Source organism: Rugosimonospora acidiphila (assembly GCF_039543385.1).
In the GTDB taxonomy this organism is placed as follows: Bacteria; Actinomycetota; Actinomycetes; order Mycobacteriales; family Micromonosporaceae; genus Rugosimonospora; species Rugosimonospora acidiphila.
On the sequence record NZ_BAABJQ010000043.1, the window covers coordinates 1 to 57,671 of the forward strand.

A 57,671-nucleotide genomic window follows, 5' to 3' on the forward strand; every position below is an offset into this window, starting at 1 on the left:
TCCGCGCCGGCGTCGGTGAGCGCATCCGCGCCGGCGTCGGTGAGCGCATCCGCGCCGGCGTCGGTGAGCGCATCCGCGCCGGCGTCGGTGAGCGCATCCGCGCCGGCGTCGGTGAGCGCATCCGCGCTGGCGTCGGTGAGCAGAGCCTCCCCGGCGTCCGCGGCGCCGGTGGTCAACGCGTCGGTGGCGGCCGGTTTCAGGGCCGCCGGCAGCGCCTTGTCTCCGAGCAGCTTGGCGAAGTTACCCAACTCCGCGGTGAACTTCTTGCTGAGCAGCTTGCCCACCAGGTCTCTGGCCGCCGCCTTGATGCCGGCCTCGCAGGTCGCCTCCGCCGCGGGCGCGGCGATGGTGGACAGGCCGAAGGTGAGCCACGCGGTGGCCAGGATCGAGAAGATGGCGTCGGCGAGCATGTACAGGTTGACCGCCGCCATGAACTTCGTCATCTCGATCTCGAGGCCGGCGCTGCGCACCAGATCCCGCATCTCGCCCAGTGATTGCACGGTGTTGTTGACCTGGTTGACGTACTCGGCGTACGTCTGCCCGTAGTCGGCCGCCGAGCCGCCACTCCACGCCTCCGCAATGGGTTGCGACAGCGAGGAGAGGCGGCCACAGTGCTCGTCCAGCACTTGCATCGCATGGCCGTACGCGTCGGCCAGGTCGTACATCCCGAGCTCCTTGGCGTGCGGGATGTCGATCAGCCAGCCCAACACGCGTCCGAACACGCCGGGCACGTACGACTCGAACTCGCGGAACCATTCAAGGATCGGGTCGAGTACGTCGTCGACGACAGCGCCGGCGGGCACCTAGCCTCCTTTCGTCAGCCGGTGTTCGATGCGCCTCAGGCGGACATCGTCTGCTTGATGAGGTTTCCGCCGTCGACGTCGGTGATGCTGAACTTCAGCATGGCCTGGACGACGGTGCTGCCGATTCGGGACAGTGACGGGCCGCTGTCGACGAGGCACTGCTTGACCGCCTCGTTGGCGGGCGTCCCGCTGCCGGCCGTGGGCTTCAGGTAGTTGGACTCGAAGGCCCTGGCGCACTCGTCGCCGTCGCCCCACGGCCGCTGCTGCTCGATCCGCTCGATCGCGTCCCGCAGGGCGCGCACGACCTCGGCGAGGTCGTCGCCCTCGGACTTCACCCGCAGCGCGGCGTCGATGGCGGCGTCCGGCCCGCCGTTGCCGACAGACAGGTAGGAGCTCATTGCCGCACCATCCGGTCGGCGGCCGCGAGCCGGCGGCGCGATGGGTGGTGCGTTCTGACGCCGGGCCGGCCACCCCGACTGTCCATTGAGGACGGTGATGAGGTCCGCAGCGGCCGACGGGCCGGAATGACAACGCCAGGAACACCCGCGCTGGGAAACAGATAGCGACGCAAGCCAGCACCACCAAGCTGTTCGCCGGGCGGGACCGGCGCGAGCGGGACTCACGCGGGGTGCGTGGTCGACGGCGCCAGCGCGGTCCGCGCCCTATTCGGAATGTGCGATTTAGTCAGTACGTGCGCCGTCGGATCACGCGTCCGGCCAGGCGGGCACCGGCCGGCGGTCCGAGCGGGCGCCGGCACGGCTGGCGCCCGGGAGCGCTACCCGACGCCGGGCCGCGGGGTGCGTCCGCGGCTGGGCACGTGCCGCGGTGGTCGACGCGACGGCCGCCACCACACCCACGGCAACCGCGAGTATCGAGCTCGCCAACCCCAGGGACATCTCAAATCCTTTTCGTGCCCGCGGATCCTCGGTGTCGGATCCAATTTCGATCACAACAGCCGGAATGCCGCTGCGCCATAGCCGGCAACGTTTCTCTACGAAAAAACCACGATGGCTTCGCGCCGCGAGACCCGGGTCAGCTGGCCGGTCCGGTGAGCTTGGCGATATCGGCAGCGTAGGCGGTCATCCAGTGCGGGTGCAGCCGGTAGAAGACCGTGTCGTTGTCCCAGTCGAAGGCGTCGTCGCCGTAGAAGTCCTTGAGGTACGCGAGCACGTCCGGCCAGTCTGCGGCCGGCTCGCCGCGCTCCGGGTTGAGAATCTCCACGGTGCCGTGGGCGAACACGCCCAACTCGTCGCCGCGCAGGTGAGCGACGCTGGCGGAGGGGCGGGCGGCGAGGTGGCGGGCCTTGGCGGCGCCGCGCGCCGTGCCGAAGTGCCACTCGCCGTGCAGGAAGTGCCCGTCCACGCCGCTGATCCGCGGCTCCCCCTTCGCGGTCACGGTGGAGAGGGTGAGCGTGCACATGCCGGTCAGTACCTGGGTGAGCCGCTCCGCGCGCAGGGTGCGCCCGGTCATGATCGAGCGGAGGTGGGCGGTGGAGCGGGACAGGGAGGCGTCGAGCAGGATCTGGAGCCGATTCAGTTCCGCTGCCGTTTCACGCATCGACCCACCGTAGTCAGACCGGCACGAGCGAGCCAGCGGCTGCCTTATTCGAGTTCCGAGCCGCTCGCGGATCACGTCTCTCACCAGGGGAAACTCGTCGCTACCGGTCCGAAGAGGGGGTGCTAGCCTCGATCGACGCGCGCTCACCGAGGCACCCGGTGTCCGCGATGGGTTGATCGCCGGCGACGGCTGGGGGCGTCGGTCCAAAAAATTATCCGGCTCGTAGGTTCGCCGTGTCGATCCGCGGCCGTCCCGTTCGACCTGGGGGTGAAGGTCCCGAGGCGACCGGCGAGAGGGAGACAGAAGATGGCGAAGTACATGTTGATCATGCGTGGGACGGACGAATCCATGAAGGAGATGATGGAGACGCCGTTCGAGCAGATGCTTGAGACGGTGGGTCGTTTCAATGAGGAGTTGATCCGGGCCGGCGTGCTCGTGGCCGCCGAGGGCCTGGACGACCCGGCCCAGGGTGTGGTGGTCGACTTCAGCGGCGAGACGCCGGTGGTCACCGACGGCCCGTACGGCGAGACGAAGGAGCTGTTCGGCGGCTTCTACGTGATCGACGTGGCCTCGAAGGAGGAGGCGATCGAGTGGGCCCGGCGACTCCCGGCGGTTTCCGGCACGAAATGCGAGGTCCGCCGCGTTCCGAGCATCGACGAATTCCCTCAGGACAACGAGTGGATCATCAAGGAGCGGGCGTGGCGCGAGCGGACCGGCCAGCTCTGACCCACAAGGCCGAGGACGGCCCGCCGAGCACGGAGCCGGCGCGGCGGGCCGTCGAGGCGGTCTGGCGGATCGAGTCCGCCCGGATCATCGGCGCCCTGGCCCGCTACACCGGGGACTTCGCGCTCGCCGAGGACGTCGCGCAGGAGGCGGTTGCGGAGGCGCTCGTCGCCTGGTCGCGTGACGGCGCGCCGACGAACCCGGTGGGTTGGCTGCTCACGAGTGCGCGGCGACGCGCCATCGACAGCTTCCGCCGCCGGTCGGCGCTCAACGAGCGGTACTCGATGCTCGCCGGTCAGCTCGCCGAGGGCGAGGCGAGTTCGGGCGCGGCGGCCCCGCCGGACCGGACGGACGACCCGCCATGGGACCCCGACCGGGTCGACGATGACATCGTCGCGCTGATGTTCGTGGCCTGCCACCCGGTGCTCTCACCCGAGGCCCGCGTGGCGCTGACTCTGCGCGTGGTCGGCGGCCTGTCGAGCGAGGAGATCGCCCGGGCGTTCCTCGTGCCGGTGCCGACGGTTCAGGCACGGATCTCGCGGGCGAAGAAGACTATCGCCGCCGCGGGCGTGCCGTTCGAGCTGCCACCGATCGAGAGGCGGCGCGAGCGGCTCGGCGGGGTGTGCAGCGCGCTCTACGTGATCTTCACGGAGGGCTCGACCGCGACGACCGGTGACTTACTGCTGCGCCCCGACCTCGCGTACGAGGCGATCCGACTGGCCCGGATGCTGGCCGCGCTGCTGCCCGAGGAGCCCGAGGTGCATGGGCTGCTTGCCCTGTTCGAGCTCACCGCCGCACGGTTTCCGGCCCGCACCGGGCCCGATGGCGAGCCGGTGCTCCTGGAGGACCAGGACCGTCGCCTATGGGACCGGTCGGCGATCCGCCGCGGGCTGGGCGCGCTCGGCCGGGCAACGACGGTCGGGCACGGGCTCGGGCCGTACGGGCTGCAGGCCGCGATTGCCGCCTGCCACGCGACGGCGTCCTCGGTGCCGGAGACCGACTGGGAGCGCGTCGTGATCCTCTACGAGGCGCTCGGGCGCGTGGCCCCCTCGCCCGTCGTCGAACTCAACCGGGCCGTGGCCGTCGCGATGGCGAACGGACCGGACAAGGCACTGGCCATTGTGGACGAACTGGTCGCCTCCGATCGGCTGTCGGGCTCGCACCTGCTGCCAACGGTGCGCGGCGAACTGCTCAGCCGGCTGGGCCGGACCGCCGAGGCCCGGGGTGAACTGGAACTCGCCGCCCGACTGTGCCGCAACGCCCGGGAGCGGTCGGTGTTGCTGCGCAAGGCGGCCGCGCTGGTGTGAGGGCCCGCCCGCCTCCCCGGGCGGCGGTCGCACGACGCGGGGCCGCGGTTCGCGCCGTGGCCCCACGTGCGTCTGCTTGCCGCCCCGTTACGCGGGGCGCCCGGTGCCGCCCTCGAGCACTGCCTTGATCCCCCGGGCCAGACCCCGGTGCGCATACTGCGCCTGGCGGAATCCGTACGGGAACAGCAGGTACGGCGACTCGAAGGTGATCTCGACGTGGAGGTGCACCTCACCGTCGCCGTCCTCGCGCAGCCGAGTGTGGTTGCGCAGGGTGGTGGCGGGGCGCTGCCGCGCCACGGTGACCACCTCGTCCTCGGTCACCGACAGCACGTCGGCCTGGTACGTGATGTGGAAGCGCAGCGGACCCAGCGCGAGCCGGGAGGTGATCGCCGTGCGGCGCAGGGCGCCCGGTGGCGGCGGGAGCTCCCGCGCCTGGACGGCCAGCGGATGCACGGCCGCGATCCGGGGCACGTCGGCCATCAGCGCCACGGCCTCATCGAGCCGGCACCGCGCGCGGACGTCATAGCTGAAGCCACCCCGTCTCATGGACGCCACTCTATGATGCCGGCCGCTCCGGCGGAACGCCGTGAACCCATCGCCGTTCCGGCCGGCCACCCAAGGGCGGCCGGCCGGACCCCATCTGGCCGGAGTCGCGATCGGGCCGGACCCGGCCAGAGTCAGCCGAGCGTCTGGTACCCGAACTGGACCTCAAGGTCGCTCGCGCCCGTGGCGCCCGCGACCCGTACCTGCAGCCGTTTCGCGCCGGACGCACCGTCCACTGCGGACGGCGCGGACACCTTGGTGGTCTGCAGCGTCGAGGTCGCGGAAAGCGCGCCGGCGCCCGTGCCGCCCGCGACCAGCTCCACCGTGCAGGTGCCGGCGCCCAGCTTGCGGGTCACCCGGGTCACCTGGATCCGCTGGCCGTCCAGGTAGAGCATGCTCGGGAAGTCGTAGCCGCCGTCGGCGATCGCGCCGGCCACGCTCGCCGTGAGCCACCCGTCGACCTGGTCGACGCCCTTGTTGCCGGCGAAGCGGGTCTGCGCGGTCGCGGTGCCGAGAATCTCGTACGGGCCGACGGTGTTGCCGTCCAGGTCGTTGTCGGCCACCAACACGTCCGAGGCGGCGCTGACCACCCCGTAGTCCTGGCGGTTGACCCCGTCGGCGAGTGAGCCGATCGCATTGCCCACCACGACTACACGCGAGGCGCTCTCGCGGATGTTGATGCCCGCACCGTTGCGAAACGCCGTGCCGGCACCCGCGTAGACGTGCGCGAACGCCACTTCGGGCAGGTCGAACTGAGTGTCGTTGACGACCGTGATACCCCACTTGCCGTTGGCCTCCGTGGTGCCGGCGACCCCCTGGATCGAGATTCGGTCGTCGGTCTCCCATCCGTGGGCGGCGGCGGTGGTCAGGCGTACCTTCCCGTCCGGGTTCGCGGCCGCGTTCGTGATGGTCCGCGCGAACGCCGCGTTGGCGGTGCGGCCGTTGTTGCCGATCAGGCACCCGGTGACGGTCACCCGGGTGGAGCCGATGTCGATGCCGTTGCGGCCGGTGCCCCGGATGATGGAGTTGCTGATCGTGGCACTGCCGGTGAAGCCGGGGTTGATCCGGATGTCGTCCTGCTCGCCGTCGCAGGAGATGTAGGTGTTGGTGATCTGCATCTGCGCCCCGGCGTCGAGCAGCACCGGGGTGCCCTTGCCGTTTTCGAACCCGCCGCCCTCGAAGTACACGAACTTGGGCATGGTCTGGCCGGTGGTGTTGCGCATCCAGAGTCCGTTGCGCCCGAACAGGATCGCCGTCGCGATGAACTTGGTGGAGCCGCCGAGCCCGTCGATGACGACGTTGTCGGTGTTGTCGTGGCCGGAGCCGGCGGAAATGGCGCACTGCACGAACTCGATCGGGTCGGCGCGGGTGGTGTCGCCAACCCCGTTGAACAGGATGACCTGCTGGCCGGTGAACCCGTTCCAGACGCAGTCGCGGAACCGGAACGTGTTGCAGGCGCGCAGGGCGATCCCGTTGTACCCGTCGCGGAACCGGACGTTGCTGAAGTCCACCATGTAGTTGCCGGTGGTGCCGTTGGCCTCGGTGCGGATCAAGAAGCCACCGGTCAGATTCTCGCCGCGCATCGCCAGGTCGCGGAAGCCACCGCCGTGCACCCCGGCGAGCACGAACCCGTCACCGGTCCCGGTGGCCACCAGGTACTGGGTGGCGTAGTTGAGGTCGTCGGTGTGCCCGGCGCCCTGGAACACGATCGGCACGCTGGCCACCCGCACGGTGCTGGCGATCCGGACGATGCCCGGGCCGGCCTCGATGACCCCACCCTCGGGCAGGGCCGCGATCGCCGCCCGTACCTTCGGGCCGTCGTCGCCGTCGCCGAGTCCGGTCCAGCCGAACCAGGTGAGGTCGAGGTGTGCGGCGTAGGGGCGCTTCCACCGCCCGGTGGCCACGCCGGTGACGGCGAACACGGTACCGCCGTCGTCGGCCTCGGTGGCGTCCGCGTCCCAGTGCAGGGTCCCGCCGCCGCGCCCCGGGGTCTGCGCGGCGTACCCGAGCAGCTGGACCTGCTGGCCGTCGGCGGCTCCGGGAGTGGTGCGCAGGTCGGCCACGGTGGCGACGGTGGCCATGGCGGCGAGGTCTGCGGCCGACGCCGGCTTCGGCTTGGGCTTGGCCGGTGCGGCGGATGCCGGGCCGGTGGCCAGCAGGGCTCCGCCGGTGACCGCGCCGGCCAGGCCGGCCAGGGACGCGCGGCGGCTGATGGGTGTGTTCATTCGTGCTCCTTTGTCGGCAGGAGAGCGGGAGAACAACCGAGAGTTCGTTCAGCCCTTCACCGCGCCGACGACGACGCCCTTGGCGAAGTGGCGCTGCAGGAAGGGGTAGACCAGGCAGATCGGGACGAGGGACACGACGAGGATGGCCATCTGCAACGAGTGCTGTGGCGGCAGGACCTCGCCGGGCAGGTCGCCGCCCACCGCCGCGTTGTTCACCACGTAGGTGCGCAGCACGAGCTGCAGCGGCCACTTTTCGCTGGAGTTGATGTACAGGACCGCGTTGAAGAACGCGTTCCAGTAGGCGACCGCGTTGAACAGTGCGACGACCGCGATGACCGCCTTGGAGACGGGCAGCATGATGCGGGTGAGGATCTGCAGCTCGTTGGCGCCGTCGATGCGCGCGGCGTCGATGATTTCCGTGGGTACCTCGAGGAAGAAGGCGCGCATGATGATGACCTGGAACGCCGACACCAGGGTGGGCAAGATCAGCGACCAGTACGAGTCGACCAGCCCGAGCTGCTTGATGAGCAGGTAGTTGGGGATGATGCCGGCGTTGAACAGCATGGTGAACAGGATCAGCATGAGCACCGAGCGCTGTCCCCAGGTGCCGGGCCGGGACAGCGAGTAGGCCAGCAGCGCCACCACGGTCACCGACAGGGCCGCGCCGACCGCGGTGATGCCGACCGAGACGAGCAACGCCCGGGTCACCACGCCACCGCGGAAGATGGCCTGGTACGCGGCCAGCGTCGGGTGGTGCGGCCACAGCACGTACCCGCCGGCCTCGGTGATCTGTCGCTGGTCGGCCAGCGAGGTGGCGACGACCGCGATGAACGGCACCACCACCAGGGCGCAGCAGATCAGCAGCACGATGCCTTTGAGCCCGCGGATGCCGAGGCCGGGTGGGCGGGTGCCGTTGATGGTCTGCATCCGGCGCGCCTGGGAGCCGGGCAGGGCCTGGGTCACCATGACGCGTAGACTCCCCTCTCGCCGAACAGGTGAGCCACCTTGTTGGCGGTCAGCACCAGGGCGGCTCCGACGAGCCCCTTGACCAGACCGACCGCCGCCGCGGCGCCCCAGTCCCCATCGACGATGCCGTGGTTGTAGACGTAGGTGTCGAGCACCTCGGATGCCTGCTGACCGACTGGCGCCTGCTGCAGGAAGATCTGCTCGAAGCCGACGGTGAGCACGTCGCCGAGTTTGAGGATCAGCAGCAGCACGATGACCGACCGGATGGCCGGAAGGGTGACGTGCCACAGCTGGCGCAGCCGGCCGCCGCCGTCGACCGCGACCGCCTCCAGCAACTCCAGGTCGACCCGGGAGATGGCGGCCAGGAAGATGATGGTGCTCCAGCCGGCGTCCTTCCAGATGACCTGCGACGTGATGAGGACGTAGAACAGGTGGGTGTTGCCGATGATGTGCAGCGTCGGCAGGCCGTGCGAGCCCGCCCAGGTGTTGTAGACGCCGGCGTTGCCCAGCATCTGCTGGAACAGCGCCACCACGATGACCCAGGACATGAAGTGCGGCAGGTACAGGATGGACTGCACGAACCGCTTGATGCGCTCGCCGAGCAAACTGTTGAGCAGCAGCGCCAACCCGATCGGCACCGGGAAGACCAGCACGATCTGCAGCAACGAGATGATCAGCGTGTTCTTCAGGGCGTTGAGGAACGCCGGGTCCCCGTTGAAGATGACCCCGAAGTTCGAAAGGCCCGTCCAGGCCGATTCCCAGATGGTCAGGTAGGGCCGGTAGTCCTTGAAGGCGATGATGTCGCCGATCAGCGGTATGTAGTGGAACAGCAGCACGGCGAGCACCCCGGGCAGGCCGAGCAGCAGCAGGAAACGGTCCCGCTTGAACCGCTGCCAGGACGACTGGCGCCGGGCCGCCCTCGGTTCGGGGTGGGTGGCGGGCGGCGTGCCGGGCGATCGCCGCCCGGCCGCACGGGTGTCTAGGGCGCTCATCATCGTGGCCGGTTGGCCAGGGCCTTCTCGTACTCGGCGCGGACCTGGTCGCCGCCGGCCTGGCGCCACTGGGCCACCGCGTCGTCCCAGGAGTCGAGCGGCTTACGCCCGGAAACGATGTCCAGCTCGGCGCTGTCGATGATCTTCTGGATCTCGCCGGCCTTGTTCACGGCGGTCTCCGAGTAGAGACCGGTGGTGGGGTTGGCCAGCACCTTGGGGATCACCTTGGACTGGTACGCGCGCTGGGTATCCACCCGGTCGCGCGGACCGGGGCCGATGATGTCGGGGGCGTCGATGACGTACTCCAGGGGCAGCTGCACCTCGGTCTGACCGAGCTTGGTGAGCACCGGAGCCCCGTTCTGCCAGGTGTAGTGGACGCCCTCGATGCCGTACTTGCGGAACATGTACTCGTTGGTGCCCAGCGGGGTGGCCAGCCAGTCGCAGATGCGCAGCAGTTGCTGGACGCGCGCCTTGTCGGCCTTTTTGAAGGCGGTGATGGCGAACGCGGTGGTGCCGGCCCGGTGCACGCCCTGCCCGCCGTCGAAGCCGGGCTCCGGGACGCCGCCGACCTCCACCGAGTACGTGTTGGCCAGCAGGTCCCAGGCCGCGTACCCGTCCGCGTCGAACGCGATGGTCCCGTTGCCGAACAGGTCGCGCACGTTGAGCGTGTTGCTCATCGCGTCCGGGTGGAACAGGCCCTGCTTGGCCAGGTCGGCGGCCAGCCCGACGGCCCGCTTGCGTTCGGGCGTCTCGAACTCGGAGGTGAACTTGCCGCCCTGCTCGCGCCACGAGTTGGGCACGCCGAGCATGCTGCCGATGAACACGATGACGCCCTTGACGGCGCCGAACGCCCACCGCTTGGACTTCGCGTCGGTCAGGCCCTTGGCGAGGTCCACGAACTCCTGGTAACTGCCGGGGTTCGGGTTCAGGCCGCGTTGGCGGATGAGGTCGGCGCGGGAGAACATGATGGTGCCCTCGACGGCCCGCGGGATCGGGATGGCCCGGATGGTTCCGCCGTAGATGGTGCTGGCCCACGCGTCGGCCGGGATGTTGGCCAGCGAGGGATAGTCCTTGATGGCGCTGCCGGAAACGAACTCGGTCAGGTCGGCGCAGAGCCGGACCAGGATGTCCGAGCGGTTGGCCAGGCTGGCCGAGATGAGCATGCTGTCTGGCAGGTCGCCGCCGGCGATGACGGTGGACAGCTTGTTGAGGTAGTCGCCGGCGGGCGTCATGGTTACCTTCAGGTTGGCCCCGATCCGGCTGTTGAGCTCCTGCCAGTAGCGGTTGCTGCCGACGCCGGGCGGGACCGGGTTGAACATGTTGGTGAAGATATTGACGTCTCCGGCGCCCTCGCCGGGCTTGCCGGAGACCGCGCTGACCAGGCTGCGGGGGTAGTTGTAGTAGACGGCCATGGCGCCGTCGTCGGTGGCCGCCACGTCCGGCTTGACCGCCTCGGAGCGGATGTACTGCGGCAGCGTCACCTTGGACGCGCCGTTGTCGGAACCGGACGACGCGGCCGAGCCGCCACAGGCGGCGAGCAGGCTCGCCCCGCCGGCCGCGACGGCGGTGCCGCCGGCCAGGGCCAGTAGCCGGCGTCGGGTCATGGTTTCGCGCATCGGCCCTTCTCCAATCGCTTTGGGGTGTGTTGTCTCGCTCAGTGCAGGATCAGCGTGGCGACCTGCCAGGCGCCCAGGTCGATGGCGACCCGGCCGGTACCGTCGACGGGCAGCGCGCGCAGCTGTCGTTCGTCGGCGGTGCACAGCAGCGCCGCCCCGCCGCTACCGGCGGGGTGTCGCGGGTGGACGGTGGTGGACCGCCCGGCGAGGTCCTGCAGCCGGACCATCAGGCCCGGCCGGTTCCTCGGGGTGGCCAGGGTGGCGTGGATCTCATCGGGCAGGTCGAGGTCCACCAGGGACGCGCCGGAGGCCGGCAGCGGCCTTGGTGCGGTGTCGAACTTGTCCAGCCGGGTCACCTGCGACACGGCCGGTGCGGCGCGGACCTCCCGGCCGAACCGGGCGGCGGCCACCGGATCGAAGGCGGGCAGTGGGGTGAACGCGTACCGCAGGTGCAGCGTGCCGTCCTGTTCGGGCGGCGTGTTGGTGGGCCAGTAGTTGTTGAGCACCCAGGACAGCACGGCGGCGCGCGGCGGAGCGAAGCGCTCCGGCCAGGCGCCGCGCACGATGTCGCCGGCGGTGAACAGCGGCGCGTCCGCGGCCGTCCAGACGATCGCGGGCCCTCCCCCGGTGCCGTCGACGACCACCCCGTACTGGGTGGTAAACCACTCCTGGCAGGCGCCGGGCGCGTGGTCGACGGCCGGGTCGATCCAGCCCTGCTGCCGGTCGTACCGGAACCTGGGTTCGTCGCCCGCGAACGGGAACGCGACGTACACCGACTCCTTGGCCAGCACCCGCGTCTTGTCCAGCCGCACGGTCACGTCGACCCGGTCGCTGGTGTCGCGCAGCAGCACGTCCACCTCGACCCGCGGCAGGCTGGGCGCCTCGCCGACGGCGCGCAGCCGCCATCCGTCGTAGGTGCGCAGCAGTCCGACCGGCCGCATGACGGCCGGGTGCGTGGTCAGGTCCGGCCGCGGTGCCGGCGGGCGGCGACCCAGCAGGGTGGTGCGGGATGCCGGTTCGTGCACGTGCGGCTGCCCGCTGTGGGCGGGCGCGTCCCCGCGGGTCAGCTCCACCGGGCCGCCCAGCACGTACAGCACCTCGCCGAGCCGCCAGGGCGCGGCGGGGTCGAGCAGTTCGCGGCCGGTGGCCCGGTGGGTCAGGCCCAGTACGGCGCCGGTCCCCGGGTCCAGGGTGACCTCCCACCGGTCGGTCTCCAGGCGGTCCGGCACGGGCCGCCACCCGCCGGTGCCGGCGGAGTCCACCGTGGACGATCCGTCTTCCGACCCCGGCGCGATGGTCGCCGTCGACGCGATGGGCAGCGTGGTGTAGCCGAACCCCGGCACGTCCGGCACGGTCAGCCGGTACCGCCGGTACCCGCCGCAGTCGGCGAGTACCTCCGCCGGCACCGGTACCGTGGCCCCGGCAGGCAGCTCCGTCTCCACCTCGACGTCCCGGCGCCCCGGCAGCGGGTTGTGCACCAGCAGCGTCGGCCCGGCCGTGGTGACCAGCTCGCCGAGTTGACTCAGCGCCCGGCGGGTCTCGTCGGTGGCCACCCGCAGCGCGGTGTGTACCTGGTGCCGTTTCCAGTCCAGCTGGTCGCCGGCCTGCTCGCCGTGCGGGTACGCGTTGGCGTGCGCCCACGTCCAGGTGTGTTCGCAGCCGAACAGCGCGCCCTCCCAGGCGGCGTCGAGGGCGGCTCGGTGCGGCCGGTACCCGGGCTCGACGCCGGACACCAGGGCGGCGAGCGCCTCGGCCACGGGCAGCGCGGCCTGGACCCGCCGGTGCTCGGCGGTCACGGTGGCGCCGGTGCCGACGCCGTCCTCCCAGTAGCTGCCGCCGTCGCCCCGCCACACCGGCAGCCGGTCGGCCAACGGGCGCACCGCGGCCAGGTAGTCCGCGAGGGTGGACACCCGGATGCGCGGGTAGGCGTAGGCCGCGTTCCACCGGGCGGCGAAGCCGGCGTCGCCGTCGGCCAGGTCCTCATTGTCGGCATGGGTGCCGATGATCGGCAGGTCGTGCGGCAGGTAGTCGTCCCGCTCGTACCGGGCCAGCAGGCGGCACAGCGCGTGTGCCCCGCCCGCGACGGTCTGCGGGTCGCCGGCCATGAACCGCAGCTGCGAGTAGGTGTCGGAGAAAAAGGCCAGCACCTGGGCACCGTCCACGCCCTCCCACCGGACCGGGCTTTTCAGGTGCTGCTCGTCGCTGTCCGCGTTGCCGCCCCGGTGGTGGTTTTCGATGCCGACGAACGCCTCGATGCCCAGCGCGGCCAGCATGGAGGGCAGCGCCGCGCTGTAGGAGGGCACGTCGGTGAGGTTGGCGTAGCTGACCGGCACCCCGTGCCGCTCGCGCAGCCGGGCGGCGAGATACCCGGCCCGGTAGACCTCCTCCAGGCTCGCCACGCCGGACAGGAACAGGCTGTGGAACACGTTGGTAGACAGCCGCCCGGTGCGCAGCGCCGCCAGCAGCCGGGCGGCCCGCTGCGGCGAGCGGGTGGCCAGGTACTGGTCGAGGATCAGCGATCCGTCAACGGAGAACGCGAAGTCGGGGTCCTCGTCCAGGGTGGACAGTGCCCGGTCCAGGTTGCGACTGTGCAGCTCGAGGACCTTGCCCTGGGTGTCGGTGTAGCCCACGTCGAGGTGCACGTGCGGCACCAGGTGCAGGGTCCACCGGCGGCACGGCGTCAGCGGCACGCCGCGCGCCGGGCCGCCGTCCAGCGACACCTCGGCCGTGCCCGGCTCGAAGGCGGGCACCGCGAACCGCACCCGCACCTGGCCGAAGTCGCGGTCGTCGCGGGTGAGGTCCAGCTCGTGGGTGTGGCCGGCCAGCCGGACCGTGGCCCGCCGTGGCCGGGGCGCGCCGGCCGGGGTGTCCACGGTGAGCTGGAGCAGTTCGTGCGGGCCGCCGTCGCGCTCCACGAACAGCGGGGTGGCGACCAGCTCGACGACCGGCGCGTCGGAACCCGACGGTGCGGGGTCCGACGGTGCGGGGCGCAGCGTGGCGGCGCGCCAGGTGATGCCGCTGCCGAAGTGGTGGCCGTACTGCTCGCGGTGGCGCCTGGGCTCGTCCCGCGCTGCGGGCACCGGCCCGGTGGCGGCCGGCACGTCCATCGTGGACGTCACGGCGATGAGGTGGTCTCCCGGCGGCAGCCAGTCGGTGGGCAGCCAGACGTCCAGGGTCACCTCGCCCGCGATCGGCCCGTGCCGGTACACCTCCGTGCGGTCCTCCCGGCGCACCGCCGGGTGGAACAGCCCGCGGTGCCGGCCGTCCACCTCGATCTCCAGGTCGGGGCAGGGCCCGTGCCCGGCGGTGAACTCCAGACCCAGCAGCCACCCACCGGCAGGCGTGCCGTCGACCGTCAGCGGCAGCTCGGCGCGGTGCGGTTGCCAGCCGGCCGCTGCGTCCAGCGGTCCGGGTTGGAAGACCCCGGCGGCGATCAGCACGGCGTCCACCTACCCGGCCAGTCCGGGAAGGGACAGCACGCTGCCGTGCTCGGTCAGCGCCGCGGCCAGCTCCGGGTACCGGTAGCGCTGCACCGGCTCGCCGGTGGTCAGGCTCTGCGCCGCCAGTTCGCCGGCCGCCTCGCCGAGCATCCCGAAGTTGGGCTCCATCCGGGGCGAGCTGAACCCGACGTGGCTGGCCGAAAAGCACACCGGTACCGCGATGTTCGCCACCCCTCCGGCGGCGGGGAACAAGCATTCGGCAGGGATCTGGTACAGGTCGACGGGCGGGTTGCTCTCGGTGCCGGACAGCGAACCCTCACCCGCGACGGTGTCGTCGCCGTGCGGGTAGTACTGCACGAGGTGGCTGTCCATGCCGTACTTCCAGCAGCACACCGCGGTCGGCTTGGTGTTGCCGGGCGCGAGCAGGTCGTGCTGGGTCAGCACGTGGGCGCCGCGCATCCGGCGCCCCTCCCGGATGTAGAGCGCGTGCGGGAAGCCCTGGCCGTGGGGGCTGTCGACGAATTCGTCCGGCGGCAACCCGAACCGCCGGGCGTCGGCGCGGAACGTCTCGGCCAGCCCGGGATCGTTGGCCAGCCAGTAGAGCATGCCCTGGTGCCAGCGCACGTGTTCGGCGATGACCTCCTCGCGCCGGCGCCAGCTGCCGTCCGGGTAGTCCCAGGACGCGCCGGGCAGGTCGAATCCGATGAACAGTGCCTGGTTGGTCTGGAACTTGCCGCCGGGCAGCGTGGCGGTGTGCGTCACGATCGACGACAGGCCGGGGATGCCCCGCGCGTCCAGGAGCTGGCGCAGGAGTTCGTAGCGCTTCGGGTCGTAGTCCTCCGGCCGGGGAAAGGGAATCCGGTCCGGGTTCGTGGACAGCACGCCCCGGAAGTTGTATGCCTGCGTCTTGCCGTCGCCCTCGCCGGCGGCCATCCGGGGCACGTCCCCGATCGGATATCCGGTATTGGGCCGGAACGGGCCCCGCAGCAGTGCCCGATCGGGCAGGAATCCGGCATAGGGCTCGTCGTACCGCGCCGCCGGCTCCCGCCCGACGGTGTAGGGCACGCCGGCCGCGGCCATCAGGTCGCCCTCGTAGGAGGCGTCGATGAAGAACCTCGCGGTCCGCCACACCTCGCCGGTGCGCACCGCGCGGATTCGGTCGCCGGCCCGCTCGACATCGGCGGGACCGTGGATGCGCTGTCCAACGTGGACGGTCGCGCCCGCCTCGTCGAGCAGCGCCCGCGCGACCCGCGAGGCCAGCTTCGGTTCGAAGCGGTAGGCCGGTCCGTCCAGCCCGTACAGCTGACCGATGCCGCGGAAGAATCGCGACTGAGTCAGCCCGGCCAGGGCTTCGCTGACGTTCGGGGTGTCCGTCTTGACCAGGCCCCCGGCCACGATGCCGCCGACGTGGCCGGTCGGCTCCAGGACCACGCACCGGTACCCGCGCAGCCGCAACCGCAGCGCCGCCATGATGCCGGCCAGCGTGGCGCCGTAGATGAGAACGTCGAACTCTTCCGGCTGTTCCATCTCAGGCCCGCACCTCCGGCAGCGCGTACACCGGCGTCGCGCCCTTGGCCGCCTGCGACGGGCGGGTGCGGCGGATCTCGTCCGGCCAGGCGATCGGGGCGCCGAGGGTGTCGGCGAGCAGCCGCTGCAGGTCGGCGGTGCGCTCGGCCGAGTCGGCCACCGCGTGCGGTTCGGTGCCCTCGCTCAGGCACAGCGCGGCCAGCGCGCCCGCCGCCTCACCGATGCTCCACTCCTCCGGGTGCAGCCGGTAGCAGCCGTTGGTCAGGTGCGTGGTGCCGATGTTCTTGTTGGCCGGCACCAGGTTGCGTACCCGGATCGGGATCAGCGCACCGAGCGGGATCTGGAACGGGTAGCACTCCAGGTTGACGTAGTTGACGCCGGCCGCGCTCGGGTGCAGGTCGATGTTGTAGTGGCCGACCCCGACCGCGTCGGCGAACACCTCGCTGCCCGCGCCCTCGGGGCGGTCCACCACGGCGACGTGGTGCTCCAGGACGGTGAAGCGGGCCCGGATGCGCCGCGACTCCCTGACGTAGACGGACTTGGCCAGCCCGTCGTCGGTACCGGTGAGGTCGGGGCGCAGCCGCAGGCCCGGGTACCCATGCCCGCCCTCCGGTCGGGGCGCCTCGGTCTGCATCCAGTACAGGTAGGACAGCGACAGCTCCTTGCACCGGCGCAGCGCGCGCTCCCGGGCGGCCCGGTCCACCCCCGGCCCGACCAGCGGCGCCTCCCAGTAGTCCACGTTGGGCCAGTTCACCAGTGAGATGTCGGTGTCGATGAGCCGCGGGTCGAACTGGCTGCGCGCCCGGATGCGCCGGAAGTGCCACAGGTCGGGCAGCCGGGTGGCGTCCAGGTCGCCCTCGAAGATGTAGTTGGCCCGGCCGCGCATGGTGTGGATGTCGATCTTTTCCCAGGACAGCTGCGGCCCGGGCCAGAACGGGTCGACGTGGGTCTTCCAGTGCTCGTAGGAGGCGGGCTTGTCCACCACGTGCTCTTCGCCGGGCCGGTACTCCAGCGGGAAGCACCAGGTGATGGCCTGCTGGTCGGCGGGATCGGCCAGCGGCGCGGCGAACTGCTCGCCCGTGTCGTCCCTCGACTCGGCGCCGACCACGTGCTCGACGCCGGCCAACTCCAGCAGGTCGCCGAGTTCGGTGGCGTCCACGATGAACGGCGCGGTCAGCGTGCGCCGGTCGCCGGTGCGCAGGCACTGCACGGTCACCGCGGTGATCCGGTCGCCGTCGGTGGTCGCGGCCACCGGGACGTGCCGGTACAGCACGGTGATCCGGCCGGCCGAGACGTACCGGGCGAGCATCTCGTCCAGCACGGCCACGCCTACCCGGGGCTCGTGGCACAGCCGGCTCACGTTGCCCAGTCCGGGGTTCAGCGTCGGGTTGGCGGCCGCGTCGGGGCGCAGCGGGTAGTTGCGGCGGTAGTAGTCACGCACCCGGGTGCGCAGTTCGCGGTAGGTCGAGGAGATGTGCGCGGTCTCGATCCACGGGTGCTCGTCGGACGGGACCGCCTGCGCGGTGAGCTGACCGCCGAGCCAGTCGGTCTCCTCGGTCAGCACCACGCGGTGCCCGAGCCGGGCCGCGGTGAGTGCGGCGGCAACCCCGCCGAGTCCACCGCCGACGACCAGCAGATCACCCATCAGACTGTCTCCTTGAATTGCTAATATATTTGCAGGTCTGGGTTTGGTTGCGGCTACGTTACCGGCCAACTTCCTAGCCATGTCAATACTCAAGGTCAGCTAATATTTCTGCTGTACATCCAGACCTGCTGATGCTAAAACCGACGACATGATCGGAGGCACCGCCCTGCCCGGCGTCCGCTACTACCACCCACCCACCCCGGTCGGCGCGCGGGACGCGACGCTGACCACCGACCTCGTGGTCTACGGCGCCACGTCCGGCGGAGTGACCGCCGCGGTGGCCGCCGCACGCGAGGGGCGCTCGGTCGCCCTGCTCGCCTTCGGCGACCACCTGGGCGGGATGACCACCGGCGGGCTCGGCACCACCGACGTCGGCCACCCCGGCACCGTCGGCGGTCTGGCCCGCGCGTTCTACCGGCAGGTGGCCGCCGCGTACCACGCGCCCGACCCGCACTGGGACGCCGAGCCGCGGGTCGCCGAGGAAATCTTCGAACGCTGGCTGGCCGCAGCCCACGTCACCGTGCTGCGCCGAGCGCACCTGTCCGGGGTGCGGATGGCCGGCGACCGGATCGCCGAACTGCGCACCGACGACGGGCGCCGGTACCACGCCCGGGTCTTCATCGACGCCTCCTATGAGGGCGACCTGCTGGCCGCGGCCGGAGTGTCACACACCATCGGGCGTGAAGCGTCTACTGTGTACGGTGAGTCGCTCGCCGGCGTGCAGCCCAGCCACAACCACCAGTTCCAGCGGCCCGTCGACCCGTACCTGCGACCCGGGCATCCGGAAAGCGGCCTGCTGCCCGGCATCAGTGCCGACCCGCACGGCCCGGCCGGCGCCGGAGACCACCGGCTGCAGGCGTACAACTTCCGGCTCGCGGTCACCACCGGCGCCCGTCGCGTGCCGTACCCCCGACCCGACGGGTACGACCCGGACCGCTACGAACTGCTGCGCCGCCACATCGACGCGGGCATCTTCGAGCTCTACGGCCGGACCACCCGGGTACACGGCGACGTGTTCGACATGAACAACCATGGCGCCGTCTCCTCCGACCACATCGGCGCCAACTACGAATGGCCCGAGGCGGACTACGCCCGGCGGGAGGAGATCTTCAACGACCACGTCCGCTACCAGGCCGGCCTGCTGCACTTCCTGGCCAACGATCCCCGGCTGCCGGCCGAGGTGCGGGACGCGACCCGCGGCTACGGCCTGGCGCCCGAGGAGTTCGGCGACTCCTCGCACTGGCCGCACCAGCTCTACATCCGCGAGGCACGCCGGATGGTCTCCGACCACGTGATCACCCAGCACGACGCGGCCGGCCGGGCCGGCGTCCCCGACCCGGTCGCGCTCGCCTCCTACGTCATGGACTCCCACAACGCCAAACGCGTGCTCGTCGACGGGTACCCGCGCAACGAGGGCAACGTGCAGCAGCCGCTCGCCCGCCCGTTCGGCGTGCCGTACCGGTCCCTGGTCCCCCGGTCCGGCGAGTGCGCCAACCTGATCGTCGCGTCGGCCGTGTCCGCCTCGCACCTCGCGTTCGCGTCGGTCCGCATGGAGCCGGTGTTCATGATGCTCGGCGAGGCGGCCGGGGTGGCCGCCGCCCACGCGGTGGCGGCCGGGGTCGCGGTACAGGATGTCGATTACGGGACGTTGGCCAAGGCATTGACCGGCGGCGGTGGCATCCTTACCTGGCCGCCGGTCCAGTCGTCGGGCCCACCGCCCGCGCCGGTCAGCTCGCCGGCCACCGGGTCGCCCGTCGAAGGAGGATGAAAAGCGTGCCGAAGTCCAGCAACCGCGGCTCCCGCCAGGCCGACATCGCGCGTGAGGCAGGGGTCTCCCAGTCAACCGTGTCGATGGTCCTCAACGGCGCGGCCGACCTGGGCCGGATCTCGCCGGAGACGCAGCGCCGGGTGCTGTCCGCCGCGCGCCGGCTACGGTACGCACCGACCTCGCCGCCGCGCGCCACCGGCCCCGCGCGCACCCCGCTGCTGCTGGGCGTGCACACCTTCGAACCCATCTTCCCGACCAGCGCCCGCGACTACTACTTCGAATTCCTCCAGGGCATCGAGGAGCAGGCCGCGCTGGAGGCGTGCAACCTGGTGCTGTTCACCGCCGCCCAGGATGAGGACGGGTTACGCCACATCTATCAGGGCCCGGTCAACCGGCTGCGGCAGGCGTCCGGCAGCCTCCTGCTCGGCCACCACGCGCTGCGCGACGACCTGGCCCGGCTGACGGCGGACGGCTACCCGTTCGTCTACATAGGACATCGCGAAGTACCCGAAGAGGAGATCTGCTACGTCGGCGGGGACTACCGTGCGGCCACCGGCCGGATCGTGGACGACCTCGTGGCCATGGGGCACCGGCGGCTCGGGTACCTGGGCGAGGCCATCCGGTACGAGCCGCAGGCCGACCGCTGGGACGGGTTCTCCGCCGCCCTGGAGCGCTTCGGGCTCCAGGTGCCCACCCCGGCGTTCACCCGGCCCGACGAGCTGACCGCGCAGTGGCTGGACGCCGCGCTCGCGGCCGGCACCACCGCCATCCTCGTCGAATCGGTGAGCCTCTTGCGGGTACTGGCCGCGATGACCAGCCTGCGCGGCCTGGCCGTGCCGCGCGACCTGTCGGTGGTGCTGCTGGTCGACGACCCGGGCGGGGAGATCGGCGGTGGGCGGTGGGCCTCGCTCAACATCCCGCGCAACGCCATGGGCCGCCGCGCGGTGCGCATGCTGACCGCGCTGCTGGCCGACCCGGCCGGCGAGCACGAGCGGCAGGTCCTGCTGTCCTGCACCCACACGCTCGAGGGCACCACGGCCCCGCCCGGGCCCTCTGCGCCGACCGGCGCCCCCTGACCGGTGCGTCGCGGGCCGCCCGGTGCGTCGCGGTGCCGCCGGGGACTGTCCGGGGCCCACCGCCGGCGCCGCGGTCCACCGCGTCACGGGATGAACCTCACCTTGGTGCCGATCGAGGACCCGAGGTCGATGGGTTCGTCCGGTTGCCCGCTGCCGCTAGCCTCGCCGGGGTGACCGGCCGACGAGCGCCCTTGGGAGTGCGTTTCTACGTGGCGTGCGTGTTCCTGCTCGCCTTACTGGTGCTGTTCGGGTGGGTCGGCTGGCTGGCGACCGGCCACGCCTGGGCACAGTACGAGGCCAATCGGGGCATCCACGGCACGTACCGGCCCGCGTCGTGCCGCGACGAGGCGTTCAACACCCCGGTCAACGCGACCCGCCGGCACCCGGGTGGCCAGGCGGTGAGCCACCAGTACACCTGTCGGGGAACCTTCACCGCGGACGGCGGAGGGTTCCAGACACAGGTCTCCTACACGGCCTCCGTGGAGCCCAAAGTGGGAGAGCCACTTCGCGCGGTCGTCGCCAACCGCCGGTCCGCCAACACGTACGTCGAAGGCGGATCACCGGCCGGGTACGTGATGCTCGCACTGATCTTCCTGGGCACCCCCGTGGCCGGGTTCGCCTATAGCCTGCTCGCCTATCGCGGTAAGGCCAGGCGCCCCGCGAAGGATTCGGCGACCCGGCGACGCCGCTCGGGGCGCGCACCAGGTCGTGAACCACAGCCGCCGGGCCGCCGTCGGCGTCCCCGTGACGCCGACGGCGCGACGGAACATTCGTCCAAGACATCCCGTCGCTGAGCTTGTCATGCTCGGCCTCGGGCCCGGCACGGCTTCGCGTGCGGGAGGCCACGCGGCTGCGAGCGACGGGAGAGGCGATGACGAACACCGTGGACAGCGCGCCGGCGGTTCGGGTGGCGAGCGGTCGGTTGCGGGGCCGGATGGACCGGGGCGTGGCGGCGTTTCTCGGCATCCCGTACGCCGCCCCGCCCTTCGGGACACGCCGCCTGCGGGCTCCCGAGCCGCCCGCGCGGTGGGAGGGCGAGCGCGACGCCACCGATTACGGACCGACCTGCCCGAAGGACAACCCCGGTCCGGGGGGCGCGGAACTGCTCCCGGAGGTCGTGATCCCCGGCGAGGAGTGCCTCAACCTCAACGTGTGGACCCCCGATCCCCGCCAGTCCGGCTTGCCGGTACTGGTCTGGATCCACGGCGGCATGTTCACGAAGGGGTCCGGATCAATGGCCGCTTACCGCGGCACGTCCTTCGCCCGCGACGGGATCGTGTGCGTCACGATCAATTACCGGCTCGGCGCGGAGGGCTTCCTGTACCTCGATGACGGCACCGCCAACCCGGGGTTGCTGGATCAGATCGCCGCGCTGGAGTGGGTCCGGGACAACATCGCCGCCTTCGGCGGTGATCCGGGGAGGGTGACCGTCGCCGGCCAGTCCGCCGGGGCCATCAGCATCACCAACCTTCTGGCCATGCCCCGCGCTCGGGGCCTCTTCCGCCAGGCGGTCACGCAGAGCGGGGCGTCCGCCCAGACCCTCACGGCGCGAACCGCCGCGGGCATCGCCGCGAGGCTGGCGTCCTCGCTCGGGGTCGCCCCAACCCGCGCGGCCTTCGGCGAGGTGCCGGCCGAGCCGCTCGCGCGGGCGGCGTCCGCGCTCGTGCGGGAGTTCCAGAGCGCCTCGGATCCGACCACCTGGGGAAGCCTGCCCTTCGCCCCGGTCGTCGACGGCGAACTCCTCCCCCGCCATCCACTCGACGCGTTGGCACTGGGCGCCGGCCGTGGAGTGCGGCTGCTGGCCGGGTGGAACCGGGATGACACCCGGATCGGCCTGGTCCCCACCGGCATGATTGACCTGATCGACGAGCGCGTGCTCGCCGCGGTCGTGGGCGCCGCGGGCGCACCCGACGGGACGATCGAGCGTTACCGGGCGGTCCGGCCGGCGGTGAGCGACGGGGACCTGCTCGCCGCCGTGATGACCGACTGCTCCATCCGGGTTCCGACGATCCGGGTCGCCGAGGCTCGCGTCGAGGCGGGCGAGGCCGACACCTGGGTGTACCGCTTCGACCACGAGTCGCCGAGCTTCGGCGGCCGCCTCGGCGCCGCGCACGCGGTGGAGCTGCCGTACGTGTTCGACCTGCTCGACGAGGAGTCCAACCGGGCCCTCATCGGCGACCAACCACCACAGGCCGTCGCCGACACCGCGCACGGCGCCTGGGTCCGCTTCGTTGCCGACGGCGACCCGGGCTGGCCCCGGTACGACCTGGCCGACCGGTCCACCGCGCTGATCGGCGAGGGGATCACCGTCGTCCGCGACCCCGACGGTGCCGAGCGCGAGGTGTGGGCCGGCCAACGCTGACCGGGAGGCCGTCTTGAGAGCCGTCCCGTTGCGGCCACCGCGAAGTGGTTCCTACCATGGCGGCGTGCCACCAGCCGCGCCGGCTCGCGCCGGTGTACCCCGATGGGACATCACGGCCCGGTCGCGTCCGGGCCGGCTGCCCGGTGTCACCATGGCGGGATTCGGCGATCAGGCCAATGAGTTCCGCGAGGTCGGGTTGATCCCGCACCCCGCGGTTACGGTCATCTTCGACTTCGGCGACGAACCATTCATCGTCGAGGACGGCCGCGGTTCGCGGCAGCGGGACCGCATCGTCGCCGGGCTGGCGCCCGATGGGGCTCGAGCACAGGCGTTGGCCAGGAGTTCCGAGTGCCTCCAACTGCGGCTCTCCCCGATGCTCGCGCACACCGCCCTGGGCGCCTGCGGGGAGCTGGGCGGGACGGTGGTCGGCCTGGATGACCTCTGGGGACGAGATGCCGTACGGATCCAGGAGCGCTTACGCGCCGCCGGATCGTGGCTTGAGCGATTCGCGATCGCGGAGGCCGCGCTGGCTCGACGGGACGAGGCGGGCCGAGCCGTCGACCCGGAAGTCGCCTTCGCCTGGGGACGGCTGGTGGCCAGCCGGGGGCGGTTACGCGTCGAACAGCTGGTCGCTGAGATCGGATGGAGCCGCAAGCGCCTCTGGTCCCGGTTTCGCGCCCAGGTCGGCCTCACTCCCAAGCGCGCCGCCCAGCTCATCCGCTTCGATCACGCGGCGCACCGTCTCGCCGCCGGCCACCGCGCCGCCGTGGTAGCGGCGGCCGGCGGCTACGCCGACCAGTCCCACCTGCACCGGGACGTCATGGCCTTCACCGGGATGACGCCGGCCACGATCGCGGGCTCGCCGTTTCTCGCGGTCGACGAGGTCGCGTGGCCGCTGGCGCCCTCGACCGGCGGATGAGGCCGGCGAGCGGCCGGTGCCGACGCCCGACACCCGAGACCCAGGGCGTGATCACGTCCCGTTGAGGACGGCGTCGACCTCCGCCGCGTAGAGCAGGGCGGGGTCGAAGTTCATGCCGGTGAAGTGCCCGGCGACCTCGAGGCTGACCACCCCGTGCAGCCGGGTCCAGAAGGTGAGCGCGCGGCGCAGCCCGGCCGGCGAGGCGGAGTGGTCGCCCGCCCACTGCCGGTGGGTGGCCAGGTGCCGCTGCAGGTCGGTGGCGGGCCGGCGGGCGTGAGCGGCCGGGGCGCCGGCCTTGGCGAAGGCGTCGAGCAGCACCGACATGATGCTGGCGGCGATCGCGGTCGCCTCGGGCGGGGCGGCGTAGCCGGGCACCGGGGTGCCGTAGATGAGCAGGTACCGGTGCGGGGCGGCCAGGGCCCACCGGCGCAGGGCGTCGGCCACCGCGGTGAGCTGGGCGGCGGGTGTGTGCTCGGCCGCCGCGGCGGCCCGGCAGGTATCGGACAGGTCGCGGTAGGCGCCCAGGACCAGCTCGGTGATCAGGTCGTCGCGATTGCGGAAGTACCGGTAGAGGGCGGGGCCGCTGATGCCCATCTGCTTGGCGATGGCATTGAGGGACAGCGCCGAGGCCCCGGTGCTCGCCACCTGCGTCCAGGCGTGTGCCTTGATCTCGTCCCGGACCTGCTCGCGGTAACGCTCCCGCGGACTCCTCACGGCCTCCCGCATGCCGGCCCCTCCCCTTGACACCCCGTCCGTGAGCCCATAATACTGTGGTTAGAGGTTATAACTGAAGCGACATGTTATAACGGAATGGAGGTCGGGCCATGCCGACCAATGAACGCATCGAGATCGTGCTTCCGGGCGTGGTGGCCCCCGACGGCCTGCTGATCCGCACGTCGCCGGTGCCGGTCCCGGCCGCCGGCCAGGTGGTGATCCGGATGGAGGCCACCGGGGTGTCCTTCGCCGAACAGCAGATGCGCCGGGGCCGCTACTACGATCAGCCGCCGTTCCCGTTCGTGCCCGGCTACGACCTGGTCGGGATCGTTGCGGCCATCGGCGCCGGGACCGACCCCACGCTGCTCGGGCAGCGCGTCGCGGCACTGACCAAGGTGGGCGGCTGGGCCAGCCACGTGATCGTCGAGGCCGCCGACGTGGTGCCGGTGCCCGCCGGCCCGAGCCCGGCCGAGGCGGAGACCGTCGTGGTCAACGGCATCACCGCCTGGCAGCTGCTGCACCGGAAGGCCCGGGTCAGGGCCGGTCAGACGATCCTGGTGCACGGCGCCAACGGCGGCGTCGGCTCCACGCTCGCGCAGCTGGCCCGCCTCGCCGGAGTCCGGGTGATCGGCACCGCCGCCGCCCGCCACCACGACAGGCTGCGCGACCTCGGTGTCACCCCGATCGACTACCGCGGCGACGTGCCCGCCGCCGTGCGCGAGCTGGTCCCCGGCGGCGTCGACGCGGTCTTCGACCACCTCGGCATGCCCAGCGTGCTCGACTCGTGGCGGCTGCTCGCCCCGGGTGGCACCCTGGTCTCCTACGGAAGCGCCGCCACCCGCGACGACACCGGCTCCCGGCAGCTGCCGGTGCTCAAGATTCTGGCCCGGGTCTGGGCGTGGAACGCACTGCCCAACGGACGGCGCGCCTACTTCTACAACATCTGGGCCGGCCGCGTCCCTGCCAGGCGGCGCTTCCGCGCCCGGCTGCGGCACGACCTCACCCAGGTCCTGACCGCGATGGCCGAGGGGCACCTCACCGCCCAGATCGCGGCCCAGTTCCCGCTCGATCGCGCCGCCGACGCGCTACGCGCGGCCGAGTCCGGAACCGTCACCGGCAAAGTCGTCCTCACCGCCTGACCACGCGGCGGGTGCGACCGCGACGGGAGGGGCCCCCGCCCGGCGTACCGCCGGACAGGGGCCCCGTGCCGCTGTGAGCCTACGATCAGCCGTCGGAGTCCGACGACGGGATGAAGGCGCCCGGCACCTGGTTCGGTGCGTAAATCTTGGACTCACCCGGGTAAGGCGTGGTCCACCCGTGCGTGTCGTACCACGTGTAGTGGTTCATCTGCGCGGGGTTCGCGTAGTCCGGAACCGCGTTCGGCCCGGTCAGGCGCTGCTGCGACTTCCACTGCTGCCACTGCGTCTCGACCTGCTTCGCCGCCGCGGGCACCACCGTGGAGGGCTGAGCGGCCGCGTCCGCCGCCGGGACGTTGTCCCAGCCGCAGCTCGGCTCGGTCGCGTAGCCCAGGGTCAGCGAGGTCTTGTTCGGCACCGCGGTGAACGGCGTGAAGTTGGGCTTGTTGGTGAACGCCGTCGTCATCGGGGTGGCGGCGCTGTCCTCCTGGTTCATCGGGTGGATGCCCAGGATCTGCTCGATGGTGCGGACCATCGTGACCTGCGAGTAGTAGCTGTCGTCCACCGCGCCACGCTGGGCGTAGGGGCTGATGACCTGGATCGGGGCGCGGTGGCCGTCGACGTGGTCCTGGCCGGCCTGGCTGTCGTCCTCGACGACGAAGATCGCCGAGTCCTTCCAGTACTTGCTGTGCGAGATCGTGTCGACGATCTTGCCGACCGCCAGGTCGTTGTCGGCGACCTGGGCGGCCGAGTTGAGCGGGCCACCGGTGTGGTCGCTGGACAGCCAGAACATGTTCAGGTTGGCCGGACCGTTCTTCTCGAAGTCCTGCTTCCAGATCTCGTACCGGTACATGTCCGGGATGCTGGTGTCGAACTTCGGGTACGCGTGGTCCGTGACGTCGTTCAGCGACGGGATCGGCGAGGACGTGACCTGGTCGATCGTGGTCGGCGCCCCGGTCGCCTCCATGCTCTGGGCGTCGCAGTAGAACGTGCCCCAGTTGTTGCCCGAGGGGTACGACTCGAACTGGTTGAACTCACCGTAGTCACGCACGGTGTCGCCGACGGCCTGGGCACCGCTCCAGATGAACCCGGAGCGCTGGTGGCCCAGCGCGTCGTCCTCGGTGTCGTAGCTGCGCAGGTACTCGCCGGCGGACGACTCGGTGTACTCCGGGTTGTCGGCCTGCATCAGCCAGTTGTGGCCCTCGGCGGAGTTCGTCGGCGGGTCGTAGAAGTTGTCGTACAGGCCGAACTGCTCGGCCAGCGCGTGCTGGTTCGGCGTCACGTTCTCACCGAACTGGGTCAGCGACGGGTCGCCGTTGCCCTGCGGCATGTCACCGAACACCTGGTCGTAGGTGCGGTTCTCCTTGACCAGCAGGAACACGTGCTTGATGGTCGACGGGTCACCGATCTTCGCTGGGACCGCCACCGCCTTGGCCTTCTTACCCTTGGCCAACTGCACCGAGTTGTTGGTCCAGCCGTTGTACTGGAACACCTTGTCGGTGTCCTTGGCGGTGTCGTGGTCGCTGGGCAGCTTGAACCGGGTCAGGCTGCTCGTGGTGTCGTGCGTGTTGTGCCCGTTGCTGTCGGGACGCGCGGCGTCGATACCACGGGTGTTGCCAACCACGATCTGGCCGCCCACCTGGTCGACCGAGGCCGGGAAGTAGTCCGTCGGCAGCAGACCGACGTACTTGACCGGGTTCTTCGCGTTGCTGTACTTGTACACCGCGACCGCGTTGGCCCGACCGAGGGTCACCAGCAGGTGGCCGTCGTTGGTCAGGGTGATGCCGTCCGGCTCGTACCCGACGCTGGCCTCATCCCACGGCCGGGTCGTGATCGTCTGGACGACCTTGTCCTTGCCGGTGTCGATGAGCGAAACGGTGTCGCTGGCGGTGTTGGTGACGAACAGCGTCCCGTTCTTTGCGTACAGGTCGGTCGGGTGCAGACCGACGTTGATGCTCTTCACCACGGCGGTCGGGTGCGCCAGGTCGATCACGCTGACCGTGCCGGTGGTGGTGGCGCCGGTGTTCGGGTCGGCCGGCACCTGCGTCCCGTAGGAGTTGATGGTGGTGTCACCGGCGGTCGCCGTGCGTCCACCCTCGTTGCTCACGTACAGCTTGTTGCCCACCCGCAGGATGCCGCGCGGCGCGTTGCCCACCGCCCAGCTCTGCCCGAGGGTGCCGGTGGCCGCGTCGATGGCCTGGATCCGGTTCTGGCCGTTGACCGCGGCGTACACGGTCGCGCCGTTGGTCGAGAACACGGCCTGGGCCGGCAGCGCGTGCTTCGCGCCGTCTGCCGGGATGGTGACGGTGGTCGGGGCGCTCACCGAACCGTCGGCGTTGACCGGGAACCGGGAGTACCCGTCGGTTCGCGGCACCCACAGCGACTTCCCGTCCGGGGAGTATGTCGGCCCCTGCTGGCCCACGTCGCCGCCGCTGATCTTCAGGTTGGCGGTGGCGCCGCTGCCGATGAGCTGCTGGACCTTCCAGTTCTTCAGGTCGACGATGGTCAGCGCGATGCCGCCATCGGTGGTCAGCGCGGCGAGGTGAGTGCCGTCCGGGCTGATCGTGTCGGCCTCGATCTTGCCGCCGTTGATGACCAGCCGGTCACCGATCGGCTTGATGATCTGGTCGTCGGACAGGACCAGGCCCTGCCGGGTGTTCTGGCCGGCCTGGTCGTTGCCGAGGCCACGCGTCGAGGCGAAGGCCGCGCCGGAGCCGAGTCCGACGAGCGCCAGGGTGGCGGCGCCGACCACCACCAGGCGGACCCGCCGGTTCGCCAGGCCGGGAAGACTCAGGTTGAGACTCCGGCCGCGCCCGCGTCGTTTGCGCGCTACTTGCATCCCTATCCCTTCGTTGCGGTGAGCAGATCGACGTTCCCGTCGAGCTGCCAGAGCGGGTTGGGCGCGTCCCCGGTAGGGGTGTGCACCACGAAGTACCCGTTCACTTGCGTCGGTCCGTCGCCGTCCGCGACGTACCGACCGTCGGGGGTGACGTCGAGTTGGTAGATGGCCTGCCCCACGGCATCGACACCGGGCAGGTGCCAACTGACCACGCAACGCCAGCCGTTGCCCGCGCCGGTGTTCTCCTCCAGGCCGCCGCCCTTGTCACAGCTCGCCGAGCTGCGCAGCTGTGCCTCGGTGACGGCGGGGCGGTGCAGTTGCTCGGTCTGCACCACGTACAGGTGGCCGTACACGGTCGCGAGTGAGCGTTCGAGCTTGCCCTGGTCGATTCCCGAGCCGCGGGCCGGAGATGCCGCCACCGCGAGGCCCCCGATCGTGAGCGCGAGCAGTGCGGCCAGCGGCAGGACGCCGGCGGTGAGCATGCGGCGCCCGGAACCGTCGTAGGTGGCGCTGGTGAAGTCGCGCCGCAGGAACAGCCAGTACGCCAGCCCGGTCGCGACGACCGCCCACAGCAGGCTCACCACGATGCTCACCAGCAGCGGGCCGAGTTGCATGGGACCGGTGAACAGGCCGCGCCAGGCGATGAAGCCGTAGCCGGGCAGGGCGAGGCGTACGGCGACCGGCAGCGGCAGCATCTGGGCGACCTGCATGGCGAGCGCGACGACCGCCGGCAGCAGCAGCCCCATCGGGGAGCGCCCCAACGTGACCGACCCGAGCAGGCCGATCGCCGCCAGCGCCAGCGTCGGGGCCAGCGCGCAGACCCACGCCAGCAGCACCTTGCCGGCCGCGTCGCCCGGGGCGAGCAGGTGCCCGTCCAGGCCGACCAGCGACCGGTTGCCGACCACGAGTACCCCGGCGATGGCGCTGGAGCAGGCCAGCCCGGCCACCATCAGCAGGATCACCGTGAGGCTGGACAGGGACTTGGCCAGGAAGATCCGTCGTGGCGAGCGGATCGCGACCAGCAGGTGGCGCCAGGTGCCGAGCCGGTCCTCGGCGGCGAACACGTCGCCGGCCACCACCGAGACCAGCAGCGGCAGCGCCCAGGTGCCGGCGAAGGTGAGAATCACCAGCGATCCGGACCAGCCGGTGGCGTTCATCCACCGGCCGAACACGGTGTCGGAGGGCAGCGAACTCTGCTGGCTGACGGCGGCCACGAAGACCGCCGGGACGACCCAGGAGGCGAGGATCAGCAGCCGCACCCGCCACTGGGAGAGCAGCTTGACCAGTTCGAAGCGGTAGCCGCGGCTTACCGGTACGCGGTGGACCGCGGCGGCCGGGGCGGCGATCGTGGCGGTCATCCGTTGTCCTTCTGCTGCTCGGTGAGGGCCAGGAACGCCGCCTCCAGCGGCGAGATCACGAGGGAGAGTTCGCGCACCGCGACCCCGGCGTTCACCAGCCGCGCCACCAGTTCGTCCAGGGCTTCCACGGCCGCGCGCACCACCAGCGCCTCGCCGGTCGCGCGGTGGCCGGCGGCGGGTTCGTCGACCAGCCGCAGCCCGGAAATGTCGAGGGCGAGTTCGCGGGCGGTGCCCGCGTCGGTGGTGACCAGCCGGTAGTCGAGTTCGCCGCTTTCCGCGCTCAGCTTGTCCACCGGGCCGGAGAAGACCACCCGGCCGGTGTTGAGGATGCTGACCTCGGAGCACAGCGCCTCGATGTCATCCATGCGGTGGCTGGAAATCACCACGGCGGTCCCCCCAGAGGCCAGCCGGGTCAGGACGCGGTGCACGTGCTTCTTGCTGGCCGGGTCCAGACCGTTGGTCGGCTCGTCCAGCACCAGCAGCCGAGGCATGGTCAGCAGCGCGGCGGCGAGTCCCAGCCGCTGGCGCATGCCGAGGGAGAAGCCGCGGACCCGGTCGTCGGCGACATCGGTCAGCCCGACCTGGTCAAGCACCTCGTCGATGCCTGCCGTACGGGCGTCGCGGCCGCGAAGGGCGGCGAGTGCGGCAAGGTTACGCCGGGCGGTGAGCGAGGGGTACAACCCCGGCCCGTCCACGAAACCGGCGACACCGTCGGGGGCGGCGAGCGCGCGCCCGACCGGACGATCAAGGATTTCCAGGGTTCCGCTGTCGGCGACGGCCAGGCCGAGCATCAGGCCGAGCAGCGTGGTTTTGCCTGCGCCATTGGGGCCGACCAGGCCGTGGATCCGTCCCGGCGCCACGTCCAGATCGATGCCGTCGAGTGCGACGACGTCACCGAAGCATTTGGTGATGTCCCTGGCGCGGACTGCGAGGCTGGTATTCATGCATTCCTTCCTGCCTCTTTTTGACCAAATATTGAGGAAGGTAGGCCCGGCGAATTGCGCAAGCGGGGCAGCAAGTTGAACACGCAAGGAACGGGAATCGACCGGGCAATTCGCCCGAGCGGAGAACCCTACAACGCGTCGGGTGAAGCCGCAGGTGAGAGCGGTCGCGGGCGCGATCGCGCCGTCGAGACAGTGAGAGACGTCATGGTGCCCGCGGCGACGGGTGGCGGCGCCCGACAGGTGGCGGCGCCCGACAGGTGGCGGCGCATGACGAAACGCCAGCGCCGACGAGGTGAGCCGGAGTTCGGCCTGCTCACGCTCGTCGACGCCGGCGAAGGCGACGGTGCACGCGCGTCAGCCGCTCGCGTCGCGGCGGGCAGCGGCGGGTGAACCTATGATCTGGCCTGGTCGGACGGGACGGCGAGGGGTCCGACCCGCGGGGTCGGACCCGTGCCGCCTACCGGTGGGACGGTGAACCGGTGCCGATGGCCGTCGAGCGCCCGGCCGTCGGCTGCGACGGGATCGGCGGGTGCGCCGCGACCGCCGGCTCGACCACCCGGATGGAGTCGGGCAGGCCGGTGACGTCGATGCGCCCATCGGCGTCCAACGCCACCTCCACCGGCCGCCCGGCCACGCGCAGCCCGCCGGCCCGGATGGCGCCGAGCGGGGCGCCGGCGATCGGGCGCACGCGCAGCTCGCCGGCGGGCACGTCGGCCTCCAGGCCGAGCGCCGCCTGCAGGATCGCCACGCTGGCCGCCGCGGACCAGGCCTGCGGGTGGCAGGCCGCGGGGTACGGTACCGGCCGGCCGACCTTCGCGCGGTCGTCCCCGCCGTACAGCTCGGGCAGCCGGTAGCCGAACCCCTCGGCGGCGGCGAGCACGCCCTCGACCAGCTCGGCGGCCTCGACGCCGAACCCGGCGCGGGCCAGCCCGGCCACGGCGATCGCGGTGTCGTGCGGCCACACCGAGCCGCAGTGGTAGGACAGCGGGCTGAACCCGCCGTCGCCCGCGGACATGGTGCGCAGGCCGAAGCCGCTGGACATGGCCGGCGAGCCCAGCGCGGCGGCCACCTCGGCGGACTCCGCGTCGTTCAACAGACCGGTGCCGAGCAGGTGACCGATGTTGCTGGTCAACGAGTCGACCGGCCGGCCGTCGCGGTCCAGCGCCAGGGCCGGGTAGCGCCCATCCGGGCCGTCCACCCAGAACCGCTCGCGGAACCGCAGCGCCATCGCGTCCGCGTAGTCCAACCAGCGCCGCGCCCCGGGCTGCCCGAACGCGGTCAGCAGGGCGGCGGCGTTCACCGCCGCCTGGTAGGCGTAGCCCTGCACCTCACACAGCGCGATCGGCCCCGAGGCGATCCGCCCGTCGCGGAAGCGCACCGAGTCGCCGGAGTCCTTCCAGCCCTGGTTGGCCAGCCCGCGGCCGGACAGGTCGAGGTACTCGATGAACCCGTCGCCGTTCGGGTCGGCGTGCTCGGCCAGCCAGCCCAGGGCCGCTCGCAGGTTGGGCAGCAGCGCCGCCACCTCGGCCTCGGGCATCCCCCAGCGCCACGCGTCGTGCAGCAGGCTGATCCACAGCGGGGTGGCGTCGATCGTGCCGTAGTAGACCGCCGGCGCCGCGTCGGCGTGGACGGCGAACAGGCCGCCGTACCGCAGCTCGTGCATGATCTTGCCGGGCGCCTCGCCGGAGGCCGGGTCGGTGCGCTCCCCCTGGCGGCGGGCCAGCGTGCGCAGCGTGCCGGCGGCCAGCCCGGTGCCGGTCGGCAGCAGCATCCGGGCGGCCCAGATGCTGTCCCGGCCGAACAGCGTCAGAAACCACGGCACGCCGCCGCCGAGGAAGGTGTCCGCGCGCGCGGCGGGTTCGGCCAGGCGCAGCGCGGCCAGATCGTCCAGCGACCGGCGCAGCAGCCTGACCAGGCGCCGGTCGTCGGCGACCAGCTCGGGCCGGCTCCACTCGACCGGTTCGTGGGCAGCGGTCACCGCGGCCGCCGTGGTGACCACCCGTACCCGCCACCGCAGCGTCACGGTCTGACCCGGCGGCACCTCGATCGTCCACGTGAGACTGGCGGGCGCCGGCTCGACGAGGGCGCCCTCGCCGCCGACGTGTACCGACGTGGCCTCGGTCGACCAGACCAGTTCGCCGCCGGCGTGCCGGGCGGGTCGCGGCGTGGTGGTGCCGCCGTGCTTGACCACGTCCATCGGGGCGAGGTCACAGCCCAGCTCGACGGTCACCGTCGCGAGCACCGGGTCGTCTGCGCTGGACGAGACGCGGATCTCCTCGGTCAGCCCGTCGGCGGCCGCCTCGCGCAGCCGGTCGATCCGCACCGTCGGGTCGGGCCCGTCGTTGCCGAGCCGGCGCGCCAGCGAGACGAACCGGGCGGCGTGCACTCCCTCCAGCGAGTGCATCACCGGCTCCGGCTCATCGCCGTCCACCCGCAGCACCGCCTCAGACAGCGCGCGGCAGTCGGCGTAGAAGACGCCCTGCACGCCCTGGCCGCGGATCTGGCCGTCATGGCCGGACAACGCGCTGACCGGAGCGTGCACGGTAGCGGTGAGGTCGTGGAGCAGCGGCTGCAACTGGCGTACCTGCGAAATGGTGGTCAACGCGAGGTCCTTCTCTTGACATGGTGCCCGCGGCGCGGGAGAGTGCGAGGCAATCCATTTGTTTGAACGATCCAATACTGCCTCATTACTATTGGATCGTTCAACCCCTAGGAAGGCGGAAAATGTCGGGCAAAGTAACCATCGCAACGGTTGCTCATCATGCCCAGGTCTCGCGCCAGACCGTCTCAAATGTACTCAACTCACCGCACCTCGTGCGCGAGGAGACCCGCGGCCGGGTGCTCGCCGCCATCGAGACGCTCGGGTACCGGGCCAACCAGGCGGCGCGCCAGATGCGCACGGGACGTTCTCGCCTGATCGCTGTGCGTATCGAGCCGGCCAACGACGGGATCAACGGCTCGATCCTCGACCGGTTTCTGCACGGACTCACCGAGGCCGCGGCGCCGGCCGGGTACCGCATCATGCTCTACACCGCGACCGGCGACGACAACGAGATCGCGACCTACGACGACCTGCTCGCCTCCTACGACCTGGACGCGTTCGTGTTGACCAGCACCCACCACGGCGACGCGCGGACCACCTGGCTGGCCGAGCACGACATTCCCTTCGTCACCTTCGGTCGGCCGTGGGGCGCGCCGGACCGGCACCCGTGGGTCGATGTCGACGGCGCCGCGGGCACCGCCGAGGCGACCGAGCGACTGATCGCGGCCGGGCACCGCCGGATCGGGTTCATCGGCTGGCCGACCGGCTCCGGCGTGGGAGACAACCGGCGCGAGGGTTGGTACGCGGCCATGCGCGCGGCCGACCTCGACCCATCGGGCCTGGAGCGCCGGGTCGACGACGGCGTGGCCGAAGGTAGGCGGTCCGCGCAGGACCTGCTCGCCGGCGCGGGCCCAACGGCGCTGGTGTGCGCCAGCGACTCGCTCGCCCTCGGCGCGCTACGCGCGGACGCGCGAGCCCCGGTCGCGGTCATCGGCTTTGACGACACACCGGTGGCCCAGGCCATCAGCCTGACCAGCGTCGGCCAGCCGCTCGCCGAGTCCGCCGCCAGCTGTGTCGAACTGCTCGCCCGGCTGCTCGATGGCGACACCCACAGCGGCCGGCCACAACACGTCTTACTTCGCCCACACGTGGTCGTTCGCGACTCCGGCTGATCCGCGTACCGACCACGAAAACCCTTCTCAAAGGAGAGAAACCCATGAGACACCGTTCCGCGCGCGTGACGGGCATCGCCGCGGTGGCGGCGGCCGCCGTCCTCGCCGTTGCCGCCTGCGGTAGCAACTTCAACGACTCGTCCTCCGGCAAACAAGCCAGCGGACCGGCCAAGCTTCAGGTCCTCATCGCGTCGTCTGGCGACGCCGAGACCAAGGCGGTCAAGGACGCGGCTGCGTCCTGGGCCAGCTCCAGCGGCAACACGGCCACGGTCACCCCGGCGAGCGACATCGCTCAGCAGTTGGGCCAGGCCTTCGCCGGCAGCAACCCACCCGACGTGTTCTATGTGGACGCCGCCCGGTTCGCCGACTACGCGAGCGTCGGCGCGCTGCTCCCCTACGCCGACACGATGTCCGGCACCGACGACTTCTACCCGTCGCTGCGCACCGCGTTCACGTACCAGAACAAGTTCTACTGCATCCCCAAGGACTTCTCCACCATCGCCATGGAGATCAACACCGACCTGTGGAGCAAGGCCGGCCTGACCACCGCCGACGTCCCGAAGACCTGGGACCAGCTCACCTCCGTGGCGCAGCGGCTGAAGACCGCCCACATCACGCCCATCGCGATCGGCGACACCCGTGACCGGGTCGACGCGTTCCTGGCCGAGGCCGGCGGCTCGATCGTCAACCAGGACGGCACCACCGCCACCGCCGACAGCCCGCAGAACCTCCAGGCGCTGCAGTACGTGCAGTCGCTGCTGAAGAACGGGCTGGCGCAGTACCCGAAGCAGCTGTCCGCGGGCTGGGCCGGCGAGGCGTTCGGTAAGGGCAAGGCGGCCATCACCTTCGAGGGCAACTGGATCGAAGGCTCGATGCGGACCGACTTCCCGAACATCAAGTACACCGTCAACCCGATGCCCACCGGCCCCAAGGGAGCCGGCACCCTGTCCTTCACCCAGTGCTGGGGCATCTCCGCCAAGACGAAGTACAAGGACCAGGCGATCAAGTTTGTCCAGGCGATGACGTCGGCCACCCAGGAGATGACGTTCGCCAAGGCATTCGGGGTCATGCCGTCCCGGCAGTCCGTGCGGGACCAGTACCTCGCGCAGTTCCCGACCGACAAGGCCTTCCTCGACGGCGCCGACTACGCGCAGGGTCCGGTCAACGCGCCGAAGATGGACAGCGTGCTGGCCGACTTCGACTCCGGCATCCAGCAGTTGGCCACCACCGACCCGCGCTCGATCCTCCAGCGCCTGCAGAAGAACACCCAGGCCGCGCTCGCCGGCTGAACCAGCGCAGGAGACCACTCGCCGTGAAGGAGCCGTGTCATGGCACTCGACGTCACACCCCTTGACCGCCGCACCAGCCAGCCGCCCCGACCCGCACCGGGCCGGGCGCGGCGCGGCGGCACCCGTGGCAACGAACGCTTTGCCGGTTGGCTGTTCGTCACGCCGGTGGTCGTCATCCTCGGGCTGTTCATGCTGCTGCCGATCCTGATGGCGCTGTGGGTGAGCCTGACCGGCTGGAACGGGCAGGGCAGCCCGTTCCAGTCGGGCGTGCCCTTCGCCGGCTTCGGCAACTACACCAAACTGTTCACTGTGGACGGTCTGGCCCGCCAGGACTTCATGACCAGCGTCCGCAACAACCTCTACTACGTGCTGGCCGTCGTGCCGCTGCAGACCGTCCTGGCGCTGCTGCTCGCGATGCTGGTCAACAACCGGATGCTGAAGGCGAAGTCGTTCTTCCGCACCGCATTCTATTTCCCGTCGGTGACCAGCTCCGTCGCGATCAGCGTGGTGTTCCTGTTCATGTTCACCGACAGCGGCGCCATCAACAGCCTGCTCAGTGCGTTCGGCATCAACGGACCGCACTGGTTCTCCGACCCGAGAGGGCTCCTGCACCTGCTGCTCGGCGCGATCGGCGTGGTCGACCCCAACGCGCCACCCGCCGCCCTGGCCGGGCACGGGCTGTTCGGGCTGTCCTGGTGGGACTGGCTGGCCGGGCCGAGCGTGGCCATGTGCGCCATCATCGCGCTGGTCGTGTGGACCACCTCCGGCACCTTCATGCTGATGTTCCTCGCCGCGCTGCAGAACATCCCGACCCAGCTCGACGAGGCCAGCCTGATCGACGGCGCCAGCCGCTGGCAGCGGCTGCGGTACCTGACCCTGCCGATGCTGCGCCCGACGCTGTTCCTGGTGCTCACGCTCGGCCTGATCGGCAGTTGGCAGGTCTTCGACCAGATCTACGTGATCAGCCAGGGCAACCCGGCCAAGACCACGCTCACCCCGGCGTTCCTGTCCTACCGGACCGCGTTCCAGGACTTCAACTACGGTTCGGGCGCGGCCATCTCGTTCATCCTGTTCGCCATCATCGTGGCCATGACGCTGATGCAACGATGGTTACTGCGGGAGCGTGACGGGGTGCCGCGCCGGCGCCGCCGGTCGGGTTCGCGGCAGGGGGCGGCCCGATGAGCGCCCGGCGACTGGTCAGCAGGATCGGCGGGTACCTGATCCTGGGCTTCTTCGCGGTGGCGTTCCTCTACCCGTTCGTTATCCAGCTGACCAACAGCTTCAAGACCGAACCGGACGCGACCGCGAACCCGCTCTCGCCGGTTCCACACCCGTTCGACACCACCAGCTTCCTGCACATCTTCGACGGCACCGACTTCCCGCTGTGGCTGGGCAACTCGGTACTGGTGACCGTGGTGGCCACGTTCACCCGGCTGTTCTTCGCCTCGCTGGCCGGGTACGCGCTGGCCCGGATGCGCTTCGGCGGCCGCCGGGTGCTGTTCGCCGCGATCGTCGCGATGATGGCGGTGCCCCCGGTCGTCCTGCTGATTCCGAAGTTTCTGGTGCTCAACCAGCTGGGCATCTACGACAGCTACGCGGGCCTGATCCTGCCGCTGACCGTCGACGCCACGGGCGTGTTCATCATGAAGCAGTTCTTCGAATCGGTGCCGGCCAGCGTCGAGGAGGCGGCCCGGATCGACGGTGCGGGGCCGTTCCGCACCTTCTGGTCGGTGGTCCTGCCCACCGCCCGGCCGGCGTTGATCACGCTGACCATCCTGTCCTTCCAGGGCACGTGGAACGAGTTCCCGCACACCCTGGTGTCGGTGCAGAACCCGAACCTCTACACGCTGCCGCGCGGGCTGGCCGGTCTGGTCAGCGGCTCGCTGGGCTCGGGCAGCCAGTACCCGCTGAAGCTGGGCGCGGCCCTGCTGACCATCATCCCGGTGGCGGTCATCTTCGTGGTGTTCCAGCGCTACTTCGTACGCGGCGCGAACGAGGGGGCCAACAAGGAATGACCTACTGAGGCTGCCAGAACGCGCACTGGTGTTCGGCGTGGTGGTTAGTCCGTCAGACCCACGCCGTTCACGATCCGGAATTCGAAGGCGTCCGCCGAGATGACGGTACCGGGGGGCACGTCGCCGGAGGCGGTGACCGCCACCTCCCGGGTACCGAGTGGCCGCGGGCTCACCTGATCGAAGATGAGCTCCGAGCGCGTGCCGCCCTCGGCGAACCCGATCGCGACCCCCTTGGCCCCGCCGTCCAGCACCGCCGTACCCGGTACCCGGCTCACCCTGGGCATCAGCGCCACGGCGCCGTACAGGGCGGCGCGCAGCGCCGGCGACAGGATCGGAGCGCCCCATGCGATCGGGTCGCTGACCAGGTCGAACGCGGTCTTGTCGGTGGACCACTTCGGGCTGCCCCGGCGGCGGCCTCCTGGCGGATCACCGCCAGCAACTTCACCGGCCCGGTCGGCAGGCCGTCCAGGTACCGCGGGGTGGCCACATCGACGTGACGCACAACGAGGCACTCATCGAGCACTGGGACGGTGAGACCTGGCGCCCGGTGCCGGTACCCGTTGGACGGCAGACCGTGCTGCAGTCCGTGGTCGCGTTCTCGGGTACCGACGCGTGGGCCGCCGGGTACACGGGTGAGGACCAGCGACGACGCCTCGACGCTGCCCCGGCCGTTGGTGCTCGCCGGGCGGCGCTGACCACCACCACCCACCTTATTGACCCCAAAGTCGTTAGGTTCGCTGGTCGCCGAACGGCAGTTTTTGGTGTGCCGCCAGGCCGCGTGGCGGCGGGCGGCACACCTCAACGCTTCCATACATCGACAAAACCTTGTACGTTCTCGCCCAGTGGGATCGAGTCCGATAGGAGGACGGATGCCGAGATATCTGGGCCGCGCTCGGGTGGCCGCCGCGCTGGGTGCGCTGGCGGCCCTGGCACTGGTGGCGGCGGTAGGGCTGACCGCTACGCCGGCGAGCGCCTCACGAGGCCTGCCGTTCGTCTCTGGTCACGAGACGAAGCCGGTCTACTCGTACGCGCACGCGATCCGGGAGAGCGTCTGGGTCGACACGCACCTGGACAATGACGGCGACGGGAAGCCCGACGCCGTGGCCGTCGACATCGTGCGGCCGTCGGAGGCGCCGCGCGCCGGGATCAAGGTACCGGTCATCATGGAGGCCTCGCCGTACTACACCTGTTGCGGCCGGGGCAACGAGAGCCAGGTCAAGGGGTACGACGCCAACGGCGTCATCGACAACGTACCGCTCTACTACGACAACTACTTCGTCCCGCGCGGGTACGCGTTCGTCGCCGTGGACCTGGCCGGCACCAACCGGTCGACCGGATGCGGAGACGTCGGGGGACCCGAGGAGATCGGCAGCGCCAAGGCGGTCATCGACTGGCTGAACGGACGCACCACCGCACACTACGCGGACGGCACCCCCGCCAGGGCCTCGTGGACCACCGGCAAGGTGGGAATGATTGGCAAGTCCTGGGACGGCACCATCGCCGACGGCGTGGCCGCGACCGGGGTCAAGGGCCTGGTCACCATCGTTCCCGTCTCCGGGATCTCCAGCTGGTACGACTACATGCGGCTGGACGGCGTGCCACGCAGCGACGATTACCCGGGCTTCCTCGGCAGCGACGTCACCGGGCGGCCGGCGGGCACCTGCGACAGCGAGTTCGACGCGCTGGATACCGCGGCCGATGACTCGACCGGAAACTTCAACGACTACTGGGCACAGCGCGATTACGTCCTTTCCGCCTCGAAGGTGCACGCATCCGTGTTCTTCATCCACGGGCTGAACGACAACAACGTCTTCCTGAAGAACTTCAGCCAGTACTGGGGCGCGCTGGAGGCCCGCCACGTGCCGGTGAAGGCGTGGCTGACCCAGGAGGGACACACCGACCCGTTCGACATCCGCCGCTCGACCTGGGTCGACACCCTGCACCAATGGTTCGACTACTGGTTGCAGGGGCTGAACAACGGCATCATGCGCCAGCCGAAGGTGGACATCGAGCGGGCACCCAACCAGTGGGTGACGCAGAGCGACTTCCCGGCGCCCGGGGCGCACCCGCTGCGGCTGGGTCTCGGCGCGGGCACCACCGGCGCGGGCACCCTCGGCACCGGCGGGCACGCCGGCGGCACCGCGTCGCTGACCGACAACCCGCGGCTGCGCGAGACCACGGCGGTCGCCAACCCGGACACCGTGCGCACCGACCGGCTGGTGTTCCTGTCCAGCGGAATCGGCAAGCCGCTACACATCAGCGGCACGCCGAGCGTCACCCTGCGCATCAAGGCCGACCAACCGGATACCGAGCTGACGGCCAGGCTCGTTGACTACGGCACCGGTACCCGGGACGACTACCTCGCCGACGACCTCAGTGGCGTCACCACACTGTCCACATCGGACTGCTGGGGCGAGTCCACGCCGACCGACAGCGCGTGCTACCTGCAAACCGCCGAGGACCTGGTCACCTCGGACTACGGTATCCTCACCCGCGGGTGGACCGATGCCGCGCACTACCAATCGCTGAACCGGTTGACACCGCTGACACCCGGCAAGTGGTACACGGTCACCTGGCAGCTGCAACCACAGGACCAGATCCTCGCCGCCGGGCACAACCTCGGCCTGGTGCTGAGCCTGTCCGACGAGGAGAACACCTCACCCAACAGCACCGGCGCCACGGTCACTGTCGACCTGGCCGGCAGTTCGGTGAACCTGCCGGTGGCCGGCCCCGCGTCGCTGCCCCGGCCGGGTACGGCACCACAGGTTTCGGCGCCGGCGGTGACCGGCGCGGTCGTTCCGGCGGCCAGCGCCGGCGCGAAGCTGCCCGGATAATCCGGAACAGTTAGGGATCGACGGGCTCGTCAGGGATCGGCAGGTGCCAGTGCGCCTGCCGATCCCGCTGTCCCGGGTCGCGCGCACCCGCCGATTTATCACCAGCGCACGCGCGTCAATACACCGGCGGCCGATATTTGGCGCCGAACTTCATACGGCGGTAGGAAGCAACCGATCCAATGTCGGGTGTGGACTCGCCGCCCATGCGCGGCGCCGCACGCCCGCGCCCGCGCCCGCGTGGGGGCAAAGACGCTGGTCTAAGCCGATGGGGGACTTCTCACACGTCCGCCCGGCCTTGACGGCGTCGATCATTGGCAGTAATAACTAAAGGCACCCTACCCACTTACTCATCGCTCTTCGCTCGGCGGCTCTTGTGTATGACGCCGGACTCGCGCGTGCGAGCACCCGGCGTCCCCCCGTTCTCGGGTATCTCGGTTTCGTGAAGGGACCAGCACATGCGCTTCACCGGCATCACTCGCTTAACGCGATCACGAACGGTCAACCGGCAGGGCAAAATCCGTGTCGCCGTCCTCGCCGCCGCGGTGGCGGCACTCGGGATCGCGCTGGTGCCGAGCCCGTCGTCGGTATCGGCGACGGCCCCCAGCTTCAAGGCCGACCCGGGGCGTCCCGTCGGCAGCTGCGGCGTGGGCAAGACCGACCGGATCGCGGCGCTCAAGACCGCGCTGACCAACGTGTCGACGAAGCTGACCAGCGGCACCACCAACGCGCAGCGCTGGGGCAGCCTCGACCTGCGCGACATCTACAGCTACCACGTGGACAGCCTGTGGAAGCAGGGCATCGACGGCTGCGGTACGGCGGTCGCGGTGCTGGAGGGCTGGGAATACCCGAACATGCAGTCCGACCTCAACGCGCTCGACGCGCAGATCGGCCTGCCGGACACCACCGTCGAGACCGTCTACCCCAACGGTCCGCTCCCCGCGGTGTGCCCGCCCGGCATGGTGGCTCTCGGGTCGTACGGCTCCTGCAGCGCCTGGCAGGGTGAGTTGCGGCTCGACGTCGAGGCGGTCCACCTGATGGCGCCGTACGCCAAGATCGTCATCTCGGCGACGCCGTCGGACAGCGAGGTGGTCGGCGACCCGTCCAGCGAGGTCGCGATGCCCGAGATCGTCAAGGGCATGGAGTACCTCAGCCAGAACAAGATCGCGAACGTCATGTCCATCAGCGACGGCTCGAGCGAGACCGACTACAGCCGCGGCGCGGCCGAAATCCACGCCCAGGACGTCGGCGAGCTGACCGCCGCCGTGGCCGGTATCCCGATCGCCAACGCGACCGGTGACTGCGGCGCCGCGCAGAACCTCACCACCGCCACCCGGCAGTGCGGCACCGTCTCGTCCGGCCCCGCGTCGGCGACCTGGGCCGACTCGCCGTGGGTGACCGCGATCGGCGGAAGCACCGCCCAGCGCACCGCACCCTGCCCGCCGTGCGCCGACCCGAAGAGCGGCGAGGACACCTTCGTGGTCAACCCGATCGAGGGTGCCGGCCTCTCGGAGATCTACCCGCGGCCGTCGTACCAGACGTCCACCGCGAAGATCACCGGAAGCTCGATGCGCTCGCTGCCGGACATCACGATGAACAGCGCGTCCGGCACCTCGGAGGCGGCACCGCTGTTCGCCGGCATCCTGGCGATGGCCACCCAGGTCAAGGGCTCCAACCTCGGCCCGATCAACGAGGCGCTCTACAAGACGATGTCCAAGAGCCCGAGCCGCAACGGTCTGATCGACGTCAAGACCGGCAACAACACCTTCAACCGCAGCGGGATCTACGTTCCGGGCTACACCGCGGCGCCGGGCTACGACGTGGTCAGCGGCTGGGGCACGGTGGACGCGGCGAAGTTCGTGCCCTCGCTGGCGAGCGCGACCAAGCACAACCAGATGCCGTCCGAGGCGTACGGCGAGCTGACCTCGCTGCAGCACTCGCTGAGCATCACGCCGTCGTCGACCCTCTCCTCGACGGCCACGATCGACCTGACCGACACGGGCTTCCTGCCCGACCACCCGGTCACCATCACGGTCGACGGCAACCCGCTGGCGACGGTCACCGTCGACACGTCGGGTAACTGGAGCTACTCCTTCACCGCCACGGACAAGGGGCTCGCCGCCGGCAAGCACACCCTGGCCGTGCACAGCCTGCTGCTCGACCAGACCGCGACGTTCCGGATCACCTCCTGATCCACGTCGAGGTTCGCCCCGGCGACCGCTGAGGCAACACGACGCCTGAGGCAACACGACGCCTGAGGCAACGCAACGCCAGCTGGCCCCGATCCGCCGCGCGCGGGTCGGGGCCAGCCGGCGTCCGGCCTACTCGTGCAGGTACGTCATCGACCAGTTGCCCTGGCTGTCGGTCGGGTTCGTGCGCGCCTGGAAGACACCGAGGTAGCTCGGGTCGAGAGCGGTAACGGGCTCCTGCCCGATCGGGCCGTAGTTCAACTGGGTGGAGGTGAAGTTGAGGGTGCCGAAGTTGGGGTAGGCACCGGTCGGGGCCTCGACGATGGCCTCGGCGGAGACCCGCTGGGCACCGCTCATCGTGGCCTGCGACAGGTAGACCCAGCCTCGGGTGATGTCGCGCATGGTGAGGTAGAAGGTCCCCCCGGAGTACTGGACGCCGGCTTCCATGTGGTCGCCGGGCCCGACAGGGTACGTCGTCGTGCTCTGGTACACCGGGGCCGCCGGGTACATCTCCGTCCACAGTTGATAGGCCGCAGCGCCGCGGAAGCAATCGGTCTGCACGCCGAGCTGCTCCACCGTGGGGCTGCCGTCACCGTCCAGGCCCACCCAGGGAGCGAACACGTCGTCCGGGTGGGAGCAGGTGACCGTCGGCTCGATCCAGTCGGCCGCGGCCGCCACCGCCCCGCCGAACGGGGCGGTCGCCGCGTTGCCCGCGGTCATCACGTAACCGCCCCAGTTGTAGCCGTTCACGTTGTAGCGGCCGCCGCCGGAGGCCGCCCGTGCCGGGGCGGCGGTCCTGCCGGCCAGCGCGCGGGGATCGATCGGCCGGTAGCGGACCTCCGGCGCGCCGGACGCCGCGCGGCTCGATGGCGCGGAGGTGGCCGAGGCCGGGGCCGCGACGGCTGGCGCGCCGCCGGTGCCGGTGACCGCGACGGCGAGGGCCAGGGTCGCCATGACGACGGTCGCGCGGCGCAGGCTCCGGCCCGGGCTCCGGCGGGCTCGGCCGGCGGCGGCGTGCGTGGTGCGGGGCATTGTCTGTCTCCTTCGCAGAGGTGTGGCGTTGCGTTGCCGGAGAAGGAGACGCACCCGGGTACCGAGGGATACCTGCTGGCAGGTTCAGGACGGTAGCCTTGACGGACGCGCGAGCCGGGGCCGGAGCCGGCCTGGCGAGATCACTGGGTGGCGGCAACCCCGGTGAGCTTGGCGGGGTTCATCACCCACAGGATCTGGTCGATACCCTCGGCGGACGCGACGACGGCGAGCACCGCGAACACCGCGCCGTCGCGAGACAACAGCGCGGCGGGCTGCCCGTTCGCGGTGGCCCAGGCCACGTCGACACCGACCCAGAACCGGTCCGCGAACGCCCTGAGGTACTTCGCCACGCGCTCGACGCCCACGACGGGAATGCGCGAGGCGCCCCGGATGCCACCGCCGTCGGCGTAGCTGGTCACATCGGCGGCGAGGAGGCTCTCCAGCGCGGCGAGGTCGCCGGAGCGGGCGGCGTCGACGAAGGCGGTCAGCAGTCGCCGCCGGTCGGCGTTGCTCACCGCCGTCCGCCGTCCGCCGGCCACGTGCTTGCGGGCCCGGCTGACCAGCTGGCGGACCGCCGCCTCGGTGGACCGCAGGATCTCGGCGATCTGCGCGTACGAGTAGTCGAACGCCTCGCGCAGCACGTAGGCGGCCCGCTCGTTCGGGGTGAGACTCTCCAGCAGAACCAGGACCGCGAACTGCAGCGCCTCGCCGCGCTCCGCGCCCAGGTAAGGATCGGCGCTGGTATCGACGGGCTCCGGCAGCCATGGCCCGATGTAGGTCTCGCGGCGGGCCCGCGCGGACTGGAGGGCGTTGATGGCGAGCCGGGTGGTCGTGGTCGCCAGGAACGCGCCGGGATTCGTCACCGTAGGGCGGTCGTAGGCCTGCCAGCGCAGCCAGACGTCCTGCACCAGATCCTCGGCCTCGACGGCGCTGCCCAACATGCGGTACGCGATCCCGAACAGGCGCGGGCGGAGGTCCATGAAGACCGCCGCGGCCTCGTCGAGATCACTGTCCACCACGATCGCCCCACCCCATTCGCGCATTATCCAGATCCATCGCCCGGCGGGTACCCGGGATGGCATGGCTCCGAGGTCCCCGTCACACATTCTCGCGCGCGGCGGTGATGTCGTTCTCCCACGCCGTGCGGCCGGGCGCCCGGCGATCGTTGCCCGCCACGGTCGGTACGCGCGGCCACGCGGGCCGGCCGCGGCGCGGCCACGGTGGCGACGCCGGGTCGGTGGCGACGCCGGGTCGGTGGCGACGCCGGGTCGGTGGCAACGCCGGGTCGGTGGCAACGCCGGGTCGGTGGCAACGCCGGGTCGGTGGTGTCGCCGGGTCGGCGGTGTCGGTCGGTGATGTCGGTCGGCGAACGTAAACTCGCCCGGTGGCATCCATGGAGCAGGCGCGGGAGATTCTGCACCGAATCTTCGGGTATGAGGCGTTTCGCGGTACCCAGGAGCAGGTCATTGACCACGTCATCGGCGGTGGCGACGCGCTCGTGCTCATGCCGACCGGCGGCGGCAAGTCGCTGTGCTACCAGATCCCGGCCCTCGCGCGCGACGGCGTCGGCGTCGTCATCTCGCCCCTGATCGCGCTCATGCAGGACCAGGTCGACGCGCTGCGGGCGCTCGGCGTGCGGGCCGACTTCCTCAACTCGACCCAGGACCTGGACACCCGGCGGGGCGTCGAGGCGGCGTTCCTCGCGGGCGATCTCGACCTGCTCTACCTGGCGCCGGAGGGCCTGAGCTCGCCGGCGACCCAGCGGCTGCTCGACCGCGGCCGGATCTCCCTGTTCGCGATCGACGAGGCGCACTGCGTGTCGCAGTGGGGCCACGATTTCCGCCCCGACTACCTGGCGCTGGCGATGCTGCACGAGCGCTGGCCGGCGGTGCCCAGGATCGCCCTGACCGCGACCGCGACGCCGGCCACTCAGGCGGAGATCGCGTTGCGGCTGAACCTGAAGGAGGCCCGCCGCTTCACCGCGAGCTTCGACCGACCCAACATCCAGTACCGGATAGTGCCGAAGAACGAGCCCCGCAAGCAGCTGCTCGACCTGCTGCGCACCGAGCACCGGGGCGACGCCGGCATCGTCTACTGCCTGTCCCGGGCGTCGGTCGACAAGACCGCCGAACTCCTGGTGCAGCAGGGCATCCCGGCGCTGCCCTATCACGCCGGGCTCGACGCCGAGACCCGGGCGGCCAACCAGTCGCGGTTCCTGCGCGAGGACGGCCTGGTCATGGTCGCGACCATCGCGTTCGGCATGGGCATCGACAAGCCGGACGTGCGCTTCGTCGCCCACCTCGACCTGCCCAAGTCGGTGGAGGGCTATTACCAGGAGACCGGCCGCGCCGGCCGGGACGGGCTGCCGTCGACCGCCTGGCTGGCCTACGGCCTTCAGGACGTCGTACAGCAGCGCAAAATGATCGACGGCTCGGAGGGCGACGCGGCCCACCGGCGGGTGCTCGCCGGCCACCTGGACGCGATGCTCGCGTTGTGTGAGACGGTCGAGTGCCGGCGGGTGCGCCTGCTCGCTCACTTCGGCGAGGACGGCGCCGCGTGCGGCAACTGCGACACCTGCCTCGCGCCGCCCGCGTCGTGGGACGGCACCGTGCCGGCCCAGAAGCTGCTCTCGACAGTGCTGCGCCTGCGCCGCGAACGCAACCAGCGATTCGGCGCCGGTCAGTCCATCGACATCCTGCTCGGGAAGAAGACCGACAAGGTGATCCAGTTCGATCACGCGTCGCTGTCCGTGTTCGGCGTCGGTGCGGAGCTGCGCGAGGCCGAATGGCGCGGCGTCGTGCGACAACTGCTCGCCCAGGGCCTGCTCGCCGTCGAGGGAGAGCACGGCACGCTCGCGCTGACCGAGGCCAGCGGCGAGGTGCTGCGCGGCGCGCGGCAGGTGATGATGCGTCGCGAACCCGAGCGGCCGGCGCGGGCGGCGAAGGCGTCCCGCTCGGGTTCGGCGCCCGCCGCCGACCTCGATCCGGGGGCCCAGTCGGTCTTCGAGAGCCTCCGGGCGTGGCGCGCGGCGGCCGCGCGGGAGCAGGGCGTACCGGCCTACGTCATCTTCCACGACGCGACGCTGCGGCAGATCGCGACCGACGCCCCGGCGACCCTCGCCCAGCTGGGCACGATCAGCGGCGTGGGCGAGAACAAACTCGCGAAGTACGGCGAGCAGATCCTCAAGGTGCTGGCCGCCACGGACGAGTGACGGTCCCCGCGCGGGCGCGCCCGGTGGCCGGTGTCCGCCGGTGGTCACGTCCCGCGAACGGTGGAATTGGGCCGCCGGAGCGCGGCAGGTCCCCCGGCCGACCGTAGCCTGGACAAGGTGAGAGAACCTCACCTGACCCGCCGGCTGCTGCTCGCGGGCATCGGGTCGGCCGCGGTGGCGACCGGCCTGTCGGGCTGCGACCAGCCACCGGACAAGCCGTCCCCGCCCGCGCAGGCGGACCAGCCACGGCGCGCGACGCCCCGTCCCACGCTCCGGACCACACCGAAGATCAACGAAGCCCTGCTGCGCCGCAAGATCGCGAGCCTGCTCGTGGTCGGCTTCCGGGGCGACACGGTGGGCAAGAACGACTGGATCATGGAGGCGATCCGGAGCGGCCTCGGTGGCGTCATCCTGTTCGACCGGGAGCTGCACACCAACGCGCCGCGCAACATCACCTCACCGAAGCAGGTCACCTCGCTCATCAAGACGCTGCAGAACGCCTCGCCCGGACGACGGCTGATCGTGTCGGTCGATCAGGAGGGCGGCCAGATCGCCCGGCTCAACCCGAGCGACGGTTTCCCGGCGACCAAGTCGGAGGCCGACATCGGCGCCGCGAACTCCACCACCACGACCCGTAACTGGGCCAACGGCATGGTGCAGCACCTCGCCGCGTCCGGCTTCACCCTCAACTACGCCCCGGTCGTCGACCTCAATGTGAACCCGGACAGCCCGGCGATCGGCGCGCTGGACCGCAGCTTCTCCGCCGACCCTGGGGTGGTCGTGAGCAACGCGAGCGAGGAGATCCGGGTACACCGGGGGGCGCGGGTCAAGACCTCGCTCAAGCACTTCCCCGGCCTGGGCAGCGCGACCGGCAACACCGACTTCGACGTGGTCGATGTCAGCGCGACCTGGAGCAGGACCGAGCTTCAGCCGTACCAGCAGCTGATCAGCTCCGGCCTGGCCGACTCGGTCCTGGTCACCCACGTCCTCAACGACCAGCTGGACGCGAGCCTCCCGGCGTCGCTGTCACCGGCGGTCGTGACGAACCTGCTGCGCGGCCAGCTGAGATTCAAGGGGCCGGTGGTCAGCGACGACATGCAGGCGGTGGCGATCTCCAGCAAGTTCGGGCGGGACCAGTCCGTGGCGATGGCGCTGGCGGCCGGCCTCGACCTGCTCGTGTTCGGAAATCAGGAGGTGTTTGACCCGAACATCGTCGACGAGACGCTGGACAACGTGGTCAACCTGGTCCGCCAGGGGCACCTCACCGAGGCACACATCGACCAGTCGGTGACCCGCGTCAACACGCTGCGCCCGAAGGACTGACGCCCCGCGCCGCTCACTCCAGCCAGCGCCGCACCCGGCGCCGGGTGGCCCGCCGCCGGGTCCGGGGCAGCTCGTCGAGCGCCCGGGACGCCGCCTCCCGCTGCCGCGCGCAGAGCAACCCGTAGCTGAAGGCATTCTCACCGTCCAGGTGCGCCCGCATGCCGTAGTCGCGTAGCAGGTGGCCGGCCACGATCGCGTCCTGGTGCGCGCCGAGCGCGTCCTGCACCGCGGTCAGCCGCCTGGCCAGCCTCCGCGCCGCCCGCCCATCCAGCGGCACCAGCATCTCCACCGCGTAACGGGCTCGCTTGTACGCCTTGCGGGCCTCGTGCAACACCGCGTCCGGGTCGCCGGTCGCCGGCCGGGGCAGGGGGACGCGACGGGTGGGGCGGGGCCGAGCCCGGTCCGCCGCGGCCATCCGTCGATCGGCGCGGCGCAGCGCCCTACCCGCCAGCCGGCGCAGCCGCTTCGCGGTGACTCCGGCCGGTGGCGCGCCGTCCACCAGCGCGTCCAGGCCATCCAGAATCCGCAGGTACCGGTCCCCGTCCAGGATCCGGCCCAGCTCGCCGCGGGACCGCGCCGCCTCGACGGCCAAGCGTTCCCGGATCCCGGCGCGCACCGGCCCGACCATCAGCTCCGCGGGCTCGGCGTCGGCCGCCTGCGCCAGCCGCCGCGCCAGCACGTCGCCGTCGCGAACCGAACCCAACGCGCGCCCCAGCCAGCGCAGTTCCTCACGCAGCGGTGCGATCCCATCCGCGTCCAGCAGCCGCCCGAACGTGCGCAGCGTCGCGCGCGAGCGCCGGATGGCCACCCGCATGTCGTGCACCGCGGCGGGGTCGGTGGCCCGCACACCCGGGTCGGTGTCGAGGATCGCGTCGCGCTGCCGCCTCAGGTACCCGGTCAGGGCCCGAGCGGCCGTGGCGCCGCCGCCCGCGGACGCGCGCCTTTTCGGGTACCGATCGCCGAGCGCGTGGGCCAGCTTCGAGGGCAGCCGCGCCGGCCGCGCACCGGCCGCGCGCAGGGCGGCGTCCACCGTGTCGAGAATCGCGCCCGGCCCGTCGACCAGTTCCACCTCCAACTCCCGCCACTGCTGGATGACGACCGGCTCGCGCAGCGCCTCGCTGGTCACCACGTCGTCGGCGAGCAGGGCGAGCACCCGCCCACCCCGGCCGGTCACCGGCCGCTGCAGCCGCCGCGTCCGGACTCGGGCCACCGGTTCGAGCGGCTCGGCGCGCGACAGGGCCCGGATCTGGGCGGCCAGAGCCTCCGGTACCCCGGCCGACCGCTCGCGCGGCGGCTCCTGGGTCTCGGTGCGCTCGCCGTCGACCGGATGGCGGGCGTCGGCCGGCCGCTTGAGGTGCCAGCCGGCGTCCTGGCCGCCCGCGCGCCGGCGCAGGGTCACCGAGTGCCGGGCCAGCCGCAGGCTCGGGGTGTCGTAATAGGTCGCGTCCAGCTCGAACTCGGCCGGGTCGTCGACTCGCACCACACCCGCCAGCGCACTCAGATCGGGCATGGCGAAGTCGACCGGTACCTCGTACTTGCGTTCCCGCTCGATCGTCGTCGTCGCCATCACCCGGGCGTACCCCCGTGGAGTCCGCCGCCAAACCACCGCTGGAACGCCGACCGGTCGCCCGGCTCCGGGCCCCGCCGGCGCACCGGCATCGGCGGCAGGCGCGCCCTCGCACGCCGCGCCGAACGGCTTTTAGCACGTGGCATCGTCCCCCGGCACAGTTCACCGAAGGCGGGGACCGCGCCTCGCGGCCGAGGCTAGTGTCTGCGGGTGGGCACTCATACCACCACAATCGAGACATTGAAGAACGATCCGGCGATGGTCGGCCTCCGCCGTTCCCTGGAGTCCTACTACGGCCACCCGGAGCGGGACGCGGCAATGGACGGCTTCTATGCCCGCTTCATCCGCCCCGGGGATCTCGTCTTCGACATCGGTGCGCACGTGGGCGACCGGGTCGCCAGCTTCCTACGCCTCGGGGCCCGGGTCGTGGCCGTCGAGCCGCAGCCGCTCTGCGTACTGGCGCTCCGGGCGATCTTCTCCGGCGACGATCGGGTGGCCGTGGTCGAGGCGGCCTGCGCGGACGGCGTGGGGACCGTCCCGCTGTACATCAATACCGCCAACCCCACCGTCTCCACCGCCTCCCCCCACTTCCCGCGGGCGGCGCGCGGCGCGACCGGCTGGGAGGACGAGACCTGGGACACGACCGGCGAGGCACCCTCCACAACCCTCGACGCGCTCATCGCCGCCCACGGCCTGCCCGCCTTCGTGAAGATCGACGTCGAAGGCTTCGAGGACGCGGTACTGGCCGGGCTGCACCAGGCACCGCCCGCGCTGTCCTTCGAGTTCACCACGATCGAGCGCATACTGCCTCGACGGTGCCTCGACCACCTCTGTGCGCTTGGATTCACCGATTTCAACCTGGCGCTGGGCGACGAGATGGCGCTGGCGCTGCCCGGCTGGCTGTCGGCGGACGACATGGCGGCCCACCTGCGCGCGCTGCCGCACGAGGTCAACTCCGGTGACGTCTACTGCCTGTCCCGGCCGCCGCGTTCCTGAGCGCCGGCCCGGGACTCGGCACTACCGGTGGTCGTCCCGATCGCGGAGCACGGCGAAGGGATCCTCGGGAAGGAAACAGCCGTAATCCTGCAACGGCCTCACCTCGTCAAGGACGATCTCCTGCAGGAAACCGGCCGGCGACAAGCCGTCGGCCCGATCCTCGATGCGCGCTCCGGGCAACCGGCCGCCGGGGCCGAGGACCTCGTCGGCCAGGGCGTCAGCGGCGAGGGCCCCATCCCGGTCGAGCAGCGTGTGCACGGCATCATAGACGTCGGCCACCGCCTCGGCCGCGGCCGCGTCGGTCAGCAGCGGATCGCGGTCGCGCAGTGCCTGCCGCGCGGCCGCGAGAAACCTGGCGGGGTCCACCACGACGACATCCCGCCGCGACCGAACACTGATCACCATTCCTGGCATCGGCACTGGCCCATCCGTCATGCCGACACGATACGTACACAACGCCGGGGACGCGGTACCCGAGCGCGCCTCGCCACCAACGACTACCGGCTCAACAGCAGGTAACGCTGGTCGGTGATTGTCTTGCCCCACAGGGTGTCGTCGTCGAGAAGGCGCAGCTCGACCTCTCGGCCGTGGCGCCGCACCAGCGAGACGCACTCGGCCGCCGACAGTCCCGCACCCGTTGCCCATCGCCCCTCGATGAGGACGAGCCGTCCGCGCGGCGCGAGCAGTCCGATCCAACGGGCGAGCACGGCTTCCGGCGCCCGTACCGCCCAGAGCAGGTGCCGCACCAGCACCACGTCGAACGAGCCGGGCTGCAACGGCGGCATGCTCGCGTCGGCACGGACCAACGGCACAGTGACCCCGTGACGCGTGGCCTTCCCGCGCGCGACCTCCAGCATGCCCGCCGAGGCGTCCAGGCCGACCACCCGATGGCCCGCCCCGCCCAGCAGCACCGCCAGGCTTCCCGTGCCGCAGCCGATGTCGACCACCGATGCCGGCGCGGCCGGCAGCACCGATGCCAACAGGGCTGACCAGGCGTCGCGGACGGCCGGGTCGGTCAGGCCGTGGTCCGGTTCCTCATCGAACACCGCGGCCTGCGCATCCCAGACCGCGTCCTCCCTGTCGCTGTCCCCTGTGTCGCTGTCCTGTGTGTCGCTGTCCTGTGTGTCGCTGTCCCCTGCGTCGCTGTCACCGATGTGGCTCACACCCGGATTCTGCCACCGGCCGGCGTTCCGGCCGTGTCCCCGGCACAGCTTCGCCGACCAGGCCCCCGGCCTCGTTGCCTTCCGCCGCCCGATTCCGGATCACCGATGCGGTAGCGTTCATCGTGCCGGTGAGACGACCGGTCAGACCGCGAGGAGGAGCGTGCCATGGCCAAGGGGTACTGGGTGACCGAGTACCAGTCGGTGTCCGACCCGGAGAGGCTGGCGGCGTACGCCGAGGCGGCCAACCCCGCCGTCACGGCCGCGGGCGGTCGTTTCCTGGTTCGTTCCCCGCACGCGGTGGCCCTGGAGGCCGGGCTGGACCAGCGCACCGTGGTCGTCGAGTTCGACAGCCTCGAGGCCGCCCTGGCCGCGCACGACACCGAGGCGTACCAGGCGGCGCTGGATGTCCTGGGCGACGCGGCGGTGCGCGACTTCCGGATCGTCGAGGGTGTTGCCTGACGCCGATTGGTGAGGGCGTTGTGACGACGCTTGGGGTGCCCGCCGCGGAACGGCAGCGGGCACCCCAAGCCACGTGAACAGGATCAGCCGCCCGCGCCCTGCGGCGCCTGCGCCCACGGCGTGGCCACCGTCCAGCTCGAGTCGTCGGCCCAGGACGTCGTGGTGTCCCAGGTGTTGGTGCCGCCGTTGCTGGCGAGATAGACGGTGTTGTTGAAGGATCGGATGTACCTCGTCGCGAAGTTCACCGACTGGAACGACATCCCCTGCCCGCTGTTGCCGGTGCCCGGGCAGAACGTCGCGTCCTGCGAGAACAACGAACTTCCATCGTTGGGTTGCAGGTGGAACTGGAAATTCTGGTGGCGCAGATAGCTGCCCGGCTTGTTGACCGACTCGAAGGAGACGCAGGTCTGGTTGGCCAGGCCGGCCGCCTCCACCCACGTCGCGTCCTGCCTGTCGGTGGCGGAACTGGCCGAACTCACCGGTACGGTGACCACGAGGTCGTCGGAGTCGTCGTGCTTGACGTAGTTGGACGTGCTACCCGGCGTCGTCATTCCCAACGACACCAGCGGTCCGGGGTCGAGGGTGAAGCCCTTGTTCGTCACCCCGGGCGTGGGGCTGTTGGACGTGGTGAAGTCCGTGCAGTTGCTGTCGGTGTCGGTGCCGTCCGGGTAGCGCGCGGCGCTGCGCCCGGTGCCGGGCGCCGCGACCCGGCAGCCGCTCTGGCCCGATCCCGACGTGCCCTGGTAGCCCTCCGCGGTCCACGGGTCGACGAGGCCACCGTAGTTGAGGCTGTCGGCCACGAGACCGTTGTCGTCACTGAGTACCAGGTTGCCGGCGCTGGACGACAGCGCGGGTCCGCCGAACCACTGGTCCGGCGCGGCCTGTCCCTGGAAGCCGGCCGTCGTGACGGACGCGTCGCGTACCGGCGTGTTGATCGCGTGAGTCCGGCTCAGGGGCTGGTCGAGGGTGATGCCGGTGCCGAGGGCCGCAACCGGCTCGTTGCTGGAGTGGGCGAAGGCCGTCGCCGGCGCGAAGGTGACCCCGGTTCCTCGGTCGCTGAACGGAAGGTTCGACGAGTGGTCGAACTTCAGTGGCGCGGTCAGGCCGAGACCGGTACCGGTCGCGCCGGAGGTGCCCACCGTGGCGACGGTGACGTTCTCGATCCTTGAGCCGATGTCCAGCCTGATCGTGTCGCCGACCGAGACGTTGGTCGTGGACGTGACCTTGAGATTGGTCGCTCCGGCGGGGGCGACCGCCGACAGCCGTGCCTGGGTGCCCGGCCTTCCGACCCCCGTCACGGTGGCCACCTCGAGGTTGTCGCCGTAGCCGATGGCCAGCCTCTGGCCGACCGCGAATCCGGAGGTGCTCGCCACCGGAAGATTGGTCGACCCGGCCGGGATCGTGACGACCGGACCGTCGGGCAGGGGCTGCCAGAGCGTCGTGTTCGCGGTGGCCGCCGTGCCGACGCTCGCGATGGTGCGCGTCTCCACGCCGGCGCCGGTGTCGATGCTGATGGAGTGGCCGGCCGCCAGGCCGCTGGTGGTCCTGACGTTGATGGTGGAGTCCCCCGACCTGGCCGGGGCCGCCAGCCCGGAGGTGGACAGGCCCAACAGGTAGTGCCCACCGGCCGGCAGGGTGGTCTGGGCCGGAACCGTCACCGTCGAGGAGACCGGCTGCTGGGTCGGGTGCTCGGTCAGCGTCCAGTTGGAGATGTCGGCGGCGGTCGGGCCGGCGTTGTACAGCTCGATGAACTGGTCGGTCGAGTCGGTGCCGGTACCGGTACGGAACTCGTTGAGTTTGACCGGGGCGGTGTCGCGTACCCGCTCGGTGGTTGTCACCGCGTGCCGCTGGCCGGTTCCCTGAATCACCCAGGTGGCGTTGCCGACCAGGTCACCGTTGAAGTCGGTGGGCCCCGAGGTGACCCTGAAGTTCGCGCTCACGCTCTGACCGGGTGGCACGGACAGGAAGACGCTCTGCCCGGCGGCCTTGGCGCTCCATCCCGGCGGGACGGACAGGCCGAGCTGCACGGCCAGAATGGTCGAGCCGGTGGTGTTCGTGAACGTCAGGGTGGAGTCCTGCGACGAGCCCGGTGCGAAGGTCTGCGACCCGGGCGGGGTGTCCGTCGCGGACGCCGGTGCCAGGCTCAGCTGCCGCACGTCATACTTCGCCGCCACGACGTTGGCCTGCACCGCGCTGTCGGTGGCGTCCGACGGGTACCCGGCCGTCATCACGCCCTCGTAGAAGGTGCCCTGCGAACCGTTGCTGTTGTCGCCGCCGTTGCCCAGCACTATCGCGCCCTGCTTGCGCATCGGGTCGTAGCTGGCGTCCACCCGCGGTCCGTCGAACATCGTCGTCAGCCCGCCCCGCTGCGCGTCGCCACCCAGCGACGCCCAGTGGTGCGGTTCGCCCTTGGCCACGGCGGTGACGAACCGGGAGGTGATGTTCGGCAAGCCGGCGCAGAGCTTGGACGTGCTGCCCGGGTTGACGCAACCGACCAGGTTGTTCTCCTGGTCGGTCATGACCCAGGGGCCGGGCGCGTTGCCGTGGTACCAGGACGTGGCATTGCCGAAGTAGGACGTTTCCATGGTGCCGTTGCCATCGTCGCGGCTGTCCGTCTCGGCGTTGCCGTAGTCGAAGCAGCAGCCGTTGTTGAAGTGCTGTCCGTTGAGCACCCAGTACATGCCTTCCGGCTGGTCATCGACCGCGATGCCCCTGGTGTCGTCGTCGCGCAGCCCCATGCCCGGCTCGATGAAGACGCCGTACGCCTTGTGGCCGCTCACCGTGATCGGTGCCAGGTCCGCGATCGGCAGGTTGTCGAACCCGCCCATGGCCGGCCCGCTGAAGCCGCCGTGGGGCGCCTGGGTCAGGTCGTTGTGCATGGGTGACTGGTCGTAGACGATGCTGATCCAGCAGCTGGTGTCGGCGCAGAATTCGTCCTGGGCGGCCGCGTCGGCGTAGCCACCCGGGTCCGGGACCGGTTGCGCGGTCGGGGCGACGACCCCGATATCGCGCACCTGGTTGTCGGACGCGCGCCGGACCTGGTAAAGCGGCCCGTCGTAGGCGGCGTACAGGGCTCGGGTGGTGCTGTGCGCGGCCACGCAGGGCGTGCCGGCCGCGGCGTAGATGTCGCACGGGCCCGGTGGCCTGGCGGGGGCCGCCTGCTTCGCGACGGCCGGGGATGCCACCGTGAACGAGATGCCGATCACCGCAAGCGCGATCGCGGCGAACGCGGCAATGGGCCCGCGGTGTCTTCGCGTGATGCCGGGTCTGAACATGTTCAGATCAACTCCTACGTCGTTCGGCTTGACGGAGGCGAACTTGACCGGCCCCGAGCCGACCGCTGCTTCGATCCGCGCGGCCCCTTCCGGCGCCCGCACGGCCAGGAGCGGCTCGCGGTGTTGTGAGCGCTAACATCGATCAAGTTGAAATCCACGGTATGCACTTCGCCGAGTCGCGTCAAGGTTTCCCGCGCGATCCCGCGCCCTGCGCCACGAGAGGACCGTCATCGACGACCGGCTATTGAAGTGACCTCGGTGAGGTCGGCCGGCGGTGACACTTCGTGATCTGGTGGAGTCGGCTGTCGTCCGGACCGGGAAGACACTGCTGGTGACATCCGGCATGCTGAAGGCATGACCGAGGAGCCGAAGGGTCGTTCCGCCTCGTCCGGCGGTACGACGTCCGCTACACCGCCAGTGATCTCTCTAATGCTGATCGTTCCAGACGCGGACGCCGCGGTTGCCTGGTACAAGACCGCGCTGGGCGCGACAGAGCTGTGGAACCTCGGTGGTGTGGCCGGTCTGGAGATCAGTGGCGCCCCCTTCTTCCTCCACGAGGTCAATCCCGAAAACCCCACGGAAACCAGTCCCGGCCGGGCCGGGGTCACGAGCACCCGCATCGAGGTGTTCGCCGACGACCCCGACGACGTCATCGAGCGCGCCGTCGCCGCCGGCGCAGCCTCCGGAGCGGAGATCGAGGACCATCGCATGCCCTGGGGAACGCACCGGCAAGGTGGATTCACCGACCCGTTCGGTCACCACTGGTCGGTGGGCGACAAGTCACCGCTGCGCCCGTTCCCGAGCTGACCGGGCCGGCCCTCACCCGCGACCCTCGGACGCCTCGCGCCGCCGCGCGTTCGAGTTCCGCCGGTGCCGCCCGGCAACTCGGGCCGCTATTCTGCCAGCGGCAGAACGATTGCCCGGTCGGGCTCGACGATCGCTACAGTCCGGGTTCATGGCGACAATCACGACGCGCACGGTCGAGTACCCAGCCGATGGCCTGACGATGATCGGCCACCTCGCACTACCCGCCGGGGTCGACCGCCGGCCCGCGGTCCTGATCGGGCCGGAGGGGCCGGGACTGAACGACTTCCAGCGCGGCCGGGCGGACGCCCTCGCCGAACTGGGGTACGTGGCGCTGGCCTTCGATCTCCACGGCGGGCGCTGGTTCACCGATCCCGAGGAGATGCTGGCGCGTTGCATGCCGCTGCTTGCCGATCCCGACCGGCTGCGGGACATCGGCCACGCCGCGCTCGACGTGCTGCTCGCCGAACCGCGGACCGATCCCGACCGGATCGCCGCCGTCGGCTACGGCACCGGGGGCGCCGTCGTGCTGGAGCTCGGACGTGATGGGGTCGAGCTGCGGGCGATCGCCACGGTCAACGCGATGACCACGGGCCGGCCGGGCGAGGCCGCGCGCATTCGGTGCCCGGTGTGGGCCGGGGTCGGGTCGGAAGACCCGATCATGCCGCCCGCGCAGCGGGACGCGTTCGCCGCCGAGATGCAGGCCGCGGGCGTCGACTGGCGCCTCGTGGTCTACGGCGGCGCCGTGCACGCCTTCCACCACCCGACGGTCGACCAGACCGTGCTCCCCGGCGTCGGCTACCACCCACGGCACGCGCAGCGCGCCTGGCGCGACGTCGTGAACCTGCTCGCCGAGTGCCTCCCCGTAGCTCCGTGAGCTCAGGTCGCGGCGGTTTCGATGCGCTCGCCCCGTAGGCCCACGCAGTCCAGGGCCCAGAAGGTGTCGGAATACACGAAGGTGCCCGTCATCCACTCTTCGTACGAGGACAGTGTGGCGACCTGAAACGCGCCGGGCGGGTAGCGCAGCGTCGGCGGACGAAAACCCAGCTTCGTGGCGTCGGCGAAACCACGCTTACCGTAGTAGTGGGGTGAGCCTTCGAGGAACACCAGAGGAATGCCCCAACTGTCGGCCTCCGCGAGAGCGTGTGCCACGAGTCGGGTACCAATCCCCTGGCGCTGGAACTCCGGCAGCACCCCCAAGGGCGAGAGCGACAACACGTCCACGAGCCGGGGCAGGGCGTCCAACCGGCAGGCACTGAGCATCACGTGGCCGACCACCCGCTCACCAACGGTGGCGACCAGCGACATCGGCGCGAGCGATGTCTGGGCGGCGCGCAGCGCGT

At 71.0% G+C, this 57,671-nt stretch carries 44 protein-coding genes (1 of these 44 running past the window's edge); 20 read left to right on the plus strand and 24 right to left on the minus strand.

The window, feature by feature from the left end:
- From ABEA87_RS38915 to ABEA87_RS38925, 3 genes are all read right to left on the minus strand, one after another.
- A partial coding sequence (locus ABEA87_RS38915; RefSeq protein ID WP_425571034.1) for a WXG100 family type VII secretion target occupies positions 1–803 on the minus strand: 803 nt, incomplete at its 3' end.
- Positions 804–838: 35 nt separating this feature from the next.
- Positions 839–1,201: a hypothetical protein gene (locus ABEA87_RS38920; RefSeq protein WP_345638444.1), complete on the minus strand. Its 363-nt coding sequence runs from the start codon at positions 1,199–1,201 to the stop codon at positions 839–841.
- A 634-nt stretch (positions 1,202–1,835) separates the two neighbouring features.
- Positions 1,836–2,360, minus strand: coding sequence for a pyridoxamine 5'-phosphate oxidase family protein (locus tag ABEA87_RS38925; protein WP_345638446.1), 525 nt, complete (start codon positions 2,358–2,360; stop codon positions 1,836–1,838).
- Between the two features lie 306 nt (positions 2,361–2,666).
- Here ABEA87_RS38925 and ABEA87_RS38930 point away from each other — a divergent pair, with 306 nt between their 5' ends.
- Positions 2,667–3,086 carry a YciI family protein gene (locus ABEA87_RS38930; protein ID WP_345638448.1) on the plus strand — a complete coding sequence of 140 codons (420 nt, stop codon included), beginning with the start codon at positions 2,667–2,669 and terminating at the stop codon, positions 3,084–3,086.
- The gene (locus ABEA87_RS38935; protein WP_425571035.1) at positions 3,059–4,390 is read left to right on the plus strand and encodes an RNA polymerase sigma factor; all 1,332 of its coding nucleotides are present in this window, start codon (positions 3,059–3,061) and stop codon (positions 4,388–4,390) included. The genes ABEA87_RS38930 and ABEA87_RS38935 overlap by 28 nt, the downstream gene beginning before the upstream one ends.
- Before the next feature lie 87 nt (positions 4,391–4,477).
- Here the strand turns inward: ABEA87_RS38935 and ABEA87_RS38940 are convergent, their stop codons facing one another.
- From ABEA87_RS38940 to ABEA87_RS38975, 8 genes are all read right to left on the minus strand, one after another.
- Positions 4,478–4,936, minus strand: coding sequence for an SRPBCC family protein (locus ABEA87_RS38940; RefSeq protein WP_345638450.1), 459 nt, complete (start codon positions 4,934–4,936; stop codon positions 4,478–4,480).
- A 131-nt stretch (positions 4,937–5,067) separates the two neighbouring features.
- On the minus strand, positions 5,068–7,158 hold the full coding sequence (locus ABEA87_RS38945) for a hypothetical protein (RefSeq protein ID WP_345638452.1): 2,091 nt from the start codon (positions 7,156–7,158) through the stop codon (positions 5,068–5,070).
- A gap of 48 nt (positions 7,159–7,206) precedes the next feature.
- Positions 7,207–8,124: a carbohydrate ABC transporter permease gene (locus ABEA87_RS38950; RefSeq protein WP_345638454.1), complete on the minus strand. Its 918-nt coding sequence runs from the start codon at positions 8,122–8,124 to the stop codon at positions 7,207–7,209.
- Positions 8,118–9,119, minus strand: a complete 1,002-nt coding sequence (locus ABEA87_RS38955) for an ABC transporter permease (RefSeq protein ID WP_345638456.1) — start codon at positions 9,117–9,119, stop codon at positions 8,118–8,120. Before ABEA87_RS38955 ends, ABEA87_RS38950 begins: the two co-directional genes overlap by 7 nt.
- Positions 9,116–10,732 (minus strand): extracellular solute-binding protein, encoded by a 1,617-nt coding sequence (locus tag ABEA87_RS38960; protein WP_345638457.1) that lies wholly within the window; start codon positions 10,730–10,732, stop codon positions 9,116–9,118. The genes ABEA87_RS38955 and ABEA87_RS38960 overlap by 4 nt, the downstream gene beginning before the upstream one ends.
- A gap of 38 nt (positions 10,733–10,770) precedes the next feature.
- On the minus strand, positions 10,771–14,172 hold the full coding sequence (locus ABEA87_RS38965) for a glycoside hydrolase family 38 N-terminal domain-containing protein (RefSeq protein ID WP_345638458.1): 3,402 nt from the start codon (positions 14,170–14,172) through the stop codon (positions 10,771–10,773).
- A 9-nt stretch (positions 14,173–14,181) separates the two neighbouring features.
- On the minus strand, positions 14,182–15,699 hold the full coding sequence (locus ABEA87_RS38970) for an FAD-dependent oxidoreductase (RefSeq protein WP_345638459.1): 1,518 nt from the start codon (positions 15,697–15,699) through the stop codon (positions 14,182–14,184).
- A gap of 1 nt (position 15,700) precedes the next feature.
- Positions 15,701–17,344: an FAD-dependent oxidoreductase gene (locus tag ABEA87_RS38975; protein ID WP_345638461.1), complete on the minus strand. Its 1,644-nt coding sequence runs from the start codon at positions 17,342–17,344 to the stop codon at positions 15,701–15,703.
- Between the two features lie 148 nt (positions 17,345–17,492).
- Between ABEA87_RS38975 and ABEA87_RS38980 the strand changes: the two genes are divergently transcribed.
- The 5 genes from ABEA87_RS38980 (at position 17,493) to ABEA87_RS39000 (ending at position 23,469) form a co-directional block, all read left to right on the plus strand.
- The gene (locus ABEA87_RS38980) at positions 17,493–19,112 is read left to right on the plus strand and encodes an FAD-dependent oxidoreductase (RefSeq protein WP_345638463.1); all 1,620 of its coding nucleotides are present in this window, start codon (positions 17,493–17,495) and stop codon (positions 19,110–19,112) included.
- A 5-nt stretch (positions 19,113–19,117) separates the two neighbouring features.
- Positions 19,118–20,188 (plus strand): LacI family DNA-binding transcriptional regulator, encoded by a 1,071-nt coding sequence (locus ABEA87_RS38985; RefSeq protein WP_345638465.1) that lies wholly within the window; start codon positions 19,118–19,120, stop codon positions 20,186–20,188.
- A 170-nt stretch (positions 20,189–20,358) separates the two neighbouring features.
- Entirely contained in the window at positions 20,359–20,982 is a 624-nt protein-coding gene (locus ABEA87_RS38990) for a hypothetical protein (RefSeq protein WP_345638467.1), read from the plus strand.
- 77 nt (positions 20,983–21,059) lie between these two features.
- Complete coding sequence (locus tag ABEA87_RS38995) at positions 21,060–22,550, plus strand: carboxylesterase/lipase family protein (RefSeq protein WP_345638469.1); 1,491 nt, start codon at positions 21,060–21,062, stop codon at positions 22,548–22,550.
- A gap of 64 nt (positions 22,551–22,614) precedes the next feature.
- Entirely contained in the window at positions 22,615–23,469 is an 855-nt protein-coding gene (locus tag ABEA87_RS39000; RefSeq protein ID WP_345638471.1) for a helix-turn-helix domain-containing protein, read from the plus strand.
- A gap of 51 nt (positions 23,470–23,520) precedes the next feature.
- Here ABEA87_RS39000 and ABEA87_RS39005 read toward each other — a convergent pair whose 3' ends face one another.
- The gene (locus ABEA87_RS39005; RefSeq protein ID WP_345638473.1) at positions 23,521–24,195 is read right to left on the minus strand and encodes a TetR/AcrR family transcriptional regulator; all 675 of its coding nucleotides are present in this window, start codon (positions 24,193–24,195) and stop codon (positions 23,521–23,523) included.
- A gap of 98 nt (positions 24,196–24,293) precedes the next feature.
- Between ABEA87_RS39005 and ABEA87_RS39010 the strand changes: the two genes are divergently transcribed.
- Positions 24,294–25,322: a medium chain dehydrogenase/reductase family protein gene (locus tag ABEA87_RS39010; protein WP_345638475.1), complete on the plus strand. Its 1,029-nt coding sequence runs from the start codon at positions 24,294–24,296 to the stop codon at positions 25,320–25,322.
- Positions 25,323–25,407: 85 nt separating this feature from the next.
- Here the strand turns inward: ABEA87_RS39010 and ABEA87_RS39015 are convergent, their stop codons facing one another.
- The 4 genes from ABEA87_RS39015 to ABEA87_RS39030 all read right to left on the minus strand — a co-directional run bounded on the left by ABEA87_RS39015 (position 25,408) and on the right by ABEA87_RS39030 (position 33,062).
- Positions 25,408–28,158: a bifunctional YncE family protein/alkaline phosphatase family protein gene (locus ABEA87_RS39015; protein ID WP_345638478.1), complete on the minus strand. Its 2,751-nt coding sequence runs from the start codon at positions 28,156–28,158 to the stop codon at positions 25,408–25,410.
- Positions 28,159–28,160: 2 nt separating this feature from the next.
- Positions 28,161–29,516 (minus strand): ABC transporter permease, encoded by a 1,356-nt coding sequence (locus tag ABEA87_RS39020; RefSeq protein WP_345638480.1) that lies wholly within the window; start codon positions 29,514–29,516, stop codon positions 28,161–28,163.
- Positions 29,513–30,460: an ABC transporter ATP-binding protein gene (locus tag ABEA87_RS39025; RefSeq protein WP_345638483.1), complete on the minus strand. Its 948-nt coding sequence runs from the start codon at positions 30,458–30,460 to the stop codon at positions 29,513–29,515. The genes ABEA87_RS39020 and ABEA87_RS39025 overlap by 4 nt, the downstream gene beginning before the upstream one ends.
- 457 nt (positions 30,461–30,917) lie before the next feature.
- On the minus strand, positions 30,918–33,062 hold the full coding sequence (locus tag ABEA87_RS39030) for an amylo-alpha-1,6-glucosidase (RefSeq protein WP_345638485.1): 2,145 nt from the start codon (positions 33,060–33,062) through the stop codon (positions 30,918–30,920).
- Positions 33,063–33,184: 122 nt separating this feature from the next.
- Between ABEA87_RS39030 and ABEA87_RS39035 the strand changes: the two genes are divergently transcribed.
- From ABEA87_RS39035 to ABEA87_RS39050, 4 genes are read left to right on the plus strand one after another with little or no spacing between them, the layout of a single operon-like run.
- Positions 33,185–34,174, plus strand: coding sequence for a LacI family DNA-binding transcriptional regulator (locus ABEA87_RS39035; RefSeq protein ID WP_345638487.1), 990 nt, complete (start codon positions 33,185–33,187; stop codon positions 34,172–34,174).
- A 44-nt stretch (positions 34,175–34,218) separates the two neighbouring features.
- Positions 34,219–35,463 (plus strand): sugar ABC transporter substrate-binding protein, encoded by a 1,245-nt coding sequence (locus tag ABEA87_RS39040; protein ID WP_345638489.1) that lies wholly within the window; start codon positions 34,219–34,221, stop codon positions 35,461–35,463.
- Between the two features lie 39 nt (positions 35,464–35,502).
- On the plus strand, positions 35,503–36,645 hold the full coding sequence (locus ABEA87_RS39045) for a carbohydrate ABC transporter permease (protein ID WP_345638491.1): 1,143 nt from the start codon (positions 35,503–35,505) through the stop codon (positions 36,643–36,645).
- Positions 36,642–37,478 (plus strand): carbohydrate ABC transporter permease, encoded by an 837-nt coding sequence (locus ABEA87_RS39050; RefSeq protein ID WP_345638493.1) that lies wholly within the window; start codon positions 36,642–36,644, stop codon positions 37,476–37,478. Before ABEA87_RS39045 ends, ABEA87_RS39050 begins: the two co-directional genes overlap by 4 nt.
- A gap of 44 nt (positions 37,479–37,522) precedes the next feature.
- Here ABEA87_RS39050 and ABEA87_RS39055 read toward each other — a convergent pair whose 3' ends face one another.
- Entirely contained in the window at positions 37,523–37,762 is a 240-nt protein-coding gene (locus ABEA87_RS39055; protein ID WP_345638495.1) for a hypothetical protein, read from the minus strand.
- A 585-nt stretch (positions 37,763–38,347) separates the two neighbouring features.
- On the opposite strand from ABEA87_RS39055, the gene ABEA87_RS39060 reads away from it, so the two are divergent.
- Positions 38,348–40,312 (plus strand): Xaa-Pro dipeptidyl-peptidase, encoded by a 1,965-nt coding sequence (locus ABEA87_RS39060; protein WP_345638497.1) that lies wholly within the window; start codon positions 38,348–38,350, stop codon positions 40,310–40,312.
- Positions 40,313–40,767: 455 nt separating this feature from the next.
- Positions 40,768–42,501 carry a hypothetical protein gene (locus ABEA87_RS39065; protein ID WP_345638501.1) on the plus strand — a complete coding sequence of 578 codons (1,734 nt, stop codon included), beginning with the start codon at positions 40,768–40,770 and terminating at the stop codon, positions 42,499–42,501.
- Positions 42,502–42,630: 129 nt separating this feature from the next.
- Here the strand turns inward: ABEA87_RS39065 and ABEA87_RS39070 are convergent, their stop codons facing one another.
- Positions 42,631–43,530 (minus strand): G1 family glutamic endopeptidase, encoded by a 900-nt coding sequence (locus ABEA87_RS39070; protein ID WP_345638503.1) that lies wholly within the window; start codon positions 43,528–43,530, stop codon positions 42,631–42,633.
- A 140-nt stretch (positions 43,531–43,670) separates the two neighbouring features.
- Complete coding sequence (locus ABEA87_RS39075) at positions 43,671–44,573, minus strand: RNA polymerase sigma-70 factor (RefSeq protein ID WP_345638505.1); 903 nt, start codon at positions 44,571–44,573, stop codon at positions 43,671–43,673.
- A gap of 350 nt (positions 44,574–44,923) precedes the next feature.
- Between ABEA87_RS39075 and recQ the strand changes: the two genes are divergently transcribed.
- Both recQ and ABEA87_RS39085 read left to right on the plus strand, forming a co-directional pair.
- Positions 44,924–46,741: a DNA helicase RecQ gene (gene recQ, locus ABEA87_RS39080; protein ID WP_345638529.1), complete on the plus strand. Its 1,818-nt coding sequence runs from the start codon at positions 44,924–44,926 to the stop codon at positions 46,739–46,741.
- A gap of 117 nt (positions 46,742–46,858) precedes the next feature.
- Complete coding sequence (locus tag ABEA87_RS39085) at positions 46,859–48,064, plus strand: glycoside hydrolase family 3 N-terminal domain-containing protein (protein ID WP_345638507.1); 1,206 nt, start codon at positions 46,859–46,861, stop codon at positions 48,062–48,064.
- A 13-nt stretch (positions 48,065–48,077) separates the two neighbouring features.
- Here the strand turns inward: ABEA87_RS39085 and ABEA87_RS39090 are convergent, their stop codons facing one another.
- Positions 48,078–49,631, minus strand: a complete 1,554-nt coding sequence (locus ABEA87_RS39090) for a CYTH and CHAD domain-containing protein (RefSeq protein WP_345638509.1) — start codon at positions 49,629–49,631, stop codon at positions 48,078–48,080.
- Between the two features lie 258 nt (positions 49,632–49,889).
- Between ABEA87_RS39090 and ABEA87_RS39095 the strand changes: the two genes are divergently transcribed.
- Complete coding sequence (locus tag ABEA87_RS39095) at positions 49,890–50,627, plus strand: FkbM family methyltransferase (protein WP_345638531.1); 738 nt, start codon at positions 49,890–49,892, stop codon at positions 50,625–50,627.
- A 21-nt stretch (positions 50,628–50,648) separates the two neighbouring features.
- Here ABEA87_RS39095 and ABEA87_RS39100 read toward each other — a convergent pair whose 3' ends face one another.
- Both ABEA87_RS39100 and ABEA87_RS39105 read right to left on the minus strand, forming a co-directional pair.
- Complete coding sequence (locus ABEA87_RS39100; protein ID WP_345638510.1) at positions 50,649–51,062, minus strand: hypothetical protein; 414 nt, start codon at positions 51,060–51,062, stop codon at positions 50,649–50,651.
- Between the two features lie 62 nt (positions 51,063–51,124).
- Positions 51,125–51,790, minus strand: a complete 666-nt coding sequence (locus tag ABEA87_RS39105; RefSeq protein ID WP_345638512.1) for a class I SAM-dependent methyltransferase — start codon at positions 51,788–51,790, stop codon at positions 51,125–51,127.
- 165 nt (positions 51,791–51,955) lie between these two features.
- On the opposite strand from ABEA87_RS39105, the gene ABEA87_RS39110 reads away from it, so the two are divergent.
- The gene (locus ABEA87_RS39110) at positions 51,956–52,249 is read left to right on the plus strand and encodes a DUF1330 domain-containing protein (protein WP_345638514.1); all 294 of its coding nucleotides are present in this window, start codon (positions 51,956–51,958) and stop codon (positions 52,247–52,249) included.
- Between the two features lie 83 nt (positions 52,250–52,332).
- Here the strand turns inward: ABEA87_RS39110 and ABEA87_RS39115 are convergent, their stop codons facing one another.
- Positions 52,333–55,524 carry an arabinofuranosidase catalytic domain-containing protein gene (locus ABEA87_RS39115; protein ID WP_345638516.1) on the minus strand — a complete coding sequence of 1,064 codons (3,192 nt, stop codon included), beginning with the start codon at positions 55,522–55,524 and terminating at the stop codon, positions 52,333–52,335.
- A gap of 354 nt (positions 55,525–55,878) precedes the next feature.
- Between ABEA87_RS39115 and ABEA87_RS39120 the strand changes: the two genes are divergently transcribed.
- Positions 55,879–56,331: a VOC family protein gene (locus ABEA87_RS39120; protein WP_345638518.1), complete on the plus strand. Its 453-nt coding sequence runs from the start codon at positions 55,879–55,881 to the stop codon at positions 56,329–56,331.
- Between the two features lie 148 nt (positions 56,332–56,479).
- A complete protein-coding gene (locus ABEA87_RS39125; RefSeq protein ID WP_345638519.1) occupies positions 56,480–57,205 on the plus strand; it encodes a dienelactone hydrolase family protein in 726 nt (241 codons plus the stop codon).
- Positions 57,206–57,207: 2 nt separating this feature from the next.
- Here the strand turns inward: ABEA87_RS39125 and ABEA87_RS39130 are convergent, their stop codons facing one another.
- On the minus strand, positions 57,208–57,671 hold the 3' portion of the coding sequence (locus ABEA87_RS39130; protein WP_345638521.1) for a GNAT family N-acetyltransferase. The gene runs 136 nt beyond the window's last position; 464 of the gene's 600 nt are visible here — the last part of the coding sequence; its start codon lies beyond the right edge, outside the window; it ends in the stop codon at positions 57,208–57,210.

Coding starts and splice junctions, on each gene's coding strand:
- ABEA87_RS38920 (WP_345638444.1), bottom strand. CDS start 1,201: ATGAGCTCCTACCTGTCTGTCGGCAACGGCGGGCCGGACGCCGCCATC.
- ABEA87_RS38925 (WP_345638446.1), bottom strand. CDS start 2,360: ATGCGTGAAACGGCAGCGGAACTGAATCGGCTCCAGATCCTGCTCGAC.
- ABEA87_RS38930 (WP_345638448.1), top strand. CDS start 2,667: ATGGCGAAGTACATGTTGATCATGCGTGGGACGGACGAATCCATGAAG.
- ABEA87_RS38940 (WP_345638450.1), bottom strand. CDS start 4,936: ATGAGACGGGGTGGCTTCAGCTATGACGTCCGCGCGCGGTGCCGGCTC.
- ABEA87_RS38945 (WP_345638452.1), bottom strand. CDS start 7,158: ATGAACACACCCATCAGCCGCCGCGCGTCCCTGGCCGGCCTGGCCGGC.
- ABEA87_RS38950 (WP_345638454.1), bottom strand. CDS start 8,124: ATGGTGACCCAGGCCCTGCCCGGCTCCCAGGCGCGCCGGATGCAGACC.
- ABEA87_RS38955 (WP_345638456.1), bottom strand. CDS start 9,119: ATGATGAGCGCCCTAGACACCCGTGCGGCCGGGCGGCGATCGCCCGGC.
- ABEA87_RS38960 (WP_345638457.1), bottom strand. CDS start 10,732: ATGCGCGAAACCATGACCCGACGCCGGCTACTGGCCCTGGCCGGCGGC.
- ABEA87_RS38970 (WP_345638459.1), bottom strand. CDS start 15,699: ATGGAACAGCCGGAAGAGTTCGACGTTCTCATCTACGGCGCCACGCTG.
- ABEA87_RS38975 (WP_345638461.1), bottom strand. CDS start 17,344: ATGGGTGATCTGCTGGTCGTCGGCGGTGGACTCGGCGGGGTTGCCGCC.
- ABEA87_RS38980 (WP_345638463.1), top strand. CDS start 17,493: ATGATCGGAGGCACCGCCCTGCCCGGCGTCCGCTACTACCACCCACCC.
- ABEA87_RS38995 (WP_345638469.1), top strand. CDS start 21,060: ATGACGAACACCGTGGACAGCGCGCCGGCGGTTCGGGTGGCGAGCGGT.
- ABEA87_RS39005 (WP_345638473.1), bottom strand. CDS start 24,195: ATGCGGGAGGCCGTGAGGAGTCCGCGGGAGCGTTACCGCGAGCAGGTC.
- ABEA87_RS39010 (WP_345638475.1), top strand. CDS start 24,294: ATGCCGACCAATGAACGCATCGAGATCGTGCTTCCGGGCGTGGTGGCC.
- ABEA87_RS39015 (WP_345638478.1), bottom strand. CDS start 28,158: ATGCAAGTAGCGCGCAAACGACGCGGGCGCGGCCGGAGTCTCAACCTG.
- ABEA87_RS39020 (WP_345638480.1), bottom strand. CDS start 29,516: ATGACCGCCACGATCGCCGCCCCGGCCGCCGCGGTCCACCGCGTACCG.
- ABEA87_RS39025 (WP_345638483.1), bottom strand. CDS start 30,460: ATGAATACCAGCCTCGCAGTCCGCGCCAGGGACATCACCAAATGCTTC.
- ABEA87_RS39035 (WP_345638487.1), top strand. CDS start 33,185: ATGTCGGGCAAAGTAACCATCGCAACGGTTGCTCATCATGCCCAGGTC.
- ABEA87_RS39040 (WP_345638489.1), top strand. CDS start 34,219: ATGAGACACCGTTCCGCGCGCGTGACGGGCATCGCCGCGGTGGCGGCG.
- ABEA87_RS39045 (WP_345638491.1), top strand. CDS start 35,503: ATGGCACTCGACGTCACACCCCTTGACCGCCGCACCAGCCAGCCGCCC.
- ABEA87_RS39050 (WP_345638493.1), top strand. CDS start 36,642: ATGAGCGCCCGGCGACTGGTCAGCAGGATCGGCGGGTACCTGATCCTG.
- ABEA87_RS39055 (WP_345638495.1), bottom strand. CDS start 37,762: ATGCCCAGGGTGAGCCGGGTACCGGGTACGGCGGTGCTGGACGGCGGG.
- ABEA87_RS39060 (WP_345638497.1), top strand. CDS start 38,348: ATGCCGAGATATCTGGGCCGCGCTCGGGTGGCCGCCGCGCTGGGTGCG.
- ABEA87_RS39065 (WP_345638501.1), top strand. CDS start 40,768: ATGCGCTTCACCGGCATCACTCGCTTAACGCGATCACGAACGGTCAAC.
- ABEA87_RS39070 (WP_345638503.1), bottom strand. CDS start 43,530: ATGCCCCGCACCACGCACGCCGCCGCCGGCCGAGCCCGCCGGAGCCCG.
- ABEA87_RS39075 (WP_345638505.1), bottom strand. CDS start 44,573: ATGCGCGAATGGGGTGGGGCGATCGTGGTGGACAGTGATCTCGACGAG.
- recQ (WP_345638529.1), top strand. CDS start 44,924: ATGGAGCAGGCGCGGGAGATTCTGCACCGAATCTTCGGGTATGAGGCG.
- ABEA87_RS39090 (WP_345638509.1), bottom strand. CDS start 49,631: ATGGCGACGACGACGATCGAGCGGGAACGCAAGTACGAGGTACCGGTC.
- ABEA87_RS39095 (WP_345638531.1), top strand. CDS start 49,890: ATGGTCGGCCTCCGCCGTTCCCTGGAGTCCTACTACGGCCACCCGGAG.
- ABEA87_RS39100 (WP_345638510.1), bottom strand. CDS start 51,062: ATGACGGATGGGCCAGTGCCGATGCCAGGAATGGTGATCAGTGTTCGG.
- ABEA87_RS39110 (WP_345638514.1), top strand. CDS start 51,956: ATGGCCAAGGGGTACTGGGTGACCGAGTACCAGTCGGTGTCCGACCCG.
- ABEA87_RS39115 (WP_345638516.1), bottom strand. CDS start 55,524: ATGTTCAGACCCGGCATCACGCGAAGACACCGCGGGCCCATTGCCGCG.
- ABEA87_RS39120 (WP_345638518.1), top strand. CDS start 55,879: ATGACCGAGGAGCCGAAGGGTCGTTCCGCCTCGTCCGGCGGTACGACG.
- ABEA87_RS39125 (WP_345638519.1), top strand. CDS start 56,480: ATGGCGACAATCACGACGCGCACGGTCGAGTACCCAGCCGATGGCCTG.